Source organism: Acidimicrobiales bacterium (assembly GCA_040219515.1).
Lineage (GTDB): Bacteria > Actinomycetota > Acidimicrobiia > Acidimicrobiales > Aldehydirespiratoraceae > JAJRXC01.
Window position 1 is genome coordinate 57325 of the sequence record JAVJSI010000017.1, and the last position, 57671, is coordinate 114995.

51 protein-coding genes (2 of these 51 only partly in view) are annotated in these 57671 nt (G+C 67.6%); 27 read left to right on the forward strand and 24 right to left on the reverse strand.

The genetic code is table 11. From position 1 onward, the window contains the following. From RIB98_17455 to serS, 7 genes are all read left to right on the forward strand, one after another. On the forward strand, positions 1-772 hold the 3' portion of the coding sequence (locus RIB98_17455) for a hypothetical protein (protein MEQ8842769.1). The gene continues 77 nt to the left of window position 1, outside the view; only the last 772 of its 849 coding nucleotides appear in the window; the start codon falls outside the window, past its left edge; its stop codon occupies positions 770-772. A gap of 1 nt (position 773) precedes the next feature. Beyond that, positions 774-2060 (forward strand): cytochrome c oxidase subunit II, encoded by a 1287-nt coding sequence (gene coxB / locus RIB98_17460; protein ID MEQ8842770.1) that lies wholly within the window; start codon positions 774-776, stop codon positions 2058-2060. Between the two features lies 1 nt (position 2061). Next, the gene (gene ctaD, locus RIB98_17465; protein ID MEQ8842771.1) at positions 2062-4068 is read left to right on the forward strand and encodes a cytochrome c oxidase subunit I; all 2007 of its coding nucleotides are present in this window, start codon (positions 2062-2064) and stop codon (positions 4066-4068) included. A gap of 2 nt (positions 4069-4070) precedes the next feature. Then, a complete protein-coding gene (locus RIB98_17470) occupies positions 4071-4700 on the forward strand; it encodes a heme-copper oxidase subunit III (GenBank protein ID MEQ8842772.1) in 630 nt (209 codons plus the stop codon). 13 nt (positions 4701-4713) lie between these two features. After that, positions 4714-5073: a cytochrome C oxidase subunit IV family protein gene (locus RIB98_17475; GenBank protein MEQ8842773.1), complete on the forward strand. Its 360-nt coding sequence runs from the start codon at positions 4714-4716 to the stop codon at positions 5071-5073. 4 nt (positions 5074-5077) lie between these two features. Next, positions 5078-5986, forward strand: coding sequence for a cytochrome c oxidase assembly protein (locus RIB98_17480; protein MEQ8842774.1), 909 nt, complete (start codon positions 5078-5080; stop codon positions 5984-5986). A 71-nt stretch (positions 5987-6057) separates the two neighbouring features. Further along, positions 6058-7350 (forward strand): serine--tRNA ligase, encoded by a 1293-nt coding sequence (gene serS, locus RIB98_17485; GenBank protein MEQ8842775.1) that lies wholly within the window; start codon positions 6058-6060, stop codon positions 7348-7350. On the opposite strand, the gene RIB98_17490 is transcribed toward serS, so the two are convergent. Continuing rightward, on the reverse strand, positions 7343-7663 hold the full coding sequence (locus RIB98_17490; GenBank protein MEQ8842776.1) for a CrcB family protein: 321 nt from the start codon (positions 7661-7663) through the stop codon (positions 7343-7345). The two genes, serS and RIB98_17490, sit on opposite strands and share 8 nt — an antisense overlap. Next, the gene (locus RIB98_17495) at positions 7660-8019 is read right to left on the reverse strand and encodes a CrcB family protein (GenBank protein ID MEQ8842777.1); all 360 of its coding nucleotides are present in this window, start codon (positions 8017-8019) and stop codon (positions 7660-7662) included. Before RIB98_17495 ends, RIB98_17490 begins: the two co-directional genes overlap by 4 nt. Positions 8020-8041: 22 nt before the next feature. Between RIB98_17495 and pdxH the strand changes: the two genes are divergently transcribed. After that, positions 8042-8677: a pyridoxamine 5'-phosphate oxidase gene (gene pdxH, locus RIB98_17500; protein ID MEQ8842778.1), complete on the forward strand. Its 636-nt coding sequence runs from the start codon at positions 8042-8044 to the stop codon at positions 8675-8677. A 6-nt stretch (positions 8678-8683) separates the two neighbouring features. Here the strand turns inward: pdxH and RIB98_17505 are convergent, their stop codons facing one another. The 4 genes from RIB98_17505 to RIB98_17520 all read right to left on the reverse strand — a co-directional run bounded on the left by RIB98_17505 (position 8684) and on the right by RIB98_17520 (position 11971). Next, positions 8684-9619, reverse strand: coding sequence for an LLM class F420-dependent oxidoreductase (locus tag RIB98_17505; protein ID MEQ8842779.1), 936 nt, complete (start codon positions 9617-9619; stop codon positions 8684-8686). Positions 9620-9628: 9 nt separating this feature from the next. Next, the gene (locus RIB98_17510; protein MEQ8842780.1) at positions 9629-10234 is read right to left on the reverse strand and encodes a poly-gamma-glutamate hydrolase family protein; all 606 of its coding nucleotides are present in this window, start codon (positions 10232-10234) and stop codon (positions 9629-9631) included. Further along, positions 10206-11324 (reverse strand): cytochrome c biogenesis CcdA family protein, encoded by a 1119-nt coding sequence (locus RIB98_17515; protein MEQ8842781.1) that lies wholly within the window; start codon positions 11322-11324, stop codon positions 10206-10208. The genes RIB98_17510 and RIB98_17515 overlap by 29 nt, the downstream gene beginning before the upstream one ends. A gap of 272 nt (positions 11325-11596) precedes the next feature. Beyond that, the gene (locus RIB98_17520) at positions 11597-11971 is read right to left on the reverse strand and encodes a WhiB family transcriptional regulator (protein ID MEQ8842782.1); all 375 of its coding nucleotides are present in this window, start codon (positions 11969-11971) and stop codon (positions 11597-11599) included. A gap of 436 nt (positions 11972-12407) precedes the next feature. Between RIB98_17520 and RIB98_17525 the strand changes: the two genes are divergently transcribed. Further along, positions 12408-13163 carry a thioesterase gene (locus RIB98_17525; protein ID MEQ8842783.1) on the forward strand — a complete coding sequence of 252 codons (756 nt, stop codon included), beginning with the start codon at positions 12408-12410 and terminating at the stop codon, positions 13161-13163. A gap of 37 nt (positions 13164-13200) precedes the next feature. Here the strand turns inward: RIB98_17525 and RIB98_17530 are convergent, their stop codons facing one another. Continuing rightward, positions 13201-14280 (reverse strand): MBL fold metallo-hydrolase, encoded by a 1080-nt coding sequence (locus RIB98_17530; GenBank protein MEQ8842784.1) that lies wholly within the window; start codon positions 14278-14280, stop codon positions 13201-13203. Positions 14281-14289: 9 nt separating this feature from the next. Then, on the reverse strand, positions 14290-14838 hold the full coding sequence (gene orn / locus RIB98_17535; GenBank protein MEQ8842785.1) for an oligoribonuclease: 549 nt from the start codon (positions 14836-14838) through the stop codon (positions 14290-14292). A 35-nt stretch (positions 14839-14873) separates the two neighbouring features. Here orn and dut point away from each other — a divergent pair, with 35 nt between their 5' ends. Continuing rightward, positions 14874-15311: a dUTP diphosphatase gene (dut, locus tag RIB98_17540; GenBank protein MEQ8842786.1), complete on the forward strand. Its 438-nt coding sequence runs from the start codon at positions 14874-14876 to the stop codon at positions 15309-15311. A gap of 9 nt (positions 15312-15320) precedes the next feature. Here the strand turns inward: dut and RIB98_17545 are convergent, their stop codons facing one another. After that, a complete protein-coding gene (locus RIB98_17545; GenBank protein ID MEQ8842787.1) occupies positions 15321-15713 on the reverse strand; it encodes a hypothetical protein in 393 nt (130 codons plus the stop codon). A 64-nt stretch (positions 15714-15777) separates the two neighbouring features. Here RIB98_17545 and RIB98_17550 point away from each other — a divergent pair, with 64 nt between their 5' ends. Beyond that, a complete protein-coding gene (locus RIB98_17550; protein ID MEQ8842788.1) occupies positions 15778-16308 on the forward strand; it encodes a DUF4031 domain-containing protein in 531 nt (176 codons plus the stop codon). Between the two features lie 10 nt (positions 16309-16318). After that, entirely contained in the window at positions 16319-17554 is a 1236-nt protein-coding gene (locus RIB98_17555; protein MEQ8842789.1) for an aspartate kinase, read from the forward strand. A 3-nt stretch (positions 17555-17557) separates the two neighbouring features. Here the strand turns inward: RIB98_17555 and RIB98_17560 are convergent, their stop codons facing one another. Both RIB98_17560 and RIB98_17565 read right to left on the reverse strand, forming a co-directional pair. Further along, positions 17558-19198, reverse strand: coding sequence for an ABC transporter ATP-binding protein (locus tag RIB98_17560; GenBank protein MEQ8842790.1), 1641 nt, complete (start codon positions 19196-19198; stop codon positions 17558-17560). Then, positions 19195-27171 (reverse strand): amino acid adenylation domain-containing protein, encoded by a 7977-nt coding sequence (locus tag RIB98_17565; protein ID MEQ8842791.1) that lies wholly within the window; start codon positions 27169-27171, stop codon positions 19195-19197. Before RIB98_17565 ends, RIB98_17560 begins: the two co-directional genes overlap by 4 nt. Before the next feature lie 59 nt (positions 27172-27230). Between RIB98_17565 and RIB98_17570 the strand changes: the two genes are divergently transcribed. Next, on the forward strand, positions 27231-28526 hold the full coding sequence (locus tag RIB98_17570; GenBank protein ID MEQ8842792.1) for a glycosyltransferase: 1296 nt from the start codon (positions 27231-27233) through the stop codon (positions 28524-28526). 16 nt (positions 28527-28542) lie between these two features. Here RIB98_17570 and RIB98_17575 read toward each other — a convergent pair whose 3' ends face one another. The 3 genes from RIB98_17575 to RIB98_17585 are packed head-to-tail and all read right to left on the reverse strand — an operon-like array spanning position 28543 to position 31414. After that, a complete protein-coding gene (locus RIB98_17575) occupies positions 28543-28788 on the reverse strand; it encodes an acyl carrier protein (protein ID MEQ8842793.1) in 246 nt (81 codons plus the stop codon). Beyond that, complete coding sequence (locus tag RIB98_17580) at positions 28785-30368, reverse strand: AMP-binding protein (GenBank protein MEQ8842794.1); 1584 nt, start codon at positions 30366-30368, stop codon at positions 28785-28787. The genes RIB98_17575 and RIB98_17580 overlap by 4 nt, the downstream gene beginning before the upstream one ends. Beyond that, positions 30365-31414: an ornithine cyclodeaminase family protein gene (locus RIB98_17585; protein ID MEQ8842795.1), complete on the reverse strand. Its 1050-nt coding sequence runs from the start codon at positions 31412-31414 to the stop codon at positions 30365-30367. The genes RIB98_17580 and RIB98_17585 overlap by 4 nt, the downstream gene beginning before the upstream one ends. Before the next feature lie 127 nt (positions 31415-31541). Here RIB98_17585 and RIB98_17590 point away from each other — a divergent pair, with 127 nt between their 5' ends. The 4 genes from RIB98_17590 to RIB98_17605 all read left to right on the forward strand — a co-directional run bounded on the left by RIB98_17590 (position 31542) and on the right by RIB98_17605 (position 35603). Continuing rightward, positions 31542-32522, forward strand: a complete 981-nt coding sequence (locus RIB98_17590; protein MEQ8842796.1) for a phytanoyl-CoA dioxygenase family protein — start codon at positions 31542-31544, stop codon at positions 32520-32522. Between the two features lie 84 nt (positions 32523-32606). Then, positions 32607-33797, forward strand: coding sequence for an acyl-CoA dehydrogenase family protein (locus RIB98_17595; protein MEQ8842797.1), 1191 nt, complete (start codon positions 32607-32609; stop codon positions 33795-33797). A 1-nt stretch (position 33798) separates the two neighbouring features. Then, positions 33799-35124: a HupE/UreJ family protein gene (locus RIB98_17600; GenBank protein MEQ8842798.1), complete on the forward strand. Its 1326-nt coding sequence runs from the start codon at positions 33799-33801 to the stop codon at positions 35122-35124. Next, positions 35121-35603: a DapH/DapD/GlmU-related protein gene (locus tag RIB98_17605; protein ID MEQ8842799.1), complete on the forward strand. Its 483-nt coding sequence runs from the start codon at positions 35121-35123 to the stop codon at positions 35601-35603. Before RIB98_17600 ends, RIB98_17605 begins: the two co-directional genes overlap by 4 nt. A gap of 3 nt (positions 35604-35606) precedes the next feature. Here RIB98_17605 and RIB98_17610 read toward each other — a convergent pair whose 3' ends face one another. Genes RIB98_17610 through RIB98_17625 form a run of 4 tightly spaced genes read right to left on the reverse strand, consistent with a single transcriptional unit; the run spans position 35607 to position 39628 of the window. Beyond that, positions 35607-36797 (reverse strand): glycosyltransferase family 4 protein, encoded by a 1191-nt coding sequence (locus RIB98_17610; GenBank protein ID MEQ8842800.1) that lies wholly within the window; start codon positions 36795-36797, stop codon positions 35607-35609. Continuing rightward, positions 36794-37474: a sugar transferase gene (locus RIB98_17615; GenBank protein MEQ8842801.1), complete on the reverse strand. Its 681-nt coding sequence runs from the start codon at positions 37472-37474 to the stop codon at positions 36794-36796. Before RIB98_17615 ends, RIB98_17610 begins: the two co-directional genes overlap by 4 nt. Then, positions 37471-38592 (reverse strand): DegT/DnrJ/EryC1/StrS family aminotransferase, encoded by a 1122-nt coding sequence (locus RIB98_17620; protein ID MEQ8842802.1) that lies wholly within the window; start codon positions 38590-38592, stop codon positions 37471-37473. Before RIB98_17620 ends, RIB98_17615 begins: the two co-directional genes overlap by 4 nt. Before the next feature lie 4 nt (positions 38593-38596). Continuing rightward, complete coding sequence (locus RIB98_17625; GenBank protein MEQ8842803.1) at positions 38597-39628, reverse strand: Gfo/Idh/MocA family oxidoreductase; 1032 nt, start codon at positions 39626-39628, stop codon at positions 38597-38599. 266 nt (positions 39629-39894) lie between these two features. Here RIB98_17625 and RIB98_17630 point away from each other — a divergent pair, with 266 nt between their 5' ends. The 3 genes from RIB98_17630 to RIB98_17640 are packed head-to-tail and all read left to right on the forward strand — an operon-like array spanning position 39895 to position 43735. After that, positions 39895-41190: a hypothetical protein gene (locus RIB98_17630; protein MEQ8842804.1), complete on the forward strand. Its 1296-nt coding sequence runs from the start codon at positions 39895-39897 to the stop codon at positions 41188-41190. 11 nt (positions 41191-41201) lie between these two features. After that, entirely contained in the window at positions 41202-42392 is a 1191-nt protein-coding gene (locus RIB98_17635) for an O-antigen ligase family protein (GenBank protein MEQ8842805.1), read from the forward strand. Continuing rightward, entirely contained in the window at positions 42389-43735 is a 1347-nt protein-coding gene (locus RIB98_17640) for a hypothetical protein (protein MEQ8842806.1), read from the forward strand. The genes RIB98_17635 and RIB98_17640 overlap by 4 nt, the downstream gene beginning before the upstream one ends. Here RIB98_17640 and RIB98_17645 read toward each other — a convergent pair. Further along, the gene (locus RIB98_17645) at positions 43705-45021 is read right to left on the reverse strand and encodes a lipopolysaccharide biosynthesis protein (GenBank protein ID MEQ8842807.1); all 1317 of its coding nucleotides are present in this window, start codon (positions 45019-45021) and stop codon (positions 43705-43707) included. The genes RIB98_17640 and RIB98_17645 overlap by 31 nt on opposite strands. Beyond that, positions 45018-45902 carry a glycosyltransferase gene (locus RIB98_17650; protein ID MEQ8842808.1) on the reverse strand — a complete coding sequence of 295 codons (885 nt, stop codon included), beginning with the start codon at positions 45900-45902 and terminating at the stop codon, positions 45018-45020. The genes RIB98_17645 and RIB98_17650 overlap by 4 nt, the downstream gene beginning before the upstream one ends. Before the next feature lie 113 nt (positions 45903-46015). Between RIB98_17650 and RIB98_17655 the strand changes: the two genes are divergently transcribed. The 3 genes from RIB98_17655 to RIB98_17665 are packed head-to-tail and all read left to right on the forward strand — an operon-like array spanning position 46016 to position 49044. Further along, a complete protein-coding gene (locus RIB98_17655) occupies positions 46016-47071 on the forward strand; it encodes a glycosyltransferase (GenBank protein ID MEQ8842809.1) in 1056 nt (351 codons plus the stop codon). 11 nt (positions 47072-47082) lie between these two features. Next, positions 47083-47901, forward strand: coding sequence for an SDR family oxidoreductase (locus tag RIB98_17660; GenBank protein ID MEQ8842810.1), 819 nt, complete (start codon positions 47083-47085; stop codon positions 47899-47901). A gap of 3 nt (positions 47902-47904) precedes the next feature. Next, entirely contained in the window at positions 47905-49044 is a 1140-nt protein-coding gene (locus tag RIB98_17665) for a serine hydrolase domain-containing protein (protein MEQ8842811.1), read from the forward strand. 2 nt (positions 49045-49046) lie between these two features. Here the strand turns inward: RIB98_17665 and RIB98_17670 are convergent, their stop codons facing one another. Then, positions 49047-50072 (reverse strand): hypothetical protein, encoded by a 1026-nt coding sequence (locus tag RIB98_17670; protein ID MEQ8842812.1) that lies wholly within the window; start codon positions 50070-50072, stop codon positions 49047-49049. A gap of 220 nt (positions 50073-50292) precedes the next feature. On the opposite strand from RIB98_17670, the gene RIB98_17675 reads away from it, so the two are divergent. Then, entirely contained in the window at positions 50293-50658 is a 366-nt protein-coding gene (locus tag RIB98_17675) for a limonene-1,2-epoxide hydrolase family protein (GenBank protein MEQ8842813.1), read from the forward strand. A 22-nt stretch (positions 50659-50680) separates the two neighbouring features. Next, a complete protein-coding gene (locus tag RIB98_17680; protein ID MEQ8842814.1) occupies positions 50681-51634 on the forward strand; it encodes a pyridoxal-phosphate dependent enzyme in 954 nt (317 codons plus the stop codon). On the opposite strand, the gene RIB98_17685 is transcribed toward RIB98_17680, so the two are convergent. Next, on the reverse strand, positions 51631-53391 hold the full coding sequence (locus RIB98_17685; protein ID MEQ8842815.1) for an amidohydrolase family protein: 1761 nt from the start codon (positions 53389-53391) through the stop codon (positions 51631-51633). The two genes, RIB98_17680 and RIB98_17685, sit on opposite strands and share 4 nt — an antisense overlap. Positions 53392-53464: 73 nt before the next feature. Between RIB98_17685 and RIB98_17690 the strand changes: the two genes are divergently transcribed. Next, a complete protein-coding gene (locus RIB98_17690; GenBank protein ID MEQ8842816.1) occupies positions 53465-55993 on the forward strand; it encodes a glycoside hydrolase family 3 N-terminal domain-containing protein in 2529 nt (842 codons plus the stop codon). A gap of 7 nt (positions 55994-56000) precedes the next feature. Here RIB98_17690 and RIB98_17695 read toward each other — a convergent pair whose 3' ends face one another. Next, positions 56001-56765 carry a hypothetical protein gene (locus RIB98_17695; protein ID MEQ8842817.1) on the reverse strand — a complete coding sequence of 255 codons (765 nt, stop codon included), beginning with the start codon at positions 56763-56765 and terminating at the stop codon, positions 56001-56003. A 43-nt stretch (positions 56766-56808) separates the two neighbouring features. Further along, the gene (locus RIB98_17700) at positions 56809-57384 is read right to left on the reverse strand and encodes a hypothetical protein (protein ID MEQ8842818.1); all 576 of its coding nucleotides are present in this window, start codon (positions 57382-57384) and stop codon (positions 56809-56811) included. Between the two features lie 180 nt (positions 57385-57564). Here RIB98_17700 and msrA point away from each other — a divergent pair, with 180 nt between their 5' ends. After that, a protein-coding gene (msrA, locus tag RIB98_17705; GenBank protein MEQ8842819.1) for a peptide-methionine (S)-S-oxide reductase MsrA crosses the window boundary here: on the forward strand, positions 57565-57671 show its beginning. The gene runs 538 nt beyond the window's last position; only the first 107 of its 645 coding nucleotides appear in the window; its start codon is at positions 57565-57567; its stop codon lies beyond the right edge, outside the window.

Below are 57671 nucleotides of genomic sequence, written 5' to 3' on the forward strand. Positions count from 1 at the left end.
CACCGGCGGCAACCACATGGGCCCGCTCTCCCTCGGTTGGAAGGGCGGCGTCGGCGAGCATGTCGGCTACGGCCTCCTCGTGGGCCTGGGCGTCACCGCCATGGGCGTCGCCCTCACGCTGATCTTCTTCCGCGACGCCGACCCGGCCGACCAGGCCGACTACATGGGGGTCGACGACATCGCGCCCAGCGCGCCGGTCACCGCCAGCCCGTGGCCCATCGTGGGCGCGTTCGGCGTCGGCACCATGGCGGTGGGCCTCGTGCTCAACACCGCGGTCTTCATCACCGGCCTCGTCATCGTCGGTGCCGTGGCCATCGAGTGGATGATGGACGCATGGGCCGACCGGGCGACCGGCGACCCTGCAGCCAACCGGGCCCTGCGCAACCGCATCATGGCGCCGATCGAGATTCCGGCCGCCGGCACGGCGCTCGTCGCCGTCGGCGTTCTCGCCGTGTCGCGGATCTTCCTCAACGTCTCGCCGCTGGGCGCCGTCGTCATCGCCGGTGTCGTCGCCGTGGTGATCCTCGGTGTCGGCGTGCTCGGCGCCCTCGACGTCAAGATGAACCGCAACATCGCCACCGGCCTGGCGCTCGTCGTCGGTGTCGTGGTGCTCGGCGGCGGCGTCTGGGCAACCGTCGACGGTGAACGCGAATTCCACCCGCACGAGATCGAGGGCGAAGAGGGCCACGGCGGGGATCACGCCGAGGACGACGGCGAGGATCATGCCGAAGACGATGGCGAACACTCTGACGGAGACACAGACAGTGAGTGACATGCGCAACTTCCGACGGCGCCTTCCCGGTGCCGGCCTCATCGCGATGCTGGGTCTCCTGCTCGCCGGCTGCGCGAGCGACGCCGAACTCGACACCCTGAAGCCCGAGAGCGACGTCGCCAACGAGATCTACGATCTCGTCCTTCCGGTGTTCATCGTCGGCGGCGTCGTCCTGGTGCTCGTGTGCGCCGCCGTCCTCTGGCTGTCGGTGAAGAACCGGGTCGACAGCTACGAGGGCGACGACGAATTCCCCGAGCAGATCTCCCACAACAACACCCTCGAGATCAGCTGGACCATCGGCCCGGCCCTCGTGATGGCGATCATCGCCGCTGCCACCGTGGTCACCCACATCGCCATCAACAAGGACGAGGCGGCCGCCATCGAGATCGAGGTCGCCGGTGAGATCACCTCGTGGGACCCGACAATCGTCGTGGTCGGCCAGCAGTGGTGGTGGGAGTACCGCTACTACCTCAACGAGTTCGACATGGATGCCTCGATGCTCGAGGACCCGCGCGACCTGCCGCCGGCCGACATCGTCACCTCCGGCCAGTTCGCCATCCCCACCGGTGTCGAGGTCGACCTCGTGATCACTTCTCGCGACGTGATCCACTCACACTGGATTCCCCGCCTCAACGGCAAGCGCGACGCGGTGCCGGGCCGCTTCTCGCCGTGGAAGATCGAGGCCGATGAACCCGGCGTCTACTTCGGTCAGTGCACCGAGTTCTGCGGTCTCTCCCACAGCCGCATGCGCATGCAGGCCATCGCGATGGACCAGCCCGAGTTCCAGGAGTGGATCGACATCCAGATGTCGCCGGCCACGTTCGACGACGAACTCCAGCCCTATGTCGACTCCTACATCGAGACCGGCGCGGGTTCGTTGCCCGACGATCCCGGTATGGCCCTGCGCGGACTCGACGTGTTCGTCGCCCAGTGTGCCTCGTGCCACCTGGTCAACGGGCTCAACGACGGTGACTACGACGGCGCCGAGGTCGTGTCCGGTTCGGCGCCGAACCTCACCCACCTCATGCAGAACACCACCTTCGCCGGCGGCATCCTCGATCTCTACAACGAGGACGGCACGGTGAATCGCGACGACCTGGCGGCATGGATCCGCAATCCGGCCGACATCAAGGCGAACTTCGCCAACGACCTCGCGGACGGCGAGCTGCCCCGCGGTATGCCCAACCGCAACCTGACCGAACGACAGATCGACGACGTGGTCGTCTTCCTCGAGACGCTGGGCCCGCGCCCACCCGACGAGCGCATCGCAGCCACGGAGGTGGAGTGACATGGCGATCACCGAAGAGCCCCTCGCACTGACAACGGGTGAAACCGCAGCCGCGGCCCGTCCGCTCGGCGCCCTCACCCGACCCCAGGGCGGCAACGGCTGGCGAGACTGGCTCAGCACCGTCGATCACAAGAAGATCGGCATCATGTACGGCGTCGCGGCCATGTTCTTCTTCGTCGTGGGCGGTATCGAAGCGCTGCTCATCCGCATCCAGCTGGCGGCCCCCGAGGGACAGTTCCTCTCGGCCGAGGTCTACAACCAGGTCTTCACGATGCACGGGGTCACGATGGTGTTCCTGTTCGTGATGCCGCTGGCCGCGGCCTTCGCGAACTACCTCATCCCGCTCCAGATCGGCGCCCGTGACGTGGCGTTCCCCCGTCTCAACGCCCTGTCCTTCTGGATCTGGCTGTCCGGCGCCATCTTCTTGAACACCTCGTGGTTCGTGGGCGGCGGAGGCGCCGACTGCGGCTGGTTCTGCTACTCGCCCAACAGCGGCGTGGCGTTCTCACCGAGCAATGGCGTCGACTTCTACGCACTCGGCCTGCAGATCGCCGGCATCGCGTCGCTGATCGGTGCCATCAACCTGATCGTGACCGTGCTCAACATGCGGGCGCCCGGCATGTCGCTGTTCCGCATGCCGATGTTCACCTGGCTGATGCTCGTCACGCAGTTCCTGTTGCTCTTCGCCCTGCCGGTCATCACGGTGGCGCTCTTCCTGCTGATGTTCGATCGGCTCTTCGACGCCCAGTTCTTCAATCCGGAGACCGGCGGTGATCCACTGCTGTGGCAGCACTTGTTCTGGATCTTCGGTCACCCCGAGGTGTACATCATCATCCTGCCGAGCTTCGGCATCATCTCGGAGATCATCCCGACGTTCAGCCGCAAGCCCATCTTCGGCTATTCGTTCATGGTCTTCTCCGGCATCGCCATCGGCTTCATGGGCTGGGGCGTGTGGGCCCACCACATGTTCGTGTCGGGCATCGGACCGTTCTCGGTGGCCGCCTTCTCGCTCTCGACGATGTTCATCGCCGTACCGACGGGCGTGAAGATCCTCAACTGGCTCGCCACGATGTGGGGCGGCAAGATCCGCCTCACCACCGCGATGCTCTACTCGGTCGGCGCCGTTGCGATGTTCACCATCGGCGGTGTGTCCGGCGTCACCCACGCCCTGGCGCCGGCCGACACCCAGCAGACCGACACCTACTACATCGTGGCCCACTTCCACTACGTGATCTTCGGTGGCGGCGTGCTCGGTCTGCTCGGTGGCCTGTACTTCTGGTTCCCGAAGATCTTCGGCTTCATGCTCAACGAGACCATCGGCAAGGTCAATTTCTGGCTGATCCTGATCGGTTTCAACCTCACCTTCGGTCCGATGCACGTGCTCGGTCTCCAAGGCATGAGCCGCCGTATCGACACCTACTCGCCAGGATTCGGTTTCGAGCTGTGGAACCTGGTCGCAACCATCGGTTCGTTCACCATCGCGGCCGGAATGCTCGTGCTCTTCTTCAACATCTGGAAGTCGAAGCGCGATGCCGCCGACCTCCCGGCCCCCGGACCCGACCCGTGGGACGCCCGCAGCCTCGAGTGGAGCGTTCCTTCGCCCACCCCCGAGCACAACTTCGACACCGTTCCGGTGGTCGAGGGCGTCGACGAATGGTGGCATCGCAAGTACGGCTACGACGAGGACAAGCGCGTCGTTCGCATCGCCACGATCGAGGAAGCCGCCCAGGACGGCTCGGCCACAGGTGTGCACCTCCCGGCGCCGTCGTTCTGGCCGCTGGTGTTGGCTGCCGGACTGCCGCTCATCGGCTATGGCCTGATCTTCAACCTGTGGCTCTGTGTGATCGGTGGCGCCCTCACGGGCATCGCCATGTACTCGTGGGCCCTCGAACCCGTCGATGACCCTGACGCCGGGCACGACGACCATCACGACGACGGTCACGACGACCCTGACGACGACCCTGAGCACGCAACCGCGGTCACCGCCGGCGCCGAAGGAGGCGAGTGATCATGGCAACAGCCACGCTCGAGAGCCACGACACCCACGACGATCACGGCCACGGGACATCCACCGGCATCTCCAACACCAAGTTGGCCATGTGGACCTTCCTCGGGTCGGAATGCCTCCTCTTCGGTGGCCTGATCTCGACCTACCTGCTCTACAAGACCCGTCGCGGCCCCGGCCCCGACAACACCACGATCCCGACCGACATCTTCGACATCCCGTTCACCTCGGTGAGTTCGTTCGTGTTGCTCATGAGCTCGCTCACCATGGTGTTGGCGCTGTCGGCACTGACCCGGGGCGACAACCGGGCCACCCGGGCGTGGCTGCTCACCACTGCGATGCTCGGTGGCGTCTTCATCGGCGGTCAGGTCTACGAATTCACCGCCTTCCTGCGCGAGGGAGTGGGCTTCACCCACAACCCCGCCAGTTCGGCCTTCTACACGCTCACCGGCTTCCACGGCGTCCACGTGAGTCTCGGCATCGTCATGCTGATGTCGCTCGTCGTCGCCTCGAAGCAGGGAAAGCTCACCCCCAAGAACACCGAGACCGTCGAGGTCGTCGGCCTCTACTGGCACTTCGTGGATGTGGTGTGGATCTTCATCTTCACCGTCATCTACCTCATCCCGACCGAGTAACGGAGCCCTGAACATGAGCGAAACCGTCACCGAGACCGCCACCGCCGAGGATGCAGCCGACGACGCGCACGAGGCGGGAGCCCACGAGCATCCGTCGGACTGGGCCTACATCAAGATCGCGCTCGTCCTCGCCGTGTTCACCACGATCGAGGTGCTGACCTACTTCGAGTCGGCCCTGCCGATCTTCGAGAACAACGCGGTCACGATCACGACACTGCTCGTGCTCATGGTCGTGAAGTTCTACCTCGTGGCCACGTGGTTCATGCACCTGAAGTTCGACAACCCGATCTTCGGCCGAATGTTCCTGGCCGGCCTCGTGCTGGCCACCGGCGTCTACATCATCGCGCTGAGCGCCTTCGAGTTCTGGGCCTGATGTCATGACGGCGAACCTCCTCGCCGCAAGTCCCTGGTCGTTCCAGCCGCACCCCGAGGTGTGGCTGCTCATCGCCGGCATCGTCGGGATGGGGTACTACGCCACACGGTCGATCGGGCCGCTGGTGGTACCCGCAGGCGAGCCGGTGGTCACCACCGCCCAGAAGCGCTTCTTCGCCGTCGGCGTGATCCTCCTGTGGGTCGCCGCCGACTATCCGATGCACGACATCGCCGAGGAGTACCTCTACTCGGTGCACATGTTCCAGCACCTGCTCATCACCTTCATCGTGCCGCCGCTGCTGTTGCTGGCGATGCCCGAGTGGCTGGCCCGTCTCCTCATCCTCGACGGCGGTACCACTTCACGGGTCCTGCGGGTGCTCACCAAGCCCGTCGTGGCCGGGGTGATCTTCAACATCTTCCAGATCCTCACGCACTGGGGCACGGTGGTGAACACGAGCGCCGACAACGGTCCGTTCCACTACATGATCCACCTGTGCATCTTCGGCGCCGCGCTGCTCATGTGGTTCCCGGTCCTCGGCCCGCTCAAGGAAGTCCAGATGAGCGAACCGGGAAAGCTCCTCTACCTCTTCCTCATGTCGATCGTGCCCACGGTCCCGGCCGGCTGGCTGACGTTCGCCGAGGGTGTCGTCTACGAGGCCTACGACACCGACACGAACCTCTGGGGCCTCAACCCGACCAATGATCAACAGCTCGCCGGGGCGATCATGAAGGTCATCGGCGGCTTCTACCTCTGGGGCCTCATCGCCATCCGGTTCTTCCGCTACACCGCCACCCTTCGAGCGGCCGACTTCGAAGGCCGAAGGACCGCAGGTCGACTCACCTACTCCGATGTGGCGAAAGCCTTCGACGACGCCGGCGTCCCCCCACGCGAGCCCGAAATCGAGTCGAGTTAGCCACCTCCGCGGTGGTCACCCCGCCTCAATTTGACGGGGTTGGGGGGAGGTGAGGCGATACCGTCGTCGCCATGCTCGACATCAGGCTGATTCGTACCGATCCCGAGGCCGTCAAGGCGGCCATCGCGCGTCGCGGCGAGTCGACCTCCTCGATCGACGAGGTGATCGAGCTCGACACCCGGCTGCGGGCCATCGGTACCGAACGCGACGACATCCGGGCCGAGGTGAAGCAGCTCTCGAAGCAGGTGGGCGCACTGCACAAGGAGGGCAAGGCCGACGAGGCCGCCGATCTGCAGGACACGAGCCGTGCACTGGGCGAGCGGGAGAAGTCGCTGTCCGACGCGGCCGACGAGCTCGGCGAGGCCATCCGCTCCCTGCTGCTCAACGTGTCGAACATGCCCTCGCCAGAGGCTCCCGACGGGCTCACCGAGGACGACAACGTCGAGCTGCGGGTGGAGGACTTCGATCCGGCTTCCTACGCCGAACACCAGCGGGTGCCCCACTGGGAGGTGGCCGAGGAGCTCGGCATCCTCGACGTCGACCGCGCCGTGCGCATGTCGGGCTCGATGTTCGTGATGTATCGCGGCGCCGGCGCCCGCCTGTTGCGAGCCCTGATCTCCTACGGCCTCGACCGGAATCGTGACGCCTTCGAAGAGGTGCGGCCGCCGACCGTCGTCAAGACCGAGACGATGATCGGCACCGGCCATCTGCCCAAGTTCTCCGACGACGCGTACCACCTCGAGCGCGACGACCTGTGGGCCATTCCCACCGCCGAGGTGCCCCTCACGTCGATGGTCGCCGGCGAGATCCTCGACGAGGCCGAACTGCCTCTGCGACTCATGGCCCACACGTCGTGCTTCCGGCGCGAGGCCGGTTCCGCCGGCCGCGACACGCGAGGGCTGCTGCGGGTCCACGAGTTCGACAAGGTCGAGCTCTATGCCTTCTGCACGCCCGATCAGGCCGTGGCCATGCACACGGAGATCCTCGAGCGAGCCGAGGGCGCCATTCGTGATCTCGGTCTCGCCCATCGGGTGCTCGACTTGGCGTGTGGCGACATCAGCGGCGCCGGCGCCCGCACCTACGACATCGAGGTCTTCGCGCCGGGCGCTGATCGCTGGCTCGAGGTCTCCTCTGTCTCGTGGTGCACCGACTATCAGGCTCGCCGAGCCAACATCCGCTACCGGCCCGAGGGCGAGAAGGGCACCCGTTTCGTCCACAGCCTCAATGGTTCCGGTCTGGCGGTACCCCGCGTCTGGGCGGCGATCATCGAGACGTATCGCCGGGCCGACGGCTCGGTTGCGATGCCCGAGGTACTGCTGCCCTACCTGGGCGGCATGACCGAGATCCCGGCGCCCGCTAGCTGATCGACAGGCCCAACCACGCGAGGCCGACGCCGCCGACAATGGTCAGCGCGAGATAGCCGGTCGCCGCCCCGGGCCGCGCGTCCCACAGCGCCACGAGCTCGAGCATCAGCGTCGAGAACGTCGTGAACGACCCGAGAGCGGCAACCCCAATCACGGTCGATGTGGCGGCTGACGCACCGCTCAGCCAACCGAGGGCGAACGACCCGACGAGATTGGCCACGAGCGTGCCGACCGGTGGCGGCAGCCGCTCGGCCAACTGCCACCGGGCGACGGTGCCGGCCATCGCCATGGCCGCGAACGACGCGACGATCATGCGGACTCCCGTCGGGTGGCCATCCCGCCGAGCAGCGCGACGAGACCGGTGACCACGCTGGCGAGCAGCAGGCCGGCGCCGTCGAGCGGCGAGCCGGCGTCGAGGTGATGCGCCGCGTCGACCGCCAGTGTCGAGAACGTGGTCAGAGCGCCGCAGAATCCCACGCCGACGCCGAGTCGGCGGGAGCCGTCGCCCCGGAGTGCACCGTGGATCAGCATCCCGAGAACGAAGCTACCGATCGCGTTCATGCCGACGAGCGCCCAGGCCGCATCGTCGGCGACCTGCAGCAACGCCCAACGGGTGCCGGCGCCGACGAGGCCACCGGACGCGACCAGAACCGGCTTCGGTAGCTCCACGGCTGCACCGTAGGCTGCGTCGATGGACCTCGCTGCGATGCGCGAGCACTACGGACTCGCCGGACTCGACGAGTCCGATCTCGCGCCGACGCCGATGGCCCAGTTCGACGACTGGTTCACTTCCTGGGCGTCCACCCACCCCTTCGACGCCAACCTGGCGACGTTGGCGACGGTGGGCGTCGACGGCTGGCCGTCGTCTCGGGCCGTCCTCGTGAAGGGGGCCGACGAGCGGGGCTTCGTCTTCCACACGAACCGCAGGTCGGTGAAGGGCGCGGCCATCACGGCCACGGGTCGGGCGGCCCTGACGTTCGTCTGGCGGGAGATCGAGCGACAGATCCGGGTGGTGGGCGACGTCGAGCTGTTGCCCGATCCCGAGTCCGACGCCTACTTCGCCGGCCGACCCCGAGGCGCCCAGATCGGGGCGTGGGCGAGCGATCAGTCGGCGGTCATCGCGTCCCGGGCCGAGCTCGAGGCTCGCCAGGCCGAGGTCGAGGCCCGCTTTCCCGACACCGTTCCCCGGCCCCCACACTGGGGCGGCTATCTCGTACGGCCCCGCTCGGTCGAGTTCTGGCAGGGCCGACCGAACCGACTCCACGACCGCCTGGAGTACCGACGAGCCGACGACGACGAGTGGACCGTGGTCCGGCTCGCTCCCTGATCCGCGTCAGGCGGCGAGGTGAGGTGCCACCTCCGCGGCGATGAGCTCGAGGTGGTCGAGGTCGGTGTCGTCGAGCACCTGGAGGTAGGCCCGGGTGGCGCCGGCATCGGCGAACTCCCGCAGCCGGGCCACGCACTCGTCCGGGGTGCCGGCCACGCCGTTCTCGCGAAGTTCAGGGACCTCTCGCCCGATGGCGGCGGCCCGGCGGGCGATCTCGGCCTCGTCGGTTCCGCAGCACACGACCTGGGCGGCGGAGAACGTCATCGTCGCCGGATCACGGTCGCGAGCTTCGCAGGCGGCGACGACATTGTCGGTGACCGGCGCGAACGCGGCAGCCGGCGAGAACGGGACGTTGAACTCGTCGGCGTAGGTGGCGGCGAGGCGAGGCGTCCGCTTCTGGCCGAAGCCGCCCATGACGATCGGCGGGCGGGGCGACTGGGTGGGTACCGCCAGCGCCGGCGACGACTGGATCGTGTAGTGCTCACCGGAGAACTCGAATTCCTCACCCGCCGGGGTCTCCCACAGACCGGTGATGATCGCGAGCTGCTCCTCGAGGCGATCGAACCGACCACCGAGGTCGTGGAACGGGATGCCGTACTTCCGGTGTTCCTCCTCGAACCATCCGGCGCCGAGTCCGAGCTCGACGCGTCCGTTGCTCATCTCGTCGATCTGGGCCACGGCGATGGCCAGTGGGCCGGGTAGCCGGAAGGTGATCGGCGTGACCAGCGTGCCGAGGCGAAGTCGTTCGGTGTCGCCGGCGAGCCCGGCCAGCGTGGTGAGGGCATCACATGGGCCGGGGAGGCCGTCGCCGTCACCCATGTGCAGGTAGTGGTCCGAGGTGGAGAAGCCGTCGAATCCGAGGGCTTCGGCTCGCTGGGCGAGCGTGCGGAGGCGGGCGTAGGTGGTGCCCTGCTGGGGTTCGACGAAGATGCGGAGGTGCATTCTCGGAGACTAGAGCGGCCAGCTCGACACGGCCTTGCTCAGTACCTCGATCAGCTGCTCGACCTGCGGGGCCCGGCTGGTGCCCTGCCAGTCGGACCATTCAGCTTCCTCACGGTTCCAGCGGGTGGTGGGCGGCAGTTCGATCTGTACCCCGGCGTTCGTGGGGAGGTTCACGGGATTGTCGGCGTGCTGGCCGCGTAGCCCCTTGGGGATGTCGTCGAGGCGGTCGATGATGCCGAAGCGCTCGTCGATACCGCCGCGCAGGTGATCGCCGACGTGAGTGGCGAGGGCCCGGTTGCGGCCTCCCAACAGCACATCCCAGAACCGGTCCTCACGGCCGTAGCCGTGGATCGCGATGACGACATCGACATGGTCGACGAAGCCGGCGAGCGCGGGAGAGTGGGCGGGGTCGAAGGCGGTCGACGGGATGTGGCGTCGCAACGGCGGCGCCTGGATGATCGCGTAGAGCGATGCATCGGTGCGCTCGGCGACCTCGGTGGCGATCACGTCGGTGCAGCGTTCGAGGTTGCCGCCGTGGAACGCCATGAGGCCGAAGGTGTTGCGAAGTTCGCAGACCTCGGTGACCTCAGGATGTCCGAGCAAGTCGCGCAGCATGCTGCGGACGATACCGACCGACTCGGCGCCACACGATCCAGGCGACCAGCGCGACGAAGACGACCTCGAGGGGAACGCCGGCCCGGACCGGGTCCGAGAACCAGTTGCCGATGCGGGCCGGCCAGCCGCCGACGAAGCGGAGCAGGGGCAGGAGGATGAACTCACCACCGTTGTAGACCTCGGTCATGAAGTACACGGCGAGATACACCAGACCGATGGAGGCGCGCGAAACCGGGTCACGCAGGTCGTCGCGCCATCCGATCACGAGGGCGCCGAAGATGCCGAAGAGCGACAACAGGCCGATCCGTTCGGTGGTGGTTTCCTGGATCCACGTGGTCGTGGCGCTCTGGAACTCGAGGAACTGATCGACGAGAAGATTGCCCGCGTCGAACTGGTTGTCGACGGTGATCCGGTAGTCCCAGATGCCGTAGTCGATCATGTAGATGCCGGCGATGACCAACAGCACCCCGGAGAACCGTCCGATGTGGGGGAGGATGCGCCGCATGTTGGTCGCGACATTGCTCTTGGCCAGGGCCAGGCTCATCGTGAGGAAGGTGACGACCACACCCATGCCGATGCCGTAGGCGAGGAAGTTTCCGGTGCCCCGGGCCACACCGTCGGCCGAGAACGAGTTGCTCACGCCGGAGATGAAGATGCCCACCGTGCACGAGAGCGACACGACCGCGTAGCTGACGCCGAACATGAAGATGGACCCGAGATTCCGGCTCCCTGTGCCCTTGTTCATCTTCGGCAGCCGCACGTTCAGCTGCCGCCCGAGCAGCATGGAGATGCCGAGTGGGATGAGCAGCACGCCGATGGCGATGATGACGTAGGGGGCGTAGTCGAGCACGTCGCCCTGGTTGATGACCGTGGCGAAGAGCACGCCGAACGTGCCGAACACGGCGATGAAACCCATCGTCATCACGAGACCGACCACGAGGCCTCGAGCCACCGTGGCCAGTCGGCTCTGGCCGTGCTCCTTGCTCTCGATACCGAGGAAGTAGGACAGGTACGCCGGAAGCATCGCGAACCCGCAGGGGTTGAACGCGGCGAAGATGCCGAGACCGAAGGGCCACGCGAACTCGCCCATCAGAGAATCTCCTCGTTGATCTCGTCGCGCATGGGAACTCCACGAAAACGGTACTCGCACGTACGAGCCGACCGCCTGTCGGCGGAGAAACCCGCCGACGTGCTGTCTGCTTCCAACGCCGGCGGGGCCGTGATCGTTCCCGCCGGTCGCCGTACCGCCGGCGCGGTGTCGTGTCGATGGTCAGGCCGGGGCTCGCATCTGCCGTTGCCCGGGCCCGGGGGTTCATCGTTTCGACACCACGCCGGCGCCTGCGCCGTGGGGGGAGGTTCAGGTCAGGCCGTGAGGCGCTGTGCCTGGTCGGCGAGGTGTGCCGGCACCGCGATGACGGGCATCTGGTCCTCGGGGCGAGCCACCTTCGGTGGACGACCCCGACGGCGTTTGACCGTCAGCATCTTGCCGTTCATGAAGAGCTGACCGCCCCACACGCCGCACGGCTCACGCCGGTCGAGGGCGCCCTCGAGGCACGGTGCGAGCACCGGGCACTCGGCACAGACCCGCTTGGCCGCCGCGATCTCACCGATGTCCTCGCTGAAGAACAGGTCGGCGGCATCGATGACGGAGCGACACGCGGCGTGGTTCTCCCACGTCGCCGCCTCCCGGATGAAGTTGTCGTGTATGTCGTCGCTCTCTTTGACGAGGGGTCCCATGACCTCGTCTCCTTCCCTGGTGGGTTGCTTCGTTTTGTCGTGTCCGACGTGGTGTTGGTCTTCGTGTCGTATTTCGTGCCCGAAAAGCAGAAAAGCCGCCGGATTTTCCGGCGGCCGCAGTGCTTCTCTCCCTTTCTTGGGTGACATTGGTGTCACCCGGGAGAGGCTCCGGAGGGCCGCTGGTCGCCATAGGGCTTCGTGGCAAAGGTCCACGAGGTCGAAATGGCGAGGGTCGAACGCACATCAGCACGCGCAGGAGCGGCGGCGGCGTTGAAACCGTTGTGATGCTCGTTGCACATGACGTTGTTCATGTCGACTCCTGGTCGCGGCCGGTCTCTCCGGCAGGTGACACGGTGGCGGACGCTTCGGCATCCGTCAACCGAATTAACGGCGATTTCTCGAATCGGGTCCGGACCGGCCCGCTACGGTGCCGCCCATGGCCGAACCCGGAGCCGCAGAAATCACCCCTCGGCCGCGGTCCGGCCGGGTGTTCGAGTCCGGTCGCCGGGTCCGTCTCGCCGATGTGGATCCCACCAGCCGGTGTCGGCTGGATGCGCTGGTGCGGCACCTGCAGGACGTCGCCCGAGACGATTCGGCCGACTCGAAGCTCGCGAATCCGATGAACTGGGTGGTGCGGCGCACGATGCTCGAGATCCACCAGCCGCCGGTCTTCGAGGAATGGCTCGACATCGCCACCTGGTGCAGCGGCTACGGCGGCCGGTGGGCCGAGCGACGCACCCAGCTCCGCGGTGACCGCGGGGCCCACGTCGAGGCGTCCACGGTGTGGGTCTTCGTCGACGCCGCGACCGGTCGTCCGGCCAAGCTCTCGCCCGACTTCTTCGAGATCTGGGGCGAGACGGCCGGTGACCGTCAGATCTCGGCGCGGACCACCCTGCCGTCGGCCTGGCCCGACGATGTCCACGACGACGTCTGGACCGTTCGTTTCGGCGACCTCGACGTGCTCGGCCACGTGAACAACGCCGCGCAGTGGATGGCCGTCGAGGAAGCGCTCGAGCGGTCGGGTCAGGCGAAGTTCCCGGTCCGCGCCGAACTCGAACACGGTCCGGGTGTCGAACCCGGCACCGATGTGCGGCTGAAGTGGCGCACCGTCGATGCCGGCATCGAAACGTGGCTCACGACCGACGGCGTCGCCGGCAGCGTCGCTCGGATCGTCCCCCTGCCGCCCTCCTGAGTGTCGAACGGCGGGTTTGGCGGCCGTCGAGGGGAGATCAGGCGGTGGCGAGGTCGAAGCGGAGGAGGCCGTCGTCGTCGCGGCGGGCCGAGGCCTCGCCGATCACCCGGAGATGCTCGAGGTGGGCGTAGGTCTCGCTGGCGGCCATCTCGCCCCACGACCGTTCGCGAAAGAGCACCTGCATCCAGGCTTCGACGGGCGCGTCGGGGTGGGCGTCGGCTGCGTCGCGCAACAGTTGCAAGCGGTCGTCGTGGTGTTCGCGGATGTGGGTGCAGCGTCCGGAGAGGTCCTCGAACGGATGGCCGTGAGCCGGCAGGACGCACGTGAGCCCTTCGAGCGCGGCGACCTTGTCGAGCGACGCGAAGAACGTGGCGAGCGGGTCGTTCACGTCGGTCGAGCCCGCGATGTGGGGGGTGATCGTGGGCAGCACATGGTCGCCCGCGAGCAGCACGCCCTCCTCGGGGTCGAAGAGGCACAGGTGGTCGGTGGTGTGGCCGGGGGTGTGGACCGCGAACCAGTCGCGCCCGGCGAGCCGCACGATCTCGTCGTCGGCGACGCGGATGGTGGGCTCGGGGCCTCGGAACCGGCGGTGACCGCCCTGGCCCATGACGATCCAGCGGCGGATGGCCTCGTCGGGCGGCGGCTCTCGGGTGGTGCCCCACGGCGTGGGTTCGAAGGAGGCGAACCGCCGTTTCCACACCTCGACCAGCTCGTCCTCGTCGGCGTCGAGCAGGTCCATGTCGATGTCGTCGTTGGCCTCGGCGACGAGCGACCGGAACGACTCGTGGGTGAGGACGGCGGCACCGGCCTCCTCGGTGAGCTGGTCGGCGCCACCGAAGTGGTCGGGATGGGAGTGGGTGACGATGGTCGTGTGCACCCGGGCCAGCGGAATGCCGGCCGTGGCGAGCCGTTCGAGCAACGCAGCCCAGGACTCGGGGCCGGGAAGACCGGGGTCGACGAGGGCGAAGCCCCGCTCGTCCTCGAGGGCGTAGGTGTTGACATGACCGAGGCCGGGCATGGAGATCGGGAGCTGGAGCCGGAGCACGCCCGGTGCCACCTCGGTCACCTCTTCGGAGGCCGGCTCTTGTTCCTGCTTCGTGTAGACGGGATCGGTCACCCCGGCACCCTATTGGGGCGTCGGCGGACTCACGAAAAGGGTCGAGCGGTAGTGGCGGAGCTCGTCGAGGCTCTCGCGGATGTCGTCGAGCGCCCGATGGCCGGCGGCCTTCTTCGGCGCCGAGGCGAACGCGTCGGGGTACCAGCGTCGGGCGAGCTCCTTCAGGGTGGACACGTCGACCGATCGATAGTGCAGGAACTCCTCGACCTCGGGCAGATACGCCGCAAGGAATCGTCGGTCGGTGCCGATGGAATTGCCGCAGAGTGGCACGGTGCGGGCCTCGGGGATGTGCTCGCGCAGGAACGCCATCGTCTGCTCGCCGGCTTCCTCGAGGCTGACCGTGGATGCCGAGATCTTCTCGAGCAGTCCGCTGCGGGTGTGCATGTCGGTGACGAAGTCGTCCATCTCGGCCAGTTCGGCCGCGGTGGCCCGAACGATCAGGTCCGGTCCCTCGGCGACCAGCTCGAGGTCGTCGTCGGTGAGCAGCGTGGCGATCTCTACGATCGTGTGACGGGAGGGGTCGAGCCCGGTCATCTCGAGGTCCATCCAAGCAAGCATCCGATCAGGGTAGACGGGGTCGCTAGGGTCGAGCCGTGATCGATCTTCCCGTCCTACGACTCGACCCCGAACTCCCGCTGCCCGCCTACGCGAAACCCGGCGATGCCGGCGTCGACCTCGTCGCCCGGGAGAGTGTGACCCTTGCGCCCGGCGGTGGCCGGGCGCTGGTGCCCACCGGCATCGCCATCGCCCTCCCCGAGGGCTACGCCGGGTTCGTGCAACCCCGCAGCGGTCTTGCATTCCGACACGGTGTGACCGTGCTCAACACCCCGGGCCTGGTCGACTCCGGGTATCGGGGTGAGCTGAAGGTGTGTCTGGTGAATCTCGATCCGTCGACCGCATTCGAGGTCGTGCGGGGCGAGCGGATCGCCCAGCTGGTCGTGCAGGCCGTCGGCCACGTCGAGTTCGTGGAGGTCGAGTTCCTCGACGAGACCGACCGGGGTGACACCGGGTTCGGGTCGAGCGGACGCTGAGCCGGCGGCTTACCGGGCCGCAGCCTCCGCCGGGGCCTTGCCCAGCCGGACACTCGCCTGGTTCGGGTCGACGGTGTAGTCGTCGACCAGGCCGCTGACGATCGCGTCGAACCGGTGGACCGCGGTCGCCCCGACCTTGGGCCCCTTTCGTCGGGTGGCCTCGAGTTCGAAGCAGCCGTCGGCCATCCGGAAGACGATGTCGATGTCGGTTTCGCCCTCCTGATCGAGGCCGTCGAGCAGCAGGATCATGGCCTCGTCGATGGCGAGGCGCAGATCGTCGATCTCGCCGAAACTCATTCCCTGGCGCAGCGCCAGCGCGGCGGCGCCGACGCGGACGATGCGCGCGTAGGGCGCCCGGGCCGGGACCCGCATCAGAATCTCGCTCGTGTCGGTCTGCCCCACTGCGTGAGTTTGTCACGGGTGAGGCCGAAGAGCCGATCGCGCCGGTGCCGCTAGCGTCGTCGGCGTGGCAATCCTCGTTGACGACGCTCGGTGGGAATGGCGCGGACTGCGATGGGCCCACCTCGTGAGTGATCGTTCCCGGGACGAGCTCCACGAGTTCGCCCGTTCGATCGGGAAACGACGGCTCGGATTCCAGGGCGACCACTACGACGTGGATTCGATCGACCGGGATCGGGCCCTCGCCGGCGGTGCCGTCGCCGTCGACAGCCGTGAGCTCGTTCGGCGTCTGCGCGACGCCGGATTGCGTGACCGCAATGCAAAACCGCGATGGCAGCGGCTGGCCACCTGGGCTCCGGGCGTTGCGATGACCGACGGGCCGGTCGACCTTCGTCGCCGGTCCGAGATCCTCGCGGTCGACACGACGAGCGCCGCAGTCGCGCTCTTCGCCGATCCGCATCAGCGGGTGTTGCTGTGCGACTTCCCGGACTCGGTCGTGGTGCCGGCCGGGGCCGCGTCGATGGCCACCGGCCCCCGGGCCGACGGGTCCTGGAGCATCGAGCTCTATTCCGGCTCGACCGGCGCACCGGGCCGGTAGCCTTTTCGCTGTGGCCCTCTACGTGCAGAAGTTCGGCGGCACCTCCGTCGGCGATCCCGATCGCATCAGGGCCGTGGCCGACCACGTCGCCCGCTGTCGCAAGAAGGGCGACCAGGTCGTGTTGGTCGTCTCCGCGATGGGCAAGGAGACCGACGAGCTGCTCCGATTGGCCGAACAGGTGTCGAAGACCAAGCCCGGTCGCGAGATGGACATGCTCATCACCGGCGGCGAACGCAAGGCGTGCGCCCTCGTGTCGATGGCGCTGCACGACCTCGGGATCGAGAGCGATTCGTTCACCGGTAGTCAGGCCGGATTCCTCACGGACTCGACGCATCGCAACGCGAAGATCCTCGACGTCAACCCCCACCGCATCAAGGACGCACTCGACGCCGGCAAGGTCCCCGTGGTCGGTGGTTCACAGGGTGTGTCGACCGACAACGACGTCACTTTCTTCGGTCGTGGCGGTTCCGACACCACCGCGGTTGCGCTGGCGCATGCGCTCGGCGCCGAGGCGTGCGAGCTGTACACCGACGTGCCCGGCGTGTTCACCACCGACCCGCGGGTGGTCGCCGATGCCCGCCAGTTGCATCATGTCTCATTCGACGAACTGCTCGAGATGACCGCCACCGGTTGTCCGAAACCGGCCATGCGGTCGGTCGAGCTCGCCCGTTCCCACGGAGTGAAGCTGCACGTCCGCAGCGCATTCTCGTGGGTGCCGGGAACCTGGGTCACCGAGGAGGCCTCCATGGAACGCGCCATCATCTCTGCGGTCACGCACGACACTTCCGAGGCCAAGATGACGGTCTCCGGGGTGAGTGACCGGCCGGGCGTCGCCGCGCTGCTTTTCCGCACGCTGGCCGACGCCGAGGTGAACGTCGACATGATCGTGCAGAACGTGTCGGACGAGGGTCGCACCGACATCAGCTTCACCCTGCCGCACGAACAGATCGAGGCCGCCACGAATGCGCTGCGTTCGATCAAGGACGAGCTCGGGTCCGACGACGTCGTGGCCGACGACGCCATCGCCCGGGTGAGCCTGATCGGCGCCGGGATGCAGACCAACCCGGGCGTTGCCGCCACGATGTTCGAGACACTGGCCGCGAGCGAGATCAACATCGAGATGATCTCCACCTCGGCCATTCGCATCTCCTGCGTGGTGCGAGAGAGTGCCGTCGAGGATGCCGTCATTGCCCTCCACGCCGCTTTCCAGCTCGACAAGGCGGCCGAAGACCGCGACGACGTCTGACCGTCAGCCCGCCTGTTCCCGTAGCTCGACGGTGTGATCGGCCAGGGCCGTGACGGCGCGGTGATGGCTGATCAAGAGGACCGTCATCGTCGATCGCAGATCGTTGAGACGCCGGAGGAAGTCGCCGATCGCCGCTTCGTCGAGATGGTTCGTCGGCTCGTCGAGGACCAGGACCTTGGGCTCGCCGAGCAGGGCACGGGCGATCGAGATTCGCTGTCGCTGGCCGCCGGAGAGGAGTTGGCCGTCTTCGCCGACCACGGTGTCGATGCCCTTCGGTAGGCCGTCGACCACGGCATCGGCACCGGAAACGGCGAGGGCCTGCTCGAGTTCGGCATCGGTCGGGTCGGCGCCGTAGGTGATGTTCTCGTGGATCGAGCCCGGTAGGAGGAACGGCTCCTGGGGCACGACGCCGAACTGGCGGCGCAAGTCATGGAGATCGACCTCGTCGTAGCCGAGGTCGCCGATTCGGATCGCGCCGCCATCGGGCCGGTAGAAGCCCAGGAGCAGACTGACGACCGTGCTCTTCCCCGATCCGTTGGGCCCGATCAACGCGGTCACCGATCCCGGTGTCATCGTGAACGAGAGTCGGTCGACCACCTGTGTGTCATCGGTGTAGCCGAAGCTCACGTCGTGGAACGAGAATTCGTCTCCGGCATCGGCCGCACGTGTGCCGTGATACGGGCGGGATGAGGGATCATGGAGGAAGTCGATCACCCGTTGGTAGGCGTGCCAGCCGCTGATGAGCTCGCTGTAGGCGCCCGCCGACCGCCCGGCGGGTCCGCGTAGCATCGCAAAAGCGGCGTAGAACGCGAGGAGCTCGCCGAGGGTCATCGAGGTGTCGATGACTGCGGCCCCTCCGGCGACGAGCAGCGCGGCACCGGCGAGTCCGATGATCGACTGTTGGGCGGCGCGATGGGCGGCTGCGATGAACTCGAACCGACTGTGGGCGCCGGTGAGCATCGCGAGCTCCTGGTCTCCTGCGGTCAACTCGCGTCCCTCTGAGCCGGTCACACGGATGAGGTCCTGGCTCCGGGTGATCCTCATGACGCGGGTGCTGAACTCCCGGAACACCTGGTGGTAGTGGCGCGTGGCCGGAGTCTGGCGGGCGATCATGAATCGGGAGACGAGCAACACGAGCGGGAGGAATCCCAGGGTGACCAGTGCCAGTTGCACATCGAGGATCGCGAGAATGATCGCGACGCCGACGGTGATCACGATGTCGGGCACCAGCTTGTTGAGGGCGGCGCCGAACATCTCGACGGCGCGAAGGCTGTCGGTCACGACCCGGTCGTGGATGTCACCGACGAGGCTTCGGTCGAACATCGTGCGGGGCGCATCGAACAGTCGACGAATCAGCGCACCCCGCAGGTCCTGCCCGATCCGTGTCGCGGTTCCGATCTGGAAGTACATGCTCACCACCGACGCAGCGCCACTCACCAGCACCGCGGCCGAGACGCCGGCTGCGAGCCCGAGCACGAGGCCCTTCCGCTCGTCGGGCAGTGCGGTGTCGAAGGCGTACCCGAGGAGGAGCGGAATGGGAAGAAGGGCGAGCGCCTGGACGATCGACAGAGCGGTGGCCAAGGCGATGCGGCCTCGGTAGGGGCGGATCGTGTCGACGAGTTGGTCGCGAACGATCCGATTCACCGGAGCGCCTTCGATACGTCGGCGGCGAGCGCTCGGGCTGCGGCGGGGTCGGTCAGCATCGCGTTGTCGAGGTGGGAGCCGGGCACGGTGAGGACATCGAGGCCGGCGCCGGCAACCTCGGACCACGACGTCGTCATCGCCTGGCGCCATTGGTCGGTCGCGTCGGCGCCGACGAAGAGCGTCACCCGACTCGAGATCCGCGGCGGTCGGTAGCGCAGTCCCGCGGCGCGCGAGACGGCGAGCATGCGGATGAACAGGAAACGATCGGATGGGCGGAGCCCGAAACGGCTGATGGCTGCGCCTTCGACGATGGTCCGCAGACGACGGGAGGCCTTCTCGGGTGCGCGCCGCAAGCGGCCACTCAGCTTTTCCCGGACCCGGCGGGTGATTCCTCGAAGACCCTCGTCCGCATAGGTGTCGCGGTAGATCTCGCGGCGCGAGCGAGGATCGGCCGCGTCGGCCAGTCCGGCCTCGATCGCGCCCAGGAACTCGACGACCTCGCCGTCTTCGTGGAGACGCCGTGCGATGTCGACCGCAACCAGTCCGCCGAGGCTGTAGCCGAGCATGCGGTAGGGGCCTTGCGGCTGGGCTCGGCGCATGGCGTCGGTGTAGTACTCGCCGAGCTCCTCCACGGTGGTGAGCGGGGAGCGCTCACCGCGAGTGCCGGGATAGTCGAGCCCGAGCACTCGCAGGTCGGGGTCGAGTGCGGCGACGATCCGTTCGAAGACGAGCAGGACGCCACCGGCACCGGGAAGGAGCCAGAGTGGGGCCGAAGCCTCGGTCCCGGGCCGTATCACGACGAGGTCGTCGTGTGTCGCCGGCGCTTCGCCGCTCAGGCCGAGCGTGCGATGCAGCGCCCGCGGTGTTCGGGCTTCGAAGAGAACCGACACGCGTAGGGTGATGCCGTAGCGGCTCTCGACCAGCTGGAGCAGCTCGAGTGCGGCGAGCGAGTCGCCGCCGGCGTCGAAGAAGTCGGTGTCTGGCCCGAAGCCTGCGAGGTCGTCCGTTCGGCGCTCGAGGGCCCGACGGTGCAGGTGGACGAGTTCGGTGAGTTCGGGGTCGTCGAATATCGTGGTGGCGGGTGGTGGGGCCGACGGCGCCGGCTCCTCGATCGCAATGCGTGTGACCGCGCGTCGGTCGATCTTTCCGCTCGGTGTGCGTGGGAGTGCGTCGTGGAGGAAGTAGCGGACCGGGCGGCTGGACGCCGGCAAGCGATCCCGGGCTGCGGTGCGCAGCGCAGCGATGTCGGGCCGGACCTCACCCGGCTCGACATGGGCGACCACCGCCTGGCGCGACGGGTCCTCGAGCGCGGCGAAGACCTCACTCAGCGGGTCGACCGAGCCGCTCGCGTGATCGAATGCGGATCGCAGTGACGCCGCGTCCGCATCGGCGAGACGCACCTGGAGCGACCGGGGGTCTTGGGCGACCACCACGGTTGCTTCGACGCCTTCGACCGACTCCAGCGCCGCTTCGATCTCACCGGGCTCGAGGCGCACTCCGCCGACGTTGAGCTGGTCGTCGAAACGACCGAGGAAGTAGATCTGCCCGCCGACGTGGGCCGCCAGGTCACCCGTGAGAAAGGCCCGACCGGGGCCGAGTGGTGAAGAATCGAGGAACCGATCCGAATCCAGGCCGTCGTAGCCGTCGGTGACGAGGGCACCACCGAGCACGAGCTCGCCCACGACGCCGGGCGGGCACGGCTGTGCGTCGGCATCGATCACGGCCGCCCAGGTCCCCGGGAGCGGCGTACCGATGGGGACGACCCCCGATGACGTTGCGTCGAGATGCGCGGCAGTTGCCCATACGGTTGCTTCCGTTGGTCCGTACTCGTTGGTGAGTCGGCTCTCCGGATGGGTTCGGCGGTGGGCGTCGATGAGCTCGCTGGTGGTGGCTTCGCCTGCAACGATCACCTGGCGGGGCCACGCGCCACCTTCGCCGGCTCGGCTCAACACCGCCCGGTAGAGCGTGGGAACGAGCAACGTGTGGGTCGATCCGCCGGTGAAGAGATCGACGAGCTCGTCGACATCGTGGGCCTGCGTCGTCGTCGGAAGCGTCAGGGTCGCGCCGGTGCTCAGGGCCCAGAAGAGGCCCGCCACCGAGCTGTCGAACGCGAAGCTCGAGAGCAGCAGGAAGTCGTCGGGATCGTCGCGGTAGACGGGGCCGCGCACCGCAGTGCTCACGGCGAGTCGACGGTGATCCACCGCCACACCCCGCGGCGTGCCGGTGGAGCCGGACGTGTGGATGACGTAGGCGGTGTCGTCGAGCGACGTCGGCGGCAGCGCGTTCCCCGGCTCGAGGGACTCGGATGGTGCGAGGTCGATGACGACCTGCGGATGACCCACCAGCACGGCCTGTTCTGCGTCGGGCCGGGCGACGAGGACCATTGCCACGCCGGCGCCATCGAGAATCTCGCGGTTGCGGTCCGATGGGTAGTCGAGGTCGATGGGAACGTAGGCGGCGCCGGCCTTGAGGATGCCGACGATCGACGCCACGGCGGCAGCGGAGCGCCGAACCGCCATCGCCACTCGATCGCCGGGTCGGATTCCGTCGGCGATGAGACGGCCGGCGATGTGGTCGGACCAGAGGTCGAGATCGAGGCGGCTCGTGGTGGTGTCCTTGAGCCGCACCGCAATCGCATCCGGCCGAGCGGCAACATGGGCCCGGAACGCGTCGAGGACGTGTGTCGAGGTCGGCGCCGGATCCCCGTGGAGGACGTGATCGTTCGTCCCTCGGCTGCGCCACTCGGCAACGGTCTGCTTGGGTGCCCGAACGATCGCGGTCAGGGCGGCCTCCGCCTCGGCCAACAGGAAATCGGCCATTGCGGCATCGATGACGGTGGCGCGGTGCTCGATCGCGAGCTCGACTCGGTCGTCGCGCACCTGGACGAAGATCGTTGCGTCGGCGACGGCCGATCCGCTGTAGAGGATCTCCTGTTCCACGGGCACCTCACCGAGCCGAAGGGCGCCGAGCTCCTGGAGCGTCACCAGCACCTGCGGAGTGGGGTCGGGTCGCCCGACATCGCGCTGGTCGGCGACGATGCGGGCGAACGGATACGAACGATGGGTCATTGCCTCGGCGAGTCGTGAGGCGCACGCAGTGCGCAGTTGCGCGAGCGTGAGCTCGTCCGAGACCGGGACTTCGATCGGGAGGGTGTTCAGGTAGTAGCCGATCAGATCGGTCGCGGCGGCGTGGTCCCGCGTCGAAACCAATGCGCCGACCGAAGGTGGCCGACGGCCGTCGATGCGACGCAGGGCGAGACCAACCGCGGCGAGCACCGTTGCGAATGGGCTGGCGCCCGCGGCGGCGCGTAGTTCGTCGGCGCGAAGGGTCGTGGGACGCTGCCGCAGGCCGTCGGGCTCGTGTCGCGTAGGGCGCATGATCGGCAGACGCGCACCGCCTGCGGCGTGCTCCAGCCAGAAGGCTCTTGCGGCCTCGGGAGCGCGCCGCCGCTGCCACGTCGTGTGGTCGGCGTAGGAGATCGGCAGCTGCGGGAGATCGTCGCCGGAGTAGGCCGTCGCGATCTCGCTCCAGAGTCGGTCGAAGGAGCCTTCGTCGGTCGAGACGTGGTGGGTCGCGATCGTCAGGATCGCCGTGGGTGATTCCGTGTCGGTGAGCTGACCGAGCTGGGCCCGCAGCAGCGGTCCTCGTTCGAGGTCGAAGGGTGCGCGGTGGAGTGCTGCCGCCGACCGCTCGGCCTCCTCGGTGGTGCCGGGCTCATCGGCCCGGAAGTCGACAGCGGCGGTGGGCGTCAGGCGGACCCTCGGGCTGGCATGGGTCCAGTGGAGCGGTTGGTGCCGGGCGGCGACGCGTTCGATGGCCCTGTGGATTCGGTCGACGTCGACGACACCGTGGATCCGATAGGTCCGGCCCTGGTTGTAGCGCGGGTCGACGGGATGCAGGCGTGCTTCGTAGAGGAGCGACTGCTCGCCGTCCGACAGGGGCGGTGGCGAGCCGGCGGTCGCAGGCTGTGGACCGGCCTCCGTGGTTCCGTCCTGGAGGAACGCCGAGATGGCCTCGGCGAGTCGGCGCGGGACGGCGTTGGCGAACACGACCGAATCGGGCACGTCGACGTCGAGCTCATCGGTGAGCAGCATCGCCATCTCGATCGCCCCGAGGGAGTCGCCGCCCAGGGCGAAGTAGTCGTCGTCGACCGAGATCGGCTCGATGCCCAACTGCCGCTCCCAGATCGACACGATGGTGCGTTCGAGCGGTGAGGCGGGTGCGAGCACCATGCCGGGACTCGAGCGGTGGGATCGCTCGGGCGCCGGCAGCTTCTCGATGTCGAGCTTGCCGTTGGCGGTCATGGCCAGCTCGGGCACGAACACGAACGCGTCGGGTATGGCGTAGGCGGGGAGGAGGCTCTGGAGGTGGGTGCGGAGTTCGGTCGGTGTGGGTGGTGCGGTGTCATTCTCGAGTTCGGCCCAGGCCGTCAGCACCTCGCGGCGTCGTGGCCGGTAGTCGACATCGGCCAGGATCGCGGCGACCTCGGCGACGTCGTCTCGGTCATCGAGTTCGGCCAGCGCCTCGTCGCGTTGCTTGTGGCCGAGGCGAACGTCCCACGCATAGGGCTCCGCGTAATTGTGGTAGCCCTGCTCATGGAGGTGGGTCTGGATGCCGGCGGCGTTGATCCGGCAGTTCGTCGACCGGCCGGTGTCGGAGGGCCGGACCCACGGTGCCTCCTCTTCCAGGAAGCGGAGCATCTCGCTGAGTTCCACGTCGAGGTAGCGGTAGAAGTCGACATAGCTCACCGCCTCGAAGACATCGTCGGTCTCGAAGATCTCCGTGTCGAGAAGCCGGGTCACGGCATCGTCCGTGCGGTGATAGGCCTTGCGGGCTGCCAGCACCGCCTCGTCGATCGCGGCGGGATCGAAACGGCTCTCGGCGAATTGCGCAGGCGTCAGGCGGGTCTCGAAGAGTTGGCCTCGGGAGAGACCGGTGACGACGAGAGGCGCACCGAGCTCGACCGCTCGGTTCGTGGCCACGGTGTAGATGGTCTTGAAGCACCCCTGGCAGACATTGCTGAAGCGGTCGAGTGAGTCGCGAAATATCGCGTTCATCGCGTCTGTGGTTGCGAACTCGTGCGACACACCGAGATGGTCGATGGACCTGCGGACGTTCTCCTTGGCCTCGTCGGAGATGAAGCCGTTGTCGAGGGTGAGTGCGTGGACATCGAAGCCCATCTTCACAAGCTGGTAGAGGACGTAGGTCGAGTCCTTGCCGCCACTCAGCAAGGCGATGCAGTCGTAGTCGCCGCGTCGCGATCGACGGGCTTCGTCTCGCAGGGCGATGAGGTCGTCAGGTGTGCGAAACCAGGACTCGGCCTGATCGCGGACCGCGTCGTAGTCGCGGCACCGGTCGCACGTTCCGGAGTCGTCGAACGAGACCCCTGGAACGTTGTCGGCGAGTCCGCAGCGCACACAGTGGCGGTTGGCCGGGCGGTGGGTCGGAGACCAGGGCCGGACCGCCGCGCGTCGGATCAGCGGATGGCTGACGAGGGCTGCTTCGATCTCGCTGGGATCGAGGCGGATGCCGCCGACCTTCAACTGCTCGTCGATGCGACGCAAGTAGACCAAGGTCTCGTCGTCGAGCATGCGGACGAGGTCACCGGATCGGTACCAGCGGGTCTCGTCGATCTCCATGAACGCGCTCGGGTCGGCATCGAGGTAGCCCGTGGTCATGCCGCGGTGGGAGATCAGGAGTTCGCCGGGGGCCCCGACCGGTACGGGATGAAACGCCTCGTCGACCACACGAAGACGAACGCCCGGCGCAGGCCGGCCGATGGGGACTTCGGGGCTCGAACGGTGGGAGTCGCCGGTCGCCTCGTAGATCATGCAACCGACGACGGCCTCGGTCGGCCCGTACTCGTTGAAGATGTGAACACCGGGGAGCTTCGATCGCAGGCGGTTCGCGAGGGGCGCGAGAAAAGCCTCGCCGCCGACCACGAGGGTGGTGAGTCCGTGCTCGTCGGGCAGGAGACGGTCGAGTATCTCGAGATGGCTCGGCGTTGCCTTGCACCAGGTGAAGTCCGTGTCGGCGGCGATCGCGGCCACGACGGCGGGACCGTCGCCGCGGAGGACGACGAGTCGTCCGGATGTCGCAGTCGCCACGAAGAGGCTGGTGACGGTGAGATCGAACGTCAACGCGCTGAACAGCGGGACCACGAGGTCCTCGTCGCGCTGGACGTAGTGGTCGATCGCGAACGCGAGATAGTCGGCGAGGCCGCGGTGGGTGATCGGCACCCCCTTCGGCTCGCCGGTCGACCCCGACGTGTAGAGCAGGTAGCACTCGTCGGTCTCGGTGACTTCGGGATCTTCGAAGCGGGTCTCGTCGATCTCGGGAAGCGACCGGAGGGTGAGCACGCACTCGGCGCGCTCGATGAGTCGTTGTCGTCGGGTGTCGGGTTGGGCGGGATCGATCGGTACGTAGGACCCGCCGGCGACGAGCACTGCATAGATCGCGATCACCGCGTCCGCCGAGCGTTCCATCTCGATGGCCACGCGGGTGCCGCTGGTGACGCCCTGCGCCCGCAGGGACGCGGCCACGGCGGTGACGGTGCGCCACAGATCATCGCCGGTCCAGGACCGCTCTCCGTCGACGAGGGCAACCCGGGTCGACCCGTCGAGCGCGTCACGCAGGCGCGCCACGACGAGCGGTGGGTCCGAGTCCGGCCCCGCAGCATCACCCCAGCGCGTCATTGTCGCCGCCTCGTCGGCGGTCAGGACGGGCATCTCATCGAGCCGGTCGTCGGGCCGATCGACGAGTGCCTCGAGTACCCGCAGGAAGTGGGCCGGTGCTCGCTCGGTGGCCGACTCGTCGGCCGCCGCCTGGTTGACATCGAGGGCGAGCTCGGGTGCGCCGAATCGGAAGAGCTGCACGCGGAGCAAGTGCGTCCGGTCGGCCGCCCCCGAATGGACATAACCGAAGGTCGCCGGGATGCCGGCGAACTCCTGGATATCGGCCGCCGGTACGACGTTGACGATCGCCTCGATGTTCGCCCCGTGGGGGGCGGTGCCGGGACTGGCGTTGGCCAGGGTCGATGCGAGTGATCGGGCCACCCGATGATGCAGCGTGGCGAAGGTGTCGTCGGCGTCGATCTCGACACCGACCGGGAATACCTCGACGAGCGGACCGACCAGTGTGCGGGCCTGCGGCGCGCTGCGGTTGTGGACCGGAACACCGATGTCGAATTCGACAGCTCCGGTGATGCGATGGAGGAGGGCCGCGGTTGCCGTCAGGAGGAGCGCCGTCCAGGCCAGGTCGGGGGTGAGGAGCCGGAAACGTCCCGACAGATGTGCCTCGAGGGACCTGCGGAAGTCGGCATCGAATTCGACCGGGACCCTGGTGCTGGAAGCCGTGGGCGGCCGGTTTCGGGCGTAGAGATGACCGAACCGAGGTGCAAGACGTCGCTCACTCCAGTGGGAGCGTGCTCGCGCGATTCTCTCGTCGGGTCTGCTCAGGCGTCGGACCCAGTCGTAGTACGAGTCGGGGGTCGGACTGTGGCCGACGTAGGCCTCGGCGGTCTCGCGGAAGATCTGCGTTGATGCGGCCGCGTCGGTGACGCAGTGGTGGAGGGCGAGGTACCACGTGGTGCTGTCGTCCTCGTGGCGCAGCAGCACGCTGTCGAACACCCGCTCGGCGACGTCGATCACGTCGGCGATTCGACGGGCCGCCCATTCGCCGACATCGTCGCGAGGAAGATCCATGGTCTCCGTGGACGCCGGCTCGGCGCTGAGCTGCACGGACGTGGCTTCCGCCCCCGATGCGATGACGCGGGTGCGTAAGACGTCGTGTGCGGCGACCACCTGGGCGAAGGCTGCGGCCAGCCGGTCGTGGTCGACCGGGCCGTCGATGTGGACAACGCTCGCCATGTTCTGCATGGGAGATCGGGGGTCGCGTTGCTGCGACGCGTAGAGGGCGCGCTGGATGGGCGAGAGGCTGTGGCGGCTCGGCATCGCGATATGGGTCTCGGTCATGGTCGCGGCCTGACCGTCGTCGGTGCCATACTCGGCCCGCCGACGAAGGAACGATGCGCATGGCAACCATCGTCTTGGTCCCGGGCGAGGTGACCTCCAAACGAATCCTGGCGGCGCGGCTCGCCGATCGTCTTCTGGCGTCCGGACACCGGGTAGTGCTTGTCGACGGTGGCGAACGATCGCTGGACCGTTTCGGTGGGGTCGAGCGTCGGATCTGCGCGTGGCGCGCGAAACCCGACACGACTCGGCGTCGACTGCGCCCGGTTGCGCAATGGCGAGCCATCGCCACGGCAAGCCGCAGCATCGACGTCGACTCGGTCGTAGAGGTTCTCGACGAGGTCGGCGCCGAGTTGGTGCTCGTCGACATCGAGGAGCACGAGTTCGTCGTTGCCATGAGGGCACGATGCCCCGAACTGCCCGTGGCGGTGCTCAGCAGCTTCTTCGGACTGTGGCCGGTACGGGGCGTCCCGCCACTCGACTCCCCGATGGTGCCGAGGGTCGGCTTCCGTGGTCGTACGTCCCTGTCCGTGGCCTGGTGGATCAGCCGTGGGCGGCGAGTGTGGCGCGACGGGCGCTACCACCTCTCGGGGCGAAAGGTCGAGCGGGCGTCGGTCGTTCGCCACCTCGCTCGACGTCTCGGCGTGCGACGGGAGATGACGAGTCTCCCTTGGCTCCATCCGTTCGTGCCGAGGGCGGTTCCGACGATCGCCATGATCGCCCCTGAGCTCGATCTCCCCCAGCAGTGGCCCGCCCACGTGCGGGTGGTGGGACCCCTGCTCGAGCTGCCCGACCGTACGGCACTCGCTCGCGTCGCCGACCCTGATCTGGTCGGCTTCGTCGGTCGGGCCCGCGAGGAAGGAGCCCCGCTCGTGGTTTGCGCATTCGGCGGATTCATGGCGACCGATGCCGACGACTTCTCCGAACGAATCGTCGAGGTGGCCCGCATCTCGCCCGACCTCCGATTCGTCGCCGTCGGACCGACCGGTGGGCCGGATCCCGAGAACCTCCTCCGGAGGGCGTGGTTGCCGCAGCGCGAGCTGCTCGCCCACGCCGCGGCTGCGATCGTCCATTCGGGAACCGGCACGCTCCACGAGTGCGCGATCGCAGGCGTGCCCATGGTCGTCTACCCGTTCGCGGTCAATGATCAGGCCGGGAATGCGGCGCGGGTCGAGTATCACGGCATCGGCATGGTCGGGGATCGTCGACGCGACAGCACGGCGACGATCGCGTCGAATCTCCGGACGGTCCTGGCGTCGTCGGAGATCAGGCGGCACCTCGACGATCTGGCTATGCAGCTGCGCGCCGCCACTCAGCATGATCGCCTCTCCCCGGCGATCGACGAGTTGCTGGCCTGAGTCGTCGGCCGCCGGCTCACCGAGCGCTCACGTAGTCGAGCATCTTTCTCACCGATTGGAAGTTCTCGATCACCACGTCACCCGGGTCGATTTCGACACCGAGTCGCTGCTCGAGCCAGGCGACGATGCGGATGACTCCGAGAGAGTCGACCAGCTCGGTCAGGAGCAAGTCGGTGTCGGCATCGACCGGCACGCCGTATGTGATCTCGTCGGTGATCATCGAGAGGAGGTCGGGTTCGAGGGTCGAGGCAGACTCGGTCATTGCGTCACCTGTGCGGCTGGGGAACGATCCAACGCCTCGATCCGCACCGCGACGGCGGCGTGGTCGACTTTGTCGGACCCGGTTCGGGGAAGTGCGGTCGTCGTTCGGATGAATTCGGGCCGAGCGCTCGGGGGGAGCCTGTCGTGAAGGATGGCGCGAATGGTGTCGACCTCCACGGTCGTCGTCTCGACGAGCGCGCCGAGCGATCCCGACTCGGTGAGTCCGGCCGCGCTGGCGGAGACTCCGGCGATCGAGTCGAGGGCGGCTTCCACGGCCTCGAGTTCGATGCGGACGCCGCGAACCTTCACCTGGCGGTCGAGTCGACCGAGGAAGTGAAGCCGGCCGTGGGCATCCCGCTCGACCAGGTCACCGGTTCGATACCACCGTGTGACGATTCCGCCGGGGCCCACCTCGTCGACGAAGGCTCGGTCCGTCAATTCGGGTTGTGCCCAGTAGCCGGCCATCGCGGTCGCGGTGGACACCCACAGCTCCCCGAGGGAGCGCTCTTCGGCCTGGGGCGCGTCGTGTTGGCCGACCGGACGAATTCGGCATGCCGTGTCGCCCCACGCCACGCCGATCGGAATCGACTCACCGTCGGTGGGTGGCTCGTCGAGATGATGGAAGGTGCACTGGTTCACCTCGGCCGGACCGTAGGCGTTGCTGAATCGTGCGTTGGGGGCGAGCTGCATCAGTCGCCGGAGGTCGTTTGCCGGAAACACCTCGCCGCCGAAGATCACCCAACGCAGCGAGGCGAGCGAACGCTCGCTGAGGGCCCCCCGATCGAGAAGTTGACGCAGAATGGTCGGCACCGAATACCACACCGTGACCCGCTCACTTTCGACGAGTTCAGCGACACTGGCCGGGAACCGCAGCACGGCGTCGGCAACGAGAACGACCCCGGCGCCGACGAGTGGCGCGGCGTAGAGCTCGAACGTCGACTGATCGAAGTGGAACGGTGCGACGTTGGCCATGCGGTCGCGAGATTCGAGGCCGTAGCAGTCGGCCGCGATCTCGGCGTATCTCAGGCCGCTGCGGTGTGTGTGGACGATGCTCTTCGGACGACCGGTCGAACCGGAGGTCGTGATCATGTACGCCGGGTCGTGGCCGGTGCGGGTGACGGGGCCGGCGGGTTCGGCGGCGGCGACCTCGTCGTCGCTCAGGTGTGGCGCTCCCGCGCCGGGGTCGCACCCAATGGTCAGTACCCGGGTGGCGCGGGACGGCCAGTTCCTCGCGGTGCTCGGGTGGAGAAACGCGGCCGCCGGATCGATCCGGCCGAGAACGTCGTCCACGGTCGAAGCGCTGCTCCGCGGGTCGATCGGTACGGCAACGGCTCCGGCGTGCATCGCGGCGTGCATCGCGATGTGCGCCGCCGTCGACTTCGGCGAAGCCACCACGACGCGGTCGCCCGGCGAGATCCCTCGCACGCGCAGGGCCGCGCTCAGCCGAGCGACACGGTCGTGCAGCGTTGCGTAGTCGAGACGATCGTCCCCGCCGGTAACGGCGTGGGCCGACGGATCGCGTTCGGCCGCTGCCGGGACGAGCTGGGAGAGGAGGTAGGGGCGGGTCGGTCGGAGAATCACGGTGTGGAGCTCGAATAGGGGTCGTGCGGGTCGAAGGGAAGCCGCTCGAGCTCGATGCTGGTCCCGAGGCCGAGTTGTTCTGCCAGCGCGACTGCCAGGCGAAGCGCAACGTCGTCCTCCAGCGCCCACCCCGTGGAATCGAACACCGTGAGGCCCGCACGATGACGACGGAACTCGACCGCTCGTTTGGTCACCTCCCAGAGCTCGGGCCCGATCGCCCCGATGTCGAGCTGCTGGCACTCGCCTTCGACCATGCACTGGTCGAGCGTGTCGGGGACGACGAGGTCGGCCGCGGTCGTGAGAGCTTTCGGGAGCTCGATCTTGCCGGGGAAATCGGCACCTACGGCATTGACGTGGAGCCAGGGCCGCAGGTCGGTCATCTCGATGACCGGTGGTGCGCCGATTTCGGCCGAGGTACAGGTGCAGAGCACGTCGACCTCGCCGGCGATGGTCGCCGTGCGGCTCGGCTCGGCGATCTCCACCGCGACGTCGAGGAAGGTGGCGCGACGAGGGAACGACGCCGCCACCTCGGGGTCGGTGTCGATTCCGATGATCCGGTCGATGGTGCGGACGCGGCTCACGGCGTGCGCCTGGGTGATGGCCTGCGCACCGAGCCCGACGATGCCCAACGTGATGGGCCCGTCCTTGGCGAGGAGGTCGGTGGCGAGTCCGGAGGCGGCGCCGGTCCGAATGGCGGTGAGAAGTGTGGCGTCCGCGATCGCCACGAGGTGCCCGGTCTCGCTGTCCCACATCGAGGTCGTGGCGATGACACTCGGAATGTCGCGCTGCACCGGGTTGGTCGGGTGATAGCCGACCATCTTGATCACGACCGGTCCACCGACCTCGTGGGTCGGCATCCATTCGATGAGGCCGTGGGCGGGTTTCTCATAGCGAAACCCGTCTCGGGCGCGGCTCTCGTGGACGTCGGCATCGTGGTCGTCGAACCGCGCCCGCAGCGCGTCGATCATCTGGTCCATCAGCGCGTCTCGGCCGACGTGGTTCAACAACGCCGAGAGATCCTCGGCCCCCAGGAGAAGTGTCTTCATCATCGTGTCTACGTGAACGCTGCTCTCCACGGATGCACGGCGAGCCGGTCCGGTCCTCCCTCCGTGGACCTTCACAGTAGGACCGGATATGGCGCTCGGACTGGGTCGATGCGATCATTTCTTCGTCATGCTCACTCACCCGGAACGCCTGCGATTCGGCGGGATGTCCGTGCAAAGCGGCCCGGACCGCCTCGGCGACCTCCGCGAGCGCTCGCCGTCGCTCGATGACACCGACGCCATTCGGCGGGCGTTCGAGTCCGATGGCTGGGTCTTTCTCCCCGGCCTCCTCGATCGTGAGACCGTCGAGGCCGCTCGTGAGGAGCTGCTGTTGAAGTACGCGATCGTGGGCGAGATCGACGACCGTTTCTCGCTCGATGAGGCGATCGCCGGCGATCGCGCCGGTCTACCCACGGCGAATCTTCGGGTTCTGACCGAGAGCCTGCGCCGCGGGAGTCGCTACGAGTCGGTGATTCTCGCGCCTGAGCTCATCGACGTCGTGGGGTCGATTCTCGGCGGTGCCGTGCAGCCCTACGACTTCCGTTGGCCTCGGCTGGCACGACCGGGCGAGGGGTGCGGCTTCCACTGCGACGGGCCGTACATGAATCGCGGCACCGACCGACACCTTTCGACCTGGATCCCGCTCGGACGGATCGAGCCTCACGAAGGCGCACTGATGATCCTCGAAGGAAGCCACGACAACCACGAACTGGCCGAGGGCTACCTTCGCAAAGACGCCGACCGCGACGGTCTGGTGTGGCTCTCCGACGATCCGGCAGAGGTGCAGGAACGCTACGGAAAGCGTTGGCTCACCACGACGTTCGAACCGGGTGATGTGCTGGTCTTCTCCATGAGCTGCGTACACGGCGCGTTGGACAACGAATCCATCGAGGGCCGATGTCGACTCTCGACCGACAGCCGATACCTGCTCGCAGGCGAGGTCCCCGACGAACGATGGAACGGCGACGATCTCAACCCTCACGGAGAGGGTCGGGTGTTCTATCCCGGTCTCGGGAACTGGGAGAACGCCGACTTCCAGGACGAGTGGAAGTTCGTGGACGAGCGGGGCCGTCTCGTGCTGCCCGATCGAGCACCGGATCCCGAGCACTGATCCGCAGAGCCCATTTACGGACCCGACGCTGCGGTGGCACCCTGTGTGCCAACCGGAGATCCGACTCCCGCGACCGATCGAAGCATGATGTCACGACAACCTTCCCCCGAGCTCGTGGTCTCCGCGATGCTCGAGCGGGGTCACCCGATCAAGGCCGAGATGGCGGACTGGGCACGCGCCGCGCTCGATCCCGGCGACATGGTTGCGCGGGATCTCGAATGTGAGTTCTTCCGCGAGGGCTGGGAACGCATCGCCGCTCGGGGCGTTCTGGGTTCCATCATCCCGACCGTCCACGGTGGCCAGGGACTCGACGTCGTCACGGCCGCGCTCATGCTCGAGGGACTCGGGCTCGGCTGTCTCGACAATGGACTCGTCTATGGCGTGGCCTCACAGATGCTCAGCTTCCAGGAGGCGATTCTCCACTTCGGCTCGCCGGCGCAAAAGCAGTACGTGCTCGGGCCGGCGTGCGCCGGTGCACTGATCGGCGCGTTCGCGATCACCGAGGCCGAGTCGGGAAGCGACGCGTACTCGCTGGCGACCACCGCCACCCGTCGCGGCGACACCTGGATCCTCGACGGCGAGAAGTCCCACATCACCCTGGCTCCGGTTGCCGATGTCGCGGTGGTGTTCGCCCGCACCGATCCAGATCTCGGCCGATGGGGCATCACCGCCTTCCTGGTCCATCGCGACCGACCGGGCGTGACGTTCTCCGACACCCGACCGAAGATGGGCCTTCGGACGACGCCGTTCGGCAACATCGTGCTCGACGGCTACGAGGCGAGCACCGACGACATGCTCGGCAACGAGGGAAGCGGGGCCAGTCTGTTCGCCACGTGTATGGAGAGCGAGCGGTCGATGATCATGGCGTCGCATCTCGGTGCCGCCGAACGGTTGGTCGACGAGGCGATCTCCCGGGCGAACGAACGTGAGCAGTTCGGCCGTCCGATCGGCACGTTCCAGGCGGTCTCACATCGCCTGGTCGACATGACCATGCGGCTCGAGGCGGCGCGACTGCAGGTCTACAAGGCGACCGCCGCCTTCGGCGCGGGCAAGGCGACGCTCCCGGCTGCGATGGCCAAGCTGGCTGCCTCGGAGGCGATCGCCGCGATCGGAATCGACGCCGCGCGCATCCATGGGGCCCGTGGCTACGTAACAGAGTACGAAGTCGAACGAGAGGTGAGAGATGCGCTTGGATCGCTGGTCTATGCAGGAACGTCGGATGTGCAGAAAAACACCATTGCTGCGCTCCTCGGTGTCCGCGGTCAGGGTTCCTGACGTGAGAAGTCACTCACGACCGACCCGGCGGATCTTCGCCTTTCTCGCTGTCCTCCTCGTGCTGAGCACGGCGCTAGCCGGCCCGGCCGCTGCACACCGCAACGACGAGTCCTACGTGTACCTCGATGTCGGCGACGACGATCTGCGCGGCAGCGTGCAATTGCCCTATCCCGACGTGCGAACGGTGCTCGGTCTCACGCTGGCCGGATCGGTCGCAGAGCTCCGCGACGAGATCGAGGAGAACCTCGAACTTCTCCAGAACTATGCCGCCGATCGCACCTCAATCGGCAGCGAGAATGCTGAATGGACCCTGACCTTCGACTCGTTCGACCTGCTGGAAGAGGAGGGCGTCGACGGCGACGGGCTCGGCTACGTGATCCTCCCGTTCGTGGTCGAGCTCGGCGGCTCGGAGGTTCCACAACGAATCGTGGTCGAGTTCACGCCGTTTCTCGACGAGATCCCGGACCGCAACAACATCGCCCTGATCTCCAACGACTGGAAGCGAGGGGTCATCGGCAGCGAGGCGAACGAACTCGTGGTCTTCTCCGCCGACTCCCGGTCCGGGGTGATCGATCTCGGCGATGCAAGTCAGTGGAAGAACTTCGACGCCAGCATCGACCTCGGCATCGATCACATTCGCACCGGACCCGATCACATCTTCTTCATCCTCGTTCTCCTGCTGCCATCGGTCCTGGTACTCGGCCCGCGGGGATGGGAACCGGCGCCGCGGTTCCGATCGTCGCTCTGGCGAGTGCTCGTCGTGGCAACGATGTTCACTCTGGCCCACTCGATCACCTTCACGCTGGCCGGTCTCGATCTCGTCCCGCTTCCTCCCTCGAAGTTCACCGAGACGCTGATCGCGCTCTCGGTCGCCGTTGCTGCGCTCAACAACCTCAAGCCGATTCTCGGTCGTCGGGAATGGCTGATTGCATTCGTGTTCGGCCTGTTCCACGGACTGGGGTTCGCGGGATTCGTCGAGGATCTCGAGATCAACCGCGCCACGCAGCTGGTGTCCTTGCTCGGCCGCAATGTGGGGATCGAGATCGGTCAGGCGGTGATCGTTCTCATCACCTTCCCCGCCCTCTTCCTGCTGAGTCGCACCTCGCTCTATCGACGGTTCTTCGTCGCGGCGACTGTCGCGCTTGCGGCCGTCAGCACCGTGTGGGTGTTCGAGCGGCTCTTCGAGTTCGACGCGGGGATCAACGATTGGGTCGACAAGCTGGTGAAGTGGCCGCGTTCGCTGGTGCTCTGCGTCATCCTGACGGGCGTGATCGGGGCGTATGTGGCGTTCGCGCAACGCCGACGGCCTGCTCTGGTGGATGCATGACCGTGCCGAACGAGCGGCAGAAGATCGCGCCCGACGTCGTGGTGGGCGAGGGCGTCGTGATCAACGACTTCGTGAACCTCTACGGCTGCACCATCGGTGATGGGTCGATGATCGGCCCGTTCGTCGAGGTGCAGCGCGATGTCGTGATCGGTGTTCGCTGCAAGATCTCCAGCCACACCTTCGTCTGCAGCGGCGTCACGATCGAGGACGAGGTCTTCGTCGGCCACGGCGTGATGTTCACCAACGATCGACGTCCCCGAGCCACCAATCCCGATGGCTCGCCGCAAACCACGGACGACTGGACCTTGGAGCTCACCCACGTCGAACGGGGGGCGAGCATCGGTTCGGGCGCCACGATCCTGCCCGGTGTGCGCATCGGCGCCGGCGCCCTGGTTGCGGCTGGAGCGGTCGTCACGCGCGACGTCGATGCCGGCGCGACTGTCGCGGGCGTGCCGGCGCGACCGAGGTCGACGCCCTAGCGCTCAGCGCCGCGCTCGTTCGTAAGCGGCCAGGAGCGCGGGGACCTGGTGTTCCCAGGCAAGCACCTCTCGGGCCCGAGTTCGCCCGTCTTCGGCGAGTCGGCGGCGACGTTCGGGATCGTCGAGCAGCCGGCCGAGCGCGTCGGCGAGCGATCGCGGTGTGGCCTCGGTCGCGTATTCGGCGAGATCGCCGGCCGATCGTCGCGATTCGGCGAGGTCGTACATCGCGATCGGAGAACCCACGGCGAGGTACTCCAGCACCTTGATCATCGTGGACATCTCGTTGAGCGGGAGAGGCGGGTCCGGGCAGCAGCAGACGTCGGCTGACGCAAGGAGATCGGGCACTTCATCGGCGGGGATCCGCCCGGTGAAGGTCAGGTGACCGGAGATCCCGAGGTCGGCTCCGAGTTGCCGGAGCGATTCCAGCTCCGGGCCATCGCCGATCAGGAGGCACTGGACGTCGCGCCCGTCGACGACCAGATGATGCACCGCGTGAACCAGGTGGTCGACGCCGTCCTGCACCGCCATCGTCCCGACGTAGCCGATGAGTTCGGCGCGGCCGGCGTGCCATGCCGGGTCGGCGGTCGGCTCTGCAAAGCGGTCGAGTTCGGGTCCGTTGCGCACGACGAACACCCGGTCGGGTGCCTTCTGTCCGCGTTGGATCGCGATGTCGCGGTACGAGGTGTTGGTCGACATCACGACGTCGGCGCTTCGGAGACAGAGCCGCTCGGCCAGCTGCAGCGTTCGGTGCACGACACCGCCTACGGCATCGTCCGAGCGTTTCGAGATCCACAGCTCCGGCGAGAGGTCGTGATGATCGAACACGACTCCGGCGCCGAGCGCCTTGAGCGGCAGCGTGGAGAGGAACAACACATCGGGTGGATTGCAGAGTTGCACGACGTCGATGCGGCCGCGGGCGCGGATCCGGAGCGAACCCACGAGTACCTGGGCGACGGCGGCGGCGTACTCGGCGATGAATGCGACGGCGGAGTCCTTCGCTTCGGGGAGTCGGAAACGGTGAATCGAGATCTCGTCGACGACCTCGCGACGGGCTTCGGCGCGGCCGGATCGTGGGCAGAGGACGACGACCTCCCAACCGTGGTCCCGCAGGGCGCGAGCTTGATTCCAGACTCGCTGGTCGCCGGGCACCGACTCGTTCTCGACGACGATCAGGACGCGCTGCGTCGTCGTCACCGGGCGCCCCGTGGGTTCGCAACGAGAGCCCTCAGGGTCCAGACGATGATCCGGAGGTCGAGCAGGGGGTTCCGGCGAGCGACGTATTCGAGGTCGAGATCGAGCATGGTTCGCATGTCGACCTGATTTCGTGCGGTGGCCTGCCAGAGTCCGGTGATGCCGGGGAGAACTGCGAAACGGGCGTGATCCCCCTCGCGGTACAACTCGACCTCGTAGTCGAGAGCCGGGCGTGGACCGACGAGCGCCATCTCGCCGCGGACGATGTTGACCAACTGCGGGAGCTCGTCGAGCCCGGTGGCGCGCAGGAAGCGACCGACCCGGGTGATTCGATCATCGTTCTCGAGCTTGTACGTGCCGTCGGTTCCGGCCGAGGCGACGACTTCGTCCTCGCCGGCCGCGAGCAGCGTCGTGACATAGCTGCGGTGACGTTCGTCGCTGACGTCGACGCGCATCGAACGGAACTTCAGCATCGTGAACGTCTGCTGTCGGTGACCCACCCGTCGTTGTCGAAAGAGGGCCGGTCCGTCGGAATCGAGTCGGGTGAGCAGCGCGATCAGCAACAGGAGCGGGCTCAGTGCGACGAGCGCGACGAGCGCGATCGTCCGGTCGATCGCCGGTGTCGCGAATCGGTACCACGTTGCCCACCGAGCAGAACGCTGGGCGTCGTCGTCGCTCATGGCGAAACGACACGTCCGAGCTCGCTCGCGACTCGCGCGATCTGTTCGGAGGTCAGGTGCGGGAACATCGGCAGCGACACGATGTGGCGAGCCGCCTGCTCCACGACCGGCAACTCGCTCTGCCCGTCGCGTTGTAGCGCGGGCTGCAGGTGGCAGGGGATCGGATAGTGAACCGATGTTCCGATCCCACACATGGCGAGTGCGTCGCGGACCGCGTCCCGGTCGGGGACCCGGACGACCTCGAGATGATGGACGGCCTCGGCCTCTGATCGCACGGATACGGCGATGGCGTTGCTCGGCAGCAGCGTCGCATAGCTCGCGTGGACCCGACGCCGCGCCTCGTTCCAGGTGGAGACCTCATCGAGCTTGCGGTCGAGCACTGCGGCCTGCAGACCGTCGAGCCGACTGTTGCGACCGATGAGGTCGTGCAATGAACGGTCGGTCTCGGAACGCCCGTGATTGGCGATCGAACGGATCCGCGACGCCAAGGCCGCATCGTTCGTGACAACGGCACCACCATCGCCGAAGGCACCGAGGTTCTTGCCCGGGTAGAAGCTGAACCCGGCGGCGACCCCCCAGCTCCCGGCCGGCCGGCCGTCCCAGCGAGCGCCATGCGCCTGGGCCGCGTCCTCTATGCAGGCGATTCCGGCCCGATCACAGGCGGCGAGGATCTCGGGCATCGCCGCCATCTGCCCGTAGAGGTGGACGGGGATGGCGGCTGCGGTTCGAGCGGTGACGGCCGCGGTGATCTCCTCGGCGGTGACCAGCAATGTGTCGGGGTCGACATCGACGAACACCGGCGAGGCGCCCACGTTGTGGACGGCCTCCGCAGTCGCCAGGAACGTGTTGCCCGGGACGATCACCTCGTCGCCCGGTCCGATGCCGAGTCCACTGAGGATCAGTTCGAGCGCGTCGGTCCCGTTGGCGACCCCGACGCAGTGTCCGACGTCGCAGAAGGACGCGAACCGTTCCTCGAACCGATCGACGGCGCCGCCGCCGATGAATGCATTGTCGGCGGTGATCTCATGCCAGATGCGATCCAGGTCGACGCGCAAATCCTCGTGGAGGAGGGTGAGTTCGAAAAACGGGACGCCCGGCCCGTCCGCAGGAGAGGACACGGAACTACAGATCGCTGCGGCCCGCAGCCACCTCGGACAGCTTGACCGGCCTGCCCTCGGCAACCGCCAGTTGGGCTGCTTCGATCACTTCGACGACGCGAAGGCCGGCCTGCCCGTCACTGAGCGGTTGGGCGCCGGTGCGGATGCACTCGATGAAATGGTCGTTCTCAACTCTTAGGGGCTCCTCGAATTGCACGTGGGGCGAGACGATGTCGCCGTAGCGGTATTCGAGCGGATACTGGTGCATCTCGCCGAACTCGCCCACGCCGGGCTCCACGCCCATGTCGTAGATCCGGATGCGGTCGTCGTCGAGATCGTTGTTGACGACCATCTTCGTGTCGCCGACCACCGTCACCCGCCGGACCTTTCGAGGGTCGAGCCAGCTCACACGCACGTACGCAGTGACGTCCGGGTCCTCGTAACGCAGCTGGAGAATCGCCACGTCTTCCTGGGTACTCCCCCGGTGCGCTTGGGCGTTGGCAATGACCTCGACGGGCGCGGAGCGGAGGAGATAGTTGACGATGCTGATGTCGTGGGGAGCGAGATCCCAGATGACGTTGACGTCCTGTTGGTACAACCCGAGGTTGAGCCGTGCCGTGTCGATGTAGAGGGTGCGTCCCAGTTCGCCGCTCTCGATGATCTCCCGGAGCTTGCGGATACCGGCGTTGTATTCGAACGTGTGTCCGGCCATCAGCACGAGCCCCGCGGTTGCCGCTTGGCGGATGAGTTCGCGGGCTTCGTCGGCATTCGTGGTGAGTGGCTTCTCGATCAGCACGTGACAACCGTGAGCGAGGGCGGTTCGACCGAGCTCGTAGTGGCTCAGCGGAGGCGTGGCCACGATGACTGCGTCCATCTCGGCGGCGACCTCTTCGAGACTGGCTGCCGTCTCGGCCCGTGGAAATGCCCGCACCGCCTCCCGGCGGCGGTCGTCGTGGTGGTCGATCACGGTGACCGCGACCTCGGGAATGCCGTGCAGGACGCGGACGTGTTTCGATCCCCAGTAGCCATATCCAACCACTGCCACATTGAGGGTCATTGCCCCTGCTTTCCGTTTCGATATCGAGCGACACACCCAGGGTGGGAAGTCTCGCGCTGTATGTGGCAACCGTCCATGTGCAGTACCACTCTCGGTCTACGGAGCAGCCGGTAGTCCTGGATGCAAGGGTGGCGCGGCCGCACACCAGCGACAACAGGCGATTCGGCCTACCGATATCGAAGAGGCAGGCCGAGCGCGGTACCCTCCGGCGGTATCGGCACCTGGCCGTCGAAGACATTCCGAGACACGAGCCCGAGACACACGCGATGCGCAGCGACCCCCCCGACCCCCCGACGCCCGCCACGGTGGTCGACCTTCAGCCGGCGCGGCTGGTCGTTCTTGCGCTGCTCCGATGGATCTGGCTGATCGTGTCCGTCTGCGTCGCGACGTTCCTCATCACGGCCGGGATCACCGAGGAAGAGCCGGAATCTGCGGTCGCCGTCGCTCGACTCGGGTTGACCGACGAAGTCGTGTGGCCCTTCTACGACGCGGCGCGTGACCGCGTCGAGATCCTGGTGACGTCCGACGATTTCGAGACGCGAATCGAGGAGACCATCGGCGCCGAGCTCGCCGGGATCGGCGTCGAGGTACCGATCAACCAGGCCTACATCGAGCTCGTGGTCGAGGCCGAGACGGTCTCGACGGCCACGGCGGGCCGAGATGCCGCCGTCGAGGAGGTCACCGCGGCGAGCCTCGCCACTCGTCGGGTGAAGCTCGATCAGGAGCTGTCCGAACTGGCGATGGATCTGGCGGCCTCGGAAGAACTCATTGCCACCCTCGAAACCCAGATCGACGACGTGATCAGTCGACAGGTCGTGATCGGACTCCTGTTGGTCGATGACCCGGCTGATCCGGAGCTCCGCACCGAGGATCGCCTTCTCGACAGCGTCAGAAGTCGCCTCATCACCCAGCGCGACGGTCATGTGCGCACTTCGCAGGACCTCGAGCGCGACATCGACGAGGTGGAACGAGCGCAGGCGTCGCTGCAGCCCGAGGTGGAGCTCCTGCGGTTCTCCGAGGCACCGTCGTCGGACGATTCCGGGTTCGGTCCCGCGGCGGCTGCGACGGGCCTGGCGTTGATCGCCACCTCGCTGGCGGTCGTCATGTGGGACCGCGAGCGAGGACGGATCCGTCACCGGTGGTATCTGGAAGGCCCGTTGGGTCTCCCCGTGATCGGGTCGCTCCGGGTGGGCGAGAGCGCCGGCCAGGCAGCAGCCGTGGATCGGCTGATGACGGTTGTCGGTTCGGATGCAGAGAGGATCGGCATCGTCGCCGCCGGCGAGGTGGCTGCCGCCACGGTGATCGCTGATCTCGTCCCGGTCATGACCGGGACGGAGTCCGGCGCCGAGTCCGCCTCCGGCGTCGCCGCCACCTCGTTCGTCGATCTCGATTCGGAGTATGTCGACGACGATCAGGTCCGCTCTCTCACTCGAGGCTGCGATGCGATCGTCATGGTGTGTGGCTCCCGGCAGCGGGTTCACCAGCTGCGCGCGGTCGCGCGTCGGATCAGAGGCGCCGGAGGCCCGCTCGTCGGTGCGATCCTGGCGGCTCCGGAGTCCTGAACATGTCGCGCGTGGATGTCCGGCTGGCATCGCTGGCCGTCGGCGCGCAACTCTTCTTCACCGAACTCGACTTCTCCGCGGTCGGCCTGGCGGGCGCTGGACCCGACGTCGTCAAGTGGGCCGTGCTCGGCCCGCTCACCCTCCTCCCGGCGCTGGCGTTGCCGATGCTGTCCAGCCGTCTGAGCCGAGACCTGCTTCGTTCGCCGCAGGGGTGGATGTCCGCCTGGCTCGCTTGGTCGCTCGTGACCGTCCTCTGGTCCGTCGATCCCCAGCAGACCGCGCTCCAGGGTCTTGCAATCGTCGGCCTGTGGGTCTCCGGCTTCTGGTTCGTGACGACCTACGGCTTCGCCCCCCTCGGTCGGGTCGTGCTCCTCTCCGGCTCGGCGTTTCTCGCGCTGGGGCTGGTCCGAGATCTCGGTTCGTCCAACTATTCGCTCGACGGGAGTGAACGGTTCTTCGGAATCTCGTTCGCGGCGACCAATCTGGCCCGCTTCGGACTCCTCGTCCTTGTCGTTGCGGTCGCCGTCTGGCGCGACCCGAGATCGCGCCGACTCGCGACCCTCGCCGGCTCGCTTGCCGTCGTGGTCATCCTCGGCACCCACACGCGCACCGTGATCCTCGTGATCCTGCTGATCGCTGCGTACCTGCTCGGGCGGCGGCTCGGCTGGCGAATCGGACTGCTGGCGGGTGCGACTGTCGCAATCGCGGCCGTCGTGGTCATCTCGGTCGCCGGCGAGAGTTCTGTGGTCTCGCGTGGAGAGGGAGCGGCCGACATCGAGTCGATCAATGGGCGCTCCACCATCTGGGAGATCGCCGTCGATCTCGCTCGGGATGAGCCGCTGCTGGGCTTCGGCACGGCTACAGGAGAGTCGCTGTGGGTCGAGGCCGCCAACGATGGTGAGATCTCGTGGTTCGCCAGCAACAGCCACAATCTCGTTCTCGAACTCATGTTGACGCACGGACTCATCGGCACGGTGTTGTTCCTCGGCGGGATCGTGGCGTACTGGCGGCGATCGGGGTGGTCGCGCGATCCGATGCTCAATGCCGTCATGATCGCCATCCTGGCGACCGGCGTCACCGAGGCCGTGGTCAATCGCCCGTCGACTGCGATCCTGCTGTTGGGCGGGGTCTTGGCCGCGAGCATGACTCCCGGGCCGCGGTCGGCGAGAGTGTCCGACGACCGGCTGGTCGCCCGTCCTTGAACGACTACGAGACGCTCGTCGCGGCCGACTCGTGTGACGAGAACTCGCTCGCGTGTCGCCTCGCCGGCGCCATGCAGGCCGTTCGCGTGGGGGCACCGGTCGCCTGTCCTGACCCGCTCGTCACCGTTGGTGCGGGAGTGGCGGTGCCGGTCACGATCGCCTTCACACTGTGGGCGGCGCAACGGGCCGAGGAACTCGACCTCGAACGGCTCTACTTCGCCGGGCGGAACGGGTATCTGCCATGGGTGGCGTACGACCGCCTCCCGTCGCAGGTCACCGGGGACGTGCCGGGCACCTACATCCGAGTGTCTCGAGATGTCGTGCGCCAAGCGGCGGCGGCCCTCGACCCCGACCGTTGGATTGCGTGTGGGCACGAAACACCCACCTCGTTCCTGCGTCAACACGCGGACCGGATGCCGCTGCGCCGATTGCTCGGTCGGGCGGTCGCGGACCCCGAGCAACACCGGCAACTCCTGCACGGTCTCGGCCTCGAGCTCGACGCACCGCTTCCCGACGGTGCCGGCCCCGCGTGGCGGGCGGTGTTCGCTTCGCACGAGGTTCGCGACGCCATCGCAGAGACCGCGTCGAACGCGTTGCCGTTGCTTCGCGATTGGCTGGCGCAACACGGCTTCCTCGACAACGAAAGGGTCGGTCTGGTCGACGTTGGCTGGCGCGGTCAGCAGGCGGCCATGCTCGACCTCGTGCTCCAGCAGGCGGGCGGGGCCGACGTGCACCACCTTCACCTCGGCCGAAACAAGGTGGAGAGCCTCCTCACCGACGCGCGGATCGACCGCTACCTGATCGACGTCGAGCGTCCCCTGGTCAAGAACCCCGTGGCGTTGTTCGAGACGCTCTACGCAACGACCCAACCGGGGCTCACCGGGCTCCGGCGATCGCCCGGTGGCGTCGTGGAACCGGTGTTTCGCGAGGGGCCGGATCCCGTGGGCCGCAGCCCGCACATCCTCCCGCTTCGGGACCTCGTCATCTCTGCCGTCGATGCGATGGCACCGCGTCTCACGAGCGCCGACCGCGAGACCGAGTTGCGTCCGCGAGTCTGTGCCGTCGCTCGCCGCTTCTGGGAGTCGCCGACCCCAGCCGAAGCCCGTTGGTGGTCGACCCTCCCGTATGAGTTGGACGCCTCGGGTCGCCTCGTTCGACCGTTGGGCGCGCCGGTGCGCCTGGCGGAACTCCCGGACATCGTTCGCAGACGGTCGCTGGGTGATCGCCAGTGGAGCCGGGGCGCGGTGATGGCCTCGAGCCCCCTCATTCGCTACGGACTGTCCTTCGTGCAGCGACTGCCGCGGACACCGGCTCAGGCCCTCAGTGTCGCCGGCCGCGGGTAGCACTTCACCGACAGCCGTCGTGCGGCGAGAACGGCGAGGATCACATTCCACGAGACGTTGACACCGGCGCGGATCACGGCGACCCCCACGATCCCCCACGGACCGCCGACGAAATAGGCGCCCGCGGCGAGGGCAATGGCGTGCCCGCTCATGACCCACGCATAGCTCCGCTCTCCCCCCGTCATCGCAGTCACGAATCCCGATGGTCCCGACAGCGCATTGACGACGTTGCCGATGAGCAGGATCAGAAGCACCGAGCGGGCCTCGGTGTAGGTCTCGTCGAAGACGCGCAGGATCGGGTTCGCAGCAAACGCGACCGCAACGGCGAATGCCACCGTCGGCCCGAACGAGACGCGGATGGTCTGGTCGACGATCTTCTGGATCTCCTCGATCTCGCCGCGTTTGTACGCCGCAGTGATGCGCGGCGACACAACCGACTCGAGTCCGCTGTTGACGATGCGCCCCAGCACGGCGATCCGCGTTGCGACCCCGTACAGGGCGGCCTCCGTCGGGCCGAGAGTCCAGCCGATGACGATCACGTCGATGACCTGGAGCGCAGCGATGCCGATCTGTGCGACGAAGTCCGTCCGCGCCGACGTCGTCCACGTTCTCCGGTCGGCATGAGAAGGTCGAACGGATCGAGGCCCGGGCATCCATCGCCGGAGGCCGCAGTACTCCACGACTGCGACGGCGGCGACCGAGAGTGTCCACATGGCGAGGGCGAGGGTCGGGGTGGGTTCCAGGCTGGCGGTTGCCGCCAAGGCGGCGGCGAACAGCAGCGGCTGGACGATCTCGGTGAGAGAGAAGGCCGGGACGTAGCGGTGCGCCGCCTGGAGCAATGATCGCCACAGAGAGACCATCGCCAATGCCGGCGCAAGGAAGAAGCCGACGATGTAGACCCAGTCGAACTCGTCGGCTCCGATGACGTAGGTGCCGGACGCGAGACTGGCGATGGCGATGCCCAGCAGCAGCGTTTCGACTGACGAGCGCTGCACGAAACCTCGGTAGTGGGGCCAGTCCTGCTCGGTTTCGTATGCAGGGAGGTGACGGAGCGCGCTGAGCTTGTATCCGCGGCTCGGGATCTTCGCGAGCAACTCGCCCCAGCTGCGGGCGACGATGAACAGCCCGTACGCCGCCTGCGTCAACCAGTTGGCGAGGACGATCTGCAGTGCAAAGCGGATCGCCGTCCCGGCGAGGCTCGCACCGAGAGTGCCGATCGCGGCCAGGTTGACGCTCCCGTCGGACCCGGACATCTGTGAGAGCGACGAGCGGAGCCTCGCCCTCATCGTCCGCCCGTGACGTAGCCGCGGATGCGCGCCGATTGTTCGGCGCGCACGAACGCCGCGAATGCATCGGAGACCGGTCGTTGACGCCGCAATCCGGCCCACCCGTACCCCATCAGGCGGGCGAGCGCCCCCACGACGTAGGGCGGTTTGACTGTTCGTCGCGCGAGTTTGCCGAGCTCGAAGAGCGGGTGGTTCGCCAGGTCGTGGTCCTGGCGTCCTTTCCGGAACTCGGCGACCACGGGCCGGACGCCGCCGCCGGTGCCCATTCGTCGCGAATGCTGCACGACCAGCTCGGGGATGCAGCGGGTCGACCATCCGGCCCTGCGAGCATCGATGTTGGCTGCCGTGTCGATGCCGCCGTTGGGGAGCGTCCGGTATCCGCCGATCGCCTCCCAGACCTCGCGCCGGAACGTCTGCGTCGGACCGGGTACGTGATGTATCGGTGGGACTTCGAGCAGGACCCGGGAGCCAACGGGATGGGCGTAGACGCCACCCGTCACCCCGAGTGTCGGGTCTGCCGCGAATCTGGCGGCGACGGTCTCGAGATAGTCGTCCGGCAACACGACGTCGGCGTCGACGATGGCCACGATGTCGCCAGGGTGCTCGCGTGCGACGTCCCATCCAGCGGCGACCGCCCGCGCCTTGGCGCCGAACGATCGGCCGTCCTCGCGTTCTCGTCGTACGAGCACGAATTGATCGATACCGCACGCGGCGGCAGCAGTTCGGGCGGTTTCGGTGGTCGTGTCGGTGGACGCGTCGTCGACGACGAACCACACCTCGGGTTGTAGCGTCTGCGCGGCCACCGAAGCCACCAGTGCACCGATGTGATCGGCTTCGTTGTGCGCCGGTGTGATCATGATCACGGGCGGGCGGCTGGGCATCGTCGGTCCTGGGCTCCTGTGGGTGGCAACGCGATGCCGAGAGTACCGCCGACTCCGTGGAGGACGAGCCGTCGCAGCTGACGAGCGTCGCGTCACGAGGCCATACTGGGTCCGTGTCCGGCCCCGCTCCTTCGCCGCTTCGGGTCCTCGCGTGGCCTGGCTCCCGTTCACAGAACCCCTACACCGAACTGCTGTACGCCGCCGTCGGTGCGGCTGCCCGAGCCGACGGGCGCACGTTCGAGGTCGTGGAGTTCCGTCCCCACCGGGCTTGGCGGGAGCGGGCCGACGTCGTACACGTGCACTGGCCGGAGCTGTGTGTCGAGGCATCGTCGACCCCGAAGGCGCTCGTGAAGACCGCCGTTGTCCTGTTCGGGTTGCGGGTTCTCACCGCACGCGGCGCAGCGCTGGTGTGGACTCGCCACAACTCGTCCGGCCACGACCAGCCGCACCCCCGGATCGAGCGGTTCCTCCGTCGGCGATTCGAGGCGATGGTCGACGGGGTCATCGATCTCACCGACGCCGACTCTGCGCCGCCGAACGGGGCCGTGTGTCGAGTAGTGATCCGCCACGGAGACTACGCAGCCGCCTTGCCGCTTCGAGATCGTGAAGAGGCTCGGCGGGAGCGTGGACTCGAACCCGAGAACACGCTGCTCGCATCGGTCGGCACCATTCGCCCGTACAAAGAGGTGCCGATGCTCGTGAGAGCTTTCGCCGAGGCGACGCCGCGCCTTCCCGATGCCCGTCTCCTCGTCGCCGGTCGGCCGGCATCCGCGGAGCTCGGCCGCGAGGTCGCGACCGCTGCCGGGCGTGCGCCCGTGGCGCTGGAGCTCGGATGGCTCGACGACGATGCAATGGCCGGGGCGCTCGCCGCCGCCGATGTCGTCGTGCTGAGCTACCGGCGTCTCGAGAACAGCGGTGTCGCGCTGCTCGCCCTGACCGCCGGACGCCCGGTCGCGGCAACCGATGGCCCTGCAGTGCGGGATCTGCTCGACCTCGTCGGCGACGAATGGGTTCGTCCGCTCGCTCACCCCGTCGGTGCCGCGTCCCTGGTCGATCTCGTCCAGTGGGCTCGCCGGCCTCGCACCGGGAGGCCTGATCTCTCGGCCTTCTCGTGGCCCGAGATCGGTCGACGCACGTTGCAGTTCTACGACGAGGTGCGATGCAACTAGCGTCGACCGGTGTGAACTCCCCGCGTCCCACTGCTCTCGTCACCGGCGCCAGTCGGGGGCTGGGCAAGGCCATTGCGATCTCACTGGCCGGCGCCGGCTACGACGTGGCCATCACCGCCCGCACGCTCGTCGACGGCGAGCGCCGGCTCGAGGACGACGAGGCGATCGTCGTCCCCGGAGGACTCGACACCACGGCGGCGGCGATCGAGGCTGCCGGCGGTCGGGCGGTGCCGCTCTTCATGGACCTGCTCGACCGGTCCACGGTCATCAGGGCGGTGCACGACGCGCTCGCCGAACTCGGACGCATCGACGTGGTCGTCAACAACGCCATCTACCAGGGACCCGGCGCGATGGTGGAGTTCCTCGAACTCGACGACGACCAGCTGGGCAAGCTCTTCGAGGGCAACCTGTTCGCCCAGATCGCGCTGCTCCACGAGCTGCTGCCCGTGATGATCGCGGCCGGCGGTGGCACGGTCGTCAACATGATCTCCGCGACCGCCTATGTCACCCCCAGGAGCCGCATCGGGAAGGGTGGGTGGGGTATGGGCTACGCGATGACCAAAGCCGCGTTCGCTCGGGTGGCACCCCTGCTCGAGGTCGAACACCGCGAGGACGGCATCCGAGCGTTCAGCGTGGATCCCGGGCACGTGCCGACCGAACGCCAGGTGGCGGCGGGTCGGGCCACGCAGTACGAGAACGACTACGCCGCCGGCACGCCGCAGGCCATCGGTGCGGCCGTCGCCTGGCTCTGCACGAGCGACGAGGCGGAGGAGCATCGGGGTCGGGTGGTGCTCGCCCAGGAGATCACGCAGGAACACGGGCTGGTCTGACGGATGACCATCATCCACGGACACTGTGATCCGGCTTTCACCGGCGTGCAGCAGGGCTTCGCGGAGAACTTCGCCGAGGGCGATCTCGGCGCCTCGTGCGCCGTGATCCATGCGGGTGAACTGGTGGTGGACCTCTGGGGTGGGCACCGCGACGTCGCCGCCACCGAACCGTGGCAACGCGACACGATCGTCAACGTGTGGTCGACCACCAAGATGATGGCCGCGCTGTGTGTGCTGATGCTCCACGACCGCGGCGAGTTGTCGGTCGACGATCCGGTGGCCGACCACTGGCCGGCGTTCGGTGCGAACGGCAAGCAGGGCGTGCGCATCCGGCACCTGCTGAGTCATACGGCCGGTCTTCCCGGTTACGACGACCCGGTCGACGAGGAGGAGATGTTCGACACCGCCGAGTGTCTGACCCGCCTCGCTGCCCAGACACCCTGGTGGGAGCCCGGTACCGCCTCCGGCTATCACGCGTCGACCCAGGGCCCGCTGCTCGGGGAGGTCGTGCGTCGGGTCGACGGTCGCCCGTTGGGGACGTTCTTTCGGGAGGAGATCGCCGGGCCGCTCGGCGCCGACTTCCACATCGGCACACCCGACGAGGAGTTCGGACGCATCGCCGAGATGCGAACCGACGAGATGCGTGAAGGGGTGGGCGGCGGGACGGGAATGGCCGCCCGGGCGTCACGGGGCGAGCCGTCCCATCTCCCATGGGTCAACACCGACCGGTGGCGCCGGTTCGAGCAACCCGCCGGCAACGGCCATGGCAACGCGCGCTCGGTCGCGACGATCGTCTCGTGTCTTTCGCGCGGCGGCGTCGTCGATGGTCACCGGCTGCTCTCGCCGGCGACGATCGAACGTTGTTTCGATGTGCAGGCCGACGGCACCGATCTGATCCTCGACCTCCCGACGAAGTTCGGCATCGGGTTCGGCCTGCCCTCCGAGGGAATGCCGCTCGGCATCAACGACCGAACCCTCTTCTGGGCCGGTTGGGGCGGTTCGATGGCGGTTGTCGACGTCGAGAACGACCTCACCGTCGTCTACGTGATGAACCGGATGCTCGAGGGTGACGTCGGCGGCATGCGAGCGGCCCGGGTGGTCTTCGCCGCACACGCCGCAGGGTCGGCCATGCGCGGCAGCTGAGATCAGATGTTCGTGAGCGGATGGTTGACATCGACCAGACCGCGCGAGGAGAGGTCGAGCAGGGGATCGCCGGCCCGGTGGCCGAACGGCGGCTCGTCGTAGCCGAGGGCCGCGTCGGCGCCCTCCTGGGCGACCCGACGTTGCTCCCGGTGGCCGAGGAACGCGGCGAGCGACACGAGGCCCATGCCGATCACCCCGGTCACGACCGATGGCGCCAGAAGCTTGAGGCTCGTGGCCCGTACCACGATCTCGACCGACGTGAAGCCGGTGTACGCACCAGCGGCGTAGGGAAGGCCGATGGCGGCAAGGGCGCCGGTCAGGCCGAATGCGAGCCCCCATCGGCCGATGGCGCCGGCCACCCGATGTCGGTGGGGGTGGATGGCGAGGCCGGCCGGGATCAGCAGGATCGGCAGCAGCGACAGGAGAAGGAGCCGGTTCAGGAGCGTGACGGTGCCCGTGAGGTCGCGCAACGACTCGGGCTCGATGACCCACAGTGCCGCGTCCTCGGGCACCACGGTCGCGAGGCGGGGCGACTCGCGGGCGATCACGTCCAGGGTGGCCTCGGTCAGCGGGCCGAGTTCGACGGCGGTGTTCTCTCGTTCGTCGAGCATGCGTGAGTGCAGTTCTTCCGCCAGAACGCGCAGTTCGGTCTGCACGGCGGGGTCGTCCACGATTCCCGGGGCGATCCGTTCGGCTTCTTCGGCGACGTCGAGGCCGTAGACCGCAGCGATCTCGGCCATCTCCGGACCGACGAGATCCTGCTCTATGCCGGCCGCCACCTCGCGCTCGAGCTCGGCCCGGGCGACTGGATCGTCGAGAGCGGTCTCGAAGGCGACCGACGTTGCGCCGGTGTCGAGGGCGATCATCCGCAGACCGATGATCGCCATGGCGGTTGTGAGGGCGACGATGCCGATGCCGACGAGAACGGTGGCGGAACGAGTCCGCAGCCGTTGGTTCTTGTTGACGGCAGGCACTCGGGAGGGGCGAGGCGGCGCATCGAGATAGACGCTGCCGGTGCGCTGCTGCATCGATGTCCCTCCGATCCGATTCGGTTGTGGCGTCGACCGGAATGGCCGGCGCTCGGTTGCGCGGACTCTCTTTCTTCGGAAGGGAACGGCGAGAGGTGTAGAGGAAGGTTCTCCTCGGCCTGGGCCGCGGTGCCCAACTTCCGCGGGGCCTGGGTCGGACGACCCACGTTCGATGCGCGAAACTCCCCGCCGGGGACATTCCCCACGACGAGGAGCCGAAATGACGTTGGAGAACCGTGCGGTCGTGCAGTCGCTCGCAGATGCCTGGGCGGCCCAGGACATCGAGCTGATCATGAGTCACTTCACCGACGACATCGTGTACCACAACATGCCGATGGAACCGGCGGAGGGCACCGATGCCGTGCGGGCCACCATCGAGGGCTTCCTCGCCATGGCGGACTCGATCCACTTCGAGACACTCAACGAGGTGTCCGACGGTGACGTCGTGCTCAACGAGCGGGTCGACACCTTCGTGATCGGCGGCAATCCGACGCCGGTCAGGGTGATGGGCACGTTCGAGCTGCGCGACGGCAAGATCGCCCGCTGGCGCGACTACTTCGACATGGCCGGTTTCACGGGCGGCTGATGCCGACGCTCGAAACCCCGACGTGACGGGCTTCCCCATCGCCAGTGTCCACGAGGCCGCCGCGCGCCTCGAGGGTGTCGCCCATCGCACCCCGGTGCTGACCAGCACCACGCTCGACGCACGAGTGGGTGCCCGGGTCTGGATGAAGGCCGAGTGCTTCCAGCGAACAGGCTCGTTCAAGTTCCGAGGGGCGTACAACGCCGTGGCGTCGCTGTCCGATACCGCGCGGGTCGGTGGAGTGGTCACCTACAGCTCCGGCAACCACGGTCAGGCGCTCGCGCTCGCCGGCTCGCTCCTGGGCGCAGCGGTCACCGTCGTGATGCCCGACGACGCACCGGCGGCGAAGCGGGCGGCCGTCGAGGGCTATGGCGCACGTGTGGTCGCCTACGACCGCTACGGGGCGAGCCGAGAGGAGATCGGCGCCCGGATCGTGCAGGACACCGGCGCGATCCTGATCCCGCCGTTCGATCACGACGACGTGATGGCGGGTCAGGGCACCGCCACACTCGAGTTGCTCGACGTCGCGGCGAACATCGACACGCTGGTGGTGCCGGTGGGCGGTGGCGGCCTCATCGCCGGCAGTGCGACCGCAGCGAAGCACGTCGGAGGGATCCGCGTCGTGGGCGTCGAGCCGGAGACCGGCAACGACGCGCAACGGTCGCTTGCCGCGGGAAGCATCGTCACGATCGACACGCCGCGAACGATCGCCGACGGCCAACAGACCACGTCGGTGAGCGAGCGGACGTTCGCGGTCATGCGCGAACGGGTCGACGAGATCGTCACCGTGACCGACGCCGAGATCCGCGACGCGATGGTGTTCGCGTTCGAGCGTCTCAATGTCGTGCTCGAGCCGAGCGGCGCATCCGCGCTCGCCGCGGTCATGGCGGGCGCGGTCGGACCCGCCGAACGTGTCGGCGTGATCCTGTCCGGCGGCAACATCGGCGCCGCCGGGTTCGCGGCGATCGTCGGGGACTAGGAAGCGACCACGGTGTCGGTGTCGACACCCGAGCGCATCACCTTGCCGGGGAGGGCATCGGTGACGGTGCCGTCGACGACGGTCGTGACCCCGTTGACGAGCACGCGCTTGATGCCGGTGGCCTCGGCGTAGAGGCGCTTGCTGTCGCCGGGAAGGTCGAAGACGAGTTCGACCTCGGTGGCACCGATCTCGTCGGGGTCGAAGATGACGATGTCGGCGAAGTACCCCTCGGCGAGACGGCCACGATCACGCAGGCCGAAGAGGCGGGCCGGCACGTCGGTGATGTGGCGGATCGCGTTCTCCATGGTGGTCAGCCTGCGGCCCCGTAGGCAGTCGTCGAGCCAGGCGGTGGTGTAGGTGGCGCCGGCCATGCGGTCGAGGTGCGCGCCGGCATCGGAGCCGCCGATCATGACCGCGTCGTGCTCCCAGGCTTCGGCCCGCAGACGCCAGCTCTCGGGATCGTCGTCGGTGGGCAGCGGCCACCACACGGTGCGAAGGTCGTCCTCGATCGAGATCTCGACCATGGTGTGGAACGCGCGCTTGCCGCGCTCGCGGGCGATGTCGCCGAGTCGGCGACCCTTGAGGCCCTCGTTGGCATCGCTGTAGGTGTCGCCCACCAGATAGTTGTCCCACCCGGTGAGACGACTGAACACGCCCGCCTCGGGCAGGGCCGACTGGTTCTCGAGCCAGGTGATGACCTCGGGGTCACGCAGCTTCTCGATGCGCTCGGGGTAGTCGAGACCGAAGATCGTCTTCCACTCGGGCAGCTGGTGCAGGGCGCAGAACGAGCCGAGGCTCATGTTCATGCCGACCAGGATCGGCATCGTCAGTGCGACCACCCGTGCGCCCGCCTCGTTCGCCTTCTCGCAGGCCTGGATCTGGTTGAGGTAGGCCTCGGGCCGGGCGGAATCGATCGTCAGGACGTTCCAGTTGAGCGGCCGGTTGCCCTCGACCGACATCTTGGTCATCAACTCGACCTCGTCGTCGTTGAACCCGTTGAGACAGCCGTCGGCGACCCACTCGAGGGTGGTGCCGTCGTGTCGGGCGGTCTCGCGGCAGAGCTCGAGCACCTCCTCCTCGGCGGCCCACCGGCTCGGCACGGGGTTGCCGTCCCAGTCGTTGTGGGTGAACGAACGTCCGGTCGAGAAGCCGATGCCGCCGGCCTCGATCGACTCCTTCAGCATCTGGCGCATCGCGGCGACCTGCTCGGTGGTCGCTTCCTTGCCCACGGCATCGTCTTTCATCACGACTCGGCGCAGCGCGCAGTGACCGACCAGGAATCCGACATTGATGGCGGTGCCGTTCTCATCGACGCGGTCGAGGTACTCCCCGAAGGAGTGCCAGTTCCACGGCACGCCCTGTTCGAGCGCCTCGAGGGCCATGCCCTCGACCTTCACCATCATGCGCTTGAGGTACTCGCCGTCGGCTTCGTCGCCGAGCGGGGCGAGCGTGAAGCCACAGTTGCCGGCGATCATCGAGGTGACCCCGAAGAAGTTCGACGGTGTGGAATGCGGATCCCAGAAGAGTTGGGCGTCGTAGTGGGTGTGGGGGTCGACGAACCCCGGGCACACCGTGAGGCCGGTGGCGTCGATCGTCTCCGCCGCGTCCTCGGTGACGTTGCCGATGGCCACGATGCGGCCGTCACGGACGCCGATGTCCGCCTGGATTCCGGCAGCGCCGGTGCCGTCGACAACGGTGCCACCCTTGATGATCACGTCGAGCATTGTGAGCCGTCCTCCGATCGAGATGATCGTCATCGTATGGCGACGACGCCGTTTCTGACGAGTCGTCAGCTAGCGGTCATCGTTCGGCGGTGCGAGGCTCACCGGTATGAGTGAGCGCATCGAACAGCTGCTGGCCGACATGACCACCGAAGAGAAGGTGGCGACAGTGACCGGGTCGGACATGTGGCACACCCGAGCCAACGATCGTCTCGGAATCCCGAAGATGAAGGTCACCGATGGGCCGAACGGGGCGCGCGGTGACGGGCTGATGGGCACAGGGGCGATGACGGCCTGCATCCCCTCGGGCGCCGCGCTCGGCGCGACGTGGGATCCGGCTCTGGTCGAGCGACTCGGCGAGGTGCTGGGCGACGAGGCGCGGGCGAAGAAGGCCCACGTGCTGCTCGCGCCGACGATCAACCTCCATCGTTCGCCGAAGGGCGGCCGGAACTTCGAGTGCTACAGCGAGGACCCCGTGCTGACCGGTCGGCTCGCCACAGCGTTCGTCGAGGGCGTGCAGTCGAAGGGCGTCGCCACGACGCCGAAGCACTTCGTGGGCAACGACTCCGAGTTCGAGCGGAACTCGATCGACACACAGGTCGACGAGCGCACGCTGCGCGAGGTCTACCTGGTGCCCTTCGAGCACGCGGTCAAGGACGGTGGTGCCTGGGGGGTCATGAGCGCCTACAACCGGCTCAACGGCACCTTCTGTTCGGAGAGTGAGTGGCTCCTCACGTCGGTCCTGCGCGACGACTGGGGGTTCGACGGGTTCGTGGTCACCGACTGGTTCGCGGCTCGCTCGACGGTCGCCATGGCCGACGCCGGTCTCAGCCTCGAGATGCCCGGCGAGGGAAAGTTCTACGGTCCTGCCCTGCTCGCGGCGATCGAGGCGGGCGAGGTCGCCACCGCGGCGCTCGACCGGATCACGCTCGACGTGCTGCGCGCGATGGAACGCACCGGGGCCCTGGACGGCGACGGCGACTTCACGGAAGAGACCCTCGACCGCGCCGAGGACCGGGCGGTCATCCGGGCTGCGGCTGCGGCCGGTTCTGTGCTCCTGCGCAACGACGGCATTCTCCCCCTCGACGGCGGATCACTCACCAAGATCGCGATGATCGGGCCCAACGCCTTCAGCGCCAAGGTGATGGGTGGCGGCTCGGCCAAGGTCAACTCGTATCGGGCGACATCACCGTTCGACGCGCTGGCCGAACGGCTTCCCGGTGTCGAGGTGAACTGGGAGAAGGGCAGCGACATCGACCGGACCACGCCGCCGCTCGGCCGTCCGCTGGTCGACGGCAAGGTGTCGTTTGCGTACCACGACGGGCAGGACCTCGAGGGCGACCCGGTCGTCACCCTGCAGCGGTCGACGCTCGAGATGCTGGCCTTCGGCCCGCCGGCGGAGGGTGTGTCGGCGGAATCCTTCTCGGTCCGGGCGTCGTGCACCGTCGTGCCTGCGGTCGACGGTCTCCACGAGTTCCGATTGGTGCAGTGCGGGCGGGCCCGGGTGCTCGTCGACGGCGAGGTCGTCATCGACGCGACCCAGGGCGACGTGCCCTCGGGTACCGCGTACTTCGGATTCGGCAGCGCAGAGATCCCTGGCCCGCTCGAGCTCAGGGCCGGGGTGCCGGTCGAGGTGGTGGTCGAGTTCTCGAACCGCGACGCGGTCCTGCTCGGTGGCTTCACCGTCGGCGTGGTCACCCTGGTCGAGGAGGACCTGCTCGGCCGGGCCGAAACGCTCGCCGCCACCAGCGACATCGCCATCGTCGTGGTCGGCACCAACGACGACTGGGAGACCGAGGGCCGCGATCGCGACCTCTGGGAACTCCCGGGCGATCAGCCCGAACTGATCCGGCGGGTGTGCGCGGCCAACCCCCGCACGATCGTGGTGGTGAACGTCGGCGCCCCCCACGACATGAGTTGGCTCGATGCGCCCGCCGCGGTGCTCAGCGTCGGGTTCGGCGGACAGGAACTCGGCGATGCGGTGGTCGACATGCTGCTCGGCGACGTGGAACCGAGTGGCCGGGCACCCACGACGATCGGCGCCCGCTACGAACACTTCGCGGCCTACCCGAACTATCCGGGTGAGAACAGCGTGGTGCGCTACGGCGAGGGCCTGTTCGTCGGCCATCGTTTCCACGACGTCATGGACATCGAGCCCGCGGTGGCCTTCGGTTCCGGCCTCGGCTACACGAGCTTCTCGATCGGTGCGCCCCGTGGTGCCACCCACGCCGCACCGGGCGACACGATCACGGTGGCCGTCGATGTCACCAACACCGGTGATCGGTCGGGGTCCGAAGTGGTGCAGGTCTATGTCGAGCCGATCGACCCGTCGGTGCTCCGCCCCGTGCGGGAGCTCAAGGCCTTCCGCAAGATCACGCTGGAGCCGGGGGCCACCGAAACGGTGACGCTCGAGCTCGATCCGCGCGCGTTCGCGTACTACGACGTCGGCGATCAGGAGTGGGAGAGCCTTCAGGCAGGTATGCCGGTGCCGGCCCACGGCGACACCCGGCATCGTCAGACCGCAGGATGGTACGTCGACCCCGGCCGCTACCGGATCGTCGTCGGTCGCTCGTCCCGGGAGTTCGCCGGCGATCTGTTGGTCACTCTCGACGGCGAGGAGGCGTTCCTCGATCGCTGAGCCGGCCTCAGACGGCCGTGAAGCCGATCAGGTTGTGGGTGACGATCGCGTCGTCGGCGCCGCGATCGTGCACCTTCACCACGGCATTGTCGTCGCCGATCGGTTCGACAATGGCCTCGAACGGGCCGACGCGCCCCATCGTGATGTAGCGGACATCGAAGCTGGTGGCGACGAGCGAACGACCGGATGCCTCGAGCTGACGCAGTGCCGCGAGTTCGGCCAGCAACGCGGCCACCCCTCCCTGCAGGATGCCGGCGGGGTTGAGCAGGTCTCGACGATGGTCGACCTGGAGACCGTGCGCGGTGGGCTGCGCCGCCAACAGATCGACCAGCGGGGCGTCCGGCGGTTGCCAGACCGACATCGAGTCGCTCGGGAAGTGGGGGCGGGGCGGGTCCTGTTCGCGACGGGCCAGGCGAACGAAGGTCGACACGCCGGTTGCGGTGGCGTTGCCGTCGTCGTCGACCATGGGGAGGTCCACCGAGATCGTCCGCCCGGCCCGTTGCACGACCGGCGTGCCCGTGATGCGACCGGTGCCCGTCGGGTCCCGCCGGATTCCGATGTCGACCGTGAAGCTCCAGTCGTCGCCGGAGGCCATCTCGGCGGCCCAGCCGGCACCGACATCGACGAGCATCACGAGCGTGGCCGCGAACGGCACGTCGTGGTGGCAGATCTCGGGCGACACCTGGAGCCAACACTCGGCGTGGTCGCCCACGCGTCGCATGTGCGCGCCCATCTGGGTGAGCACGGATCGGGGTTGTCCGGGATCGTTCACCGGTCGGAAGCTAGCGCCCCGCGCGGAGCGCAGGCGAAGTCGATCAGGCCGGGTCGTTGACCGGTGCGGCGCTGCGCAGCGCGACGCCGAGGCCGATGAGCAGTGTCGCCACCATCACGAGGATCATGATCTCGCGCGGACCGGTGTCGGCGAGGTCGTCCTCCTGCACCACGCTCGTGCCGAGCACCTCGACGTCGGGTTCGGTCTCCTCGACGACGTCTTCGGTCTCCTCGACGACGTCGGCCCCTGGCGTGACGATCTGGAACGCCTGATTGGTGCGGGCCTCGTCGCCCACGAAGACGGCGATGCCCTCGGCGGGGATGTTCCAGTTCACGACCATGATCGCTTGGCCGCTCGCGTCGGTGGTCGTCGCCACGACCTCGGTGAGATCGCAGTTGGCCGTCGACGGGTCGAGTTCGTCGCCCTCGGCGGGAACGGTGCAGGGCACGGTGTAGATCGGCGTGTCCGGCGTGAAGTCGGTCACCTCGATCGTGAGTTCGACATCGCCTTCCGGCGGTGCCGCCGGCGTGACCTCGATCTCGGCCGCCAGCGCGATGCCGGTACCGGCCATGGTGGTGCCGATCACCGCGAACAGCACGGTCGCCAGAATTCGCCTCATGTCGTTCCCCTCCAACGGGTTGTCGCCGGAGGGCCACTCCGGCACCACGCAGAGTAGCAGGGCAACCACAGCTTGTCATCTCCCGTCGGGAAAGCCGGGAACGAAACGCGGTGTCGCGGCGTTTCCTTCTCCGCTGGGCCAGTGTTGGACCACGCAGCGTTGAACCCAAGAGGAGAGCCCATGCGTTTCGGACGCGACAAGCAGACCATGCCCGAGCCGGCGGACGCCCTGCCCGGTCGTCCCGATCCGGTGCCGGTTCCCGACGCCCACCTGGTCCTGGGGACGCC

What these genes read in the sequence shown, in the direction of transcription:
- pdxH (MEQ8842778.1), top strand. Translation starts at nt 8,042, where the DNA reads ATGGACCTCGCTGCGATGCGCGAGCACTACGGACTCGCCGGACTCGAC.
- RIB98_17480 (MEQ8842774.1), top strand. Translation starts at nt 5,078, where the DNA reads ATGACGGCGAACCTCCTCGCCGCAAGTCCCTGGTCGTTCCAGCCGCAC.
- RIB98_17675 (MEQ8842813.1), top strand. Translation starts at nt 50,293, where the DNA reads ATGACGTTGGAGAACCGTGCGGTCGTGCAGTCGCTCGCAGATGCCTGG.
- RIB98_17585 (MEQ8842795.1), bottom strand. Translation starts at nt 31,414, where the DNA reads ATGAAGACACTTCTCCTGGGGGCCGAGGATCTCTCGGCGTTGTTGAAC.
- RIB98_17670 (MEQ8842812.1), bottom strand. Translation starts at nt 50,072, where the DNA reads ATGCAGCAGCGCACCGGCAGCGTCTATCTCGATGCGCCGCCTCGCCCC.
- RIB98_17595 (MEQ8842797.1), top strand. Translation starts at nt 32,607, where the DNA reads ATGATGTCACGACAACCTTCCCCCGAGCTCGTGGTCTCCGCGATGCTC.
- RIB98_17570 (MEQ8842792.1), top strand. Translation starts at nt 27,231, where the DNA reads ATGGCAACCATCGTCTTGGTCCCGGGCGAGGTGACCTCCAAACGAATC.
- RIB98_17690 (MEQ8842816.1), top strand. Translation starts at nt 53,465, where the DNA reads ATGAGTGAGCGCATCGAACAGCTGCTGGCCGACATGACCACCGAAGAG.
- RIB98_17650 (MEQ8842808.1), bottom strand. Translation starts at nt 45,902, where the DNA reads ATGCCCAGCCGCCCGCCCGTGATCATGATCACACCGGCGCACAACGAA.
- RIB98_17525 (MEQ8842783.1), top strand. Translation starts at nt 12,408, where the DNA reads ATGGCCGAACCCGGAGCCGCAGAAATCACCCCTCGGCCGCGGTCCGGC.
- RIB98_17615 (MEQ8842801.1), bottom strand. Translation starts at nt 37,474, where the DNA reads ATGAGCGACGACGACGCCCAGCGTTCTGCTCGGTGGGCAACGTGGTAC.
- serS (MEQ8842775.1), top strand. Translation starts at nt 6,058, where the DNA reads ATGCTCGACATCAGGCTGATTCGTACCGATCCCGAGGCCGTCAAGGCG.
- RIB98_17685 (MEQ8842815.1), bottom strand. Translation starts at nt 53,391, where the DNA reads ATGACGATCATCTCGATCGGAGGACGGCTCACAATGCTCGACGTGATC.
- RIB98_17515 (MEQ8842781.1), bottom strand. Translation starts at nt 11,324, where the DNA reads ATGGGCGAGTTCGCGTGGCCCTTCGGTCTCGGCATCTTCGCCGCGTTC.
- RIB98_17700 (MEQ8842818.1), bottom strand. Translation starts at nt 57,384, where the DNA reads ATGAGGCGAATTCTGGCGACCGTGCTGTTCGCGGTGATCGGCACCACC.
- RIB98_17590 (MEQ8842796.1), top strand. Translation starts at nt 31,542, where the DNA reads ATGCTCACTCACCCGGAACGCCTGCGATTCGGCGGGATGTCCGTGCAA.
- ctaD (MEQ8842771.1), top strand. Translation starts at nt 2,062, where the DNA reads ATGGCGATCACCGAAGAGCCCCTCGCACTGACAACGGGTGAAACCGCA.
- RIB98_17475 (MEQ8842773.1), top strand. Translation starts at nt 4,714, where the DNA reads ATGAGCGAAACCGTCACCGAGACCGCCACCGCCGAGGATGCAGCCGAC.
- RIB98_17505 (MEQ8842779.1), bottom strand. Translation starts at nt 9,619, where the DNA reads ATGCACCTCCGCATCTTCGTCGAACCCCAGCAGGGCACCACCTACGCC.
- RIB98_17510 (MEQ8842780.1), bottom strand. Translation starts at nt 10,234, where the DNA reads ATGCTGCGCGACTTGCTCGGACATCCTGAGGTCACCGAGGTCTGCGAA.
- orn (MEQ8842785.1), bottom strand. Translation starts at nt 14,838, where the DNA reads ATGCTTGCTTGGATGGACCTCGAGATGACCGGGCTCGACCCCTCCCGT.
- RIB98_17605 (MEQ8842799.1), top strand. Translation starts at nt 35,121, where the DNA reads ATGACCGTGCCGAACGAGCGGCAGAAGATCGCGCCCGACGTCGTGGTG.
- RIB98_17630 (MEQ8842804.1), top strand. Translation starts at nt 39,895, where the DNA reads ATGCGCAGCGACCCCCCCGACCCCCCGACGCCCGCCACGGTGGTCGAC.
- RIB98_17645 (MEQ8842807.1), bottom strand. Translation starts at nt 45,021, where the DNA reads ATGAGGGCGAGGCTCCGCTCGTCGCTCTCACAGATGTCCGGGTCCGAC.
- RIB98_17575 (MEQ8842793.1), bottom strand. Translation starts at nt 28,788, where the DNA reads ATGACCGAGTCTGCCTCGACCCTCGAACCCGACCTCCTCTCGATGATC.
- RIB98_17520 (MEQ8842782.1), bottom strand. Translation starts at nt 11,971, where the DNA reads ATGGGACCCCTCGTCAAAGAGAGCGACGACATACACGACAACTTCATC.
- RIB98_17665 (MEQ8842811.1), top strand. Translation starts at nt 47,905, where the DNA reads ATGACCATCATCCACGGACACTGTGATCCGGCTTTCACCGGCGTGCAG.
- RIB98_17625 (MEQ8842803.1), bottom strand. Translation starts at nt 39,628, where the DNA reads ATGACCCTCAATGTGGCAGTGGTTGGATATGGCTACTGGGGATCGAAA.
- coxB (MEQ8842770.1), top strand. Translation starts at nt 774, where the DNA reads ATGCGCAACTTCCGACGGCGCCTTCCCGGTGCCGGCCTCATCGCGATG.
- RIB98_17565 (MEQ8842791.1), bottom strand. Translation starts at nt 27,171, where the DNA reads ATGACCGAGACCCATATCGCGATGCCGAGCCGCCACAGCCTCTCGCCC.
- RIB98_17490 (MEQ8842776.1), bottom strand. Translation starts at nt 7,663, where the DNA reads ATGATCGTCGCGTCGTTCGCGGCCATGGCGATGGCCGGCACCGTCGCC.
- RIB98_17470 (MEQ8842772.1), top strand. Translation starts at nt 4,071, where the DNA reads ATGGCAACAGCCACGCTCGAGAGCCACGACACCCACGACGATCACGGC.